At 39.0% G+C, this 57,671-nt stretch carries 44 protein-coding genes and 3 pseudogenes (1 of these 47 running past the window's edge); 24 read left to right on the top strand and 23 right to left on the bottom strand.

Going from position 1 to position 57,671, the window contains the following annotated elements; genetic code table 11:
- The 4 genes from NRL14_RS11980 to NRL14_RS11965 form a co-directional block, all read right to left on the bottom strand.
- A protein-coding gene (locus tag NRL14_RS11980) for a TonB-dependent receptor (protein WP_149606446.1) crosses the window boundary here: on the bottom strand, positions 1–2,106 show its 5' portion. The gene continues 681 nt to the left of window position 1, outside the view; only the first 2,106 of its 2,787 coding nucleotides appear in the window; the start codon lies at positions 2,104–2,106; its stop codon lies off the left edge, out of view.
- 397 nt (positions 2,107–2,503) lie between these two features.
- Positions 2,504–3,865 (bottom strand): hypothetical protein, encoded by a 1,362-nt coding sequence (locus NRL14_RS11975; protein ID WP_306724750.1) that lies wholly within the window; start codon positions 3,863–3,865, stop codon positions 2,504–2,506.
- A gap of 222 nt (positions 3,866–4,087) precedes the next feature.
- A complete protein-coding gene (locus NRL14_RS11970) occupies positions 4,088–4,987 on the bottom strand; it encodes a GGDEF domain-containing protein (RefSeq protein WP_306724749.1) in 900 nt (299 codons plus the stop codon).
- Positions 4,988–5,070: 83 nt separating this feature from the next.
- Entirely contained in the window at positions 5,071–5,655 is a 585-nt protein-coding gene (locus NRL14_RS11965; protein ID WP_306724748.1) for a YqaA family protein, read from the bottom strand.
- Positions 5,656–6,325: 670 nt separating this feature from the next.
- Between NRL14_RS11965 and NRL14_RS11960 the strand changes: the two genes are divergently transcribed.
- The 5 genes from NRL14_RS11960 (at position 6,326) to NRL14_RS11940 (ending at position 13,382) form a co-directional block, all read left to right on the top strand.
- Positions 6,326–7,117 carry a DUF4198 domain-containing protein gene (locus NRL14_RS11960; protein WP_306724747.1) on the top strand — a complete coding sequence of 264 codons (792 nt, stop codon included), beginning with the start codon at positions 6,326–6,328 and terminating at the stop codon, positions 7,115–7,117.
- A gap of 12 nt (positions 7,118–7,129) precedes the next feature.
- The gene (locus NRL14_RS11955; protein ID WP_306724746.1) at positions 7,130–8,065 is read left to right on the top strand and encodes a hypothetical protein; all 936 of its coding nucleotides are present in this window, start codon (positions 7,130–7,132) and stop codon (positions 8,063–8,065) included.
- A gap of 73 nt (positions 8,066–8,138) precedes the next feature.
- Complete coding sequence (locus NRL14_RS11950) at positions 8,139–9,632, top strand: DUF2271 domain-containing protein (protein ID WP_306724745.1); 1,494 nt, start codon at positions 8,139–8,141, stop codon at positions 9,630–9,632.
- A 93-nt stretch (positions 9,633–9,725) separates the two neighbouring features.
- Entirely contained in the window at positions 9,726–11,978 is a 2,253-nt protein-coding gene (locus tag NRL14_RS11945; protein WP_007378237.1) for a TonB-dependent hemoglobin/transferrin/lactoferrin family receptor, read from the top strand.
- A gap of 168 nt (positions 11,979–12,146) precedes the next feature.
- On the top strand, positions 12,147–13,382 hold the full coding sequence (locus NRL14_RS11940) for a TMEM143 family protein (protein WP_306724744.1): 1,236 nt from the start codon (positions 12,147–12,149) through the stop codon (positions 13,380–13,382).
- Positions 13,383–13,458: 76 nt separating this feature from the next.
- Here NRL14_RS11940 and NRL14_RS11935 read toward each other — a convergent pair whose 3' ends face one another.
- The 5 genes and pseudogenes from NRL14_RS11935 to NRL14_RS11915 all read right to left on the bottom strand — a co-directional run bounded on the left by NRL14_RS11935 (position 13,459) and on the right by NRL14_RS11915 (position 20,469).
- On the bottom strand, positions 13,459–16,596 hold the full coding sequence (locus tag NRL14_RS11935; protein ID WP_306724743.1) for an efflux RND transporter permease subunit: 3,138 nt from the start codon (positions 16,594–16,596) through the stop codon (positions 13,459–13,461).
- Positions 16,597–16,604: 8 nt separating this feature from the next.
- Positions 16,605–17,852, bottom strand: a pseudogene (locus NRL14_RS11930) (efflux RND transporter periplasmic adaptor subunit).
- A complete protein-coding gene (locus NRL14_RS11925) occupies positions 17,849–19,111 on the bottom strand; it encodes a TolC family protein (protein ID WP_306724742.1) in 1,263 nt (420 codons plus the stop codon). The pseudogene NRL14_RS11930 and the gene NRL14_RS11925 overlap by 4 nt, the downstream one beginning before the upstream one ends.
- Positions 19,112–19,261: 150 nt before the next feature.
- Positions 19,262–19,570, bottom strand: coding sequence for a hypothetical protein (locus tag NRL14_RS11920; protein WP_149606456.1), 309 nt, complete (start codon positions 19,568–19,570; stop codon positions 19,262–19,264).
- Between the two features lie 80 nt (positions 19,571–19,650).
- Positions 19,651–20,469 carry an AraC family transcriptional regulator gene (locus NRL14_RS11915; protein WP_306724764.1) on the bottom strand — a complete coding sequence of 273 codons (819 nt, stop codon included), beginning with the start codon at positions 20,467–20,469 and terminating at the stop codon, positions 19,651–19,653.
- A 112-nt stretch (positions 20,470–20,581) separates the two neighbouring features.
- On the opposite strand from NRL14_RS11915, the gene NRL14_RS11910 reads away from it, so the two are divergent.
- Complete coding sequence (locus NRL14_RS11910) at positions 20,582–23,668, top strand: beta-galactosidase (RefSeq protein ID WP_306724741.1); 3,087 nt, start codon at positions 20,582–20,584, stop codon at positions 23,666–23,668.
- Positions 23,669–23,720: 52 nt separating this feature from the next.
- On the opposite strand, the gene NRL14_RS11905 is transcribed toward NRL14_RS11910, so the two are convergent.
- A complete protein-coding gene (locus NRL14_RS11905) occupies positions 23,721–24,167 on the bottom strand; it encodes a DoxX family protein (RefSeq protein WP_039490309.1) in 447 nt (148 codons plus the stop codon).
- Between the two features lie 217 nt (positions 24,168–24,384).
- Positions 24,385–25,530: an iron-containing alcohol dehydrogenase gene (locus tag NRL14_RS11900; protein WP_149614461.1), complete on the bottom strand. Its 1,146-nt coding sequence runs from the start codon at positions 25,528–25,530 to the stop codon at positions 24,385–24,387.
- Positions 25,531–25,711: 181 nt separating this feature from the next.
- On the opposite strand from NRL14_RS11900, the gene NRL14_RS11895 reads away from it, so the two are divergent.
- Positions 25,712–26,620 (top strand): AraC family transcriptional regulator, encoded by a 909-nt coding sequence (locus tag NRL14_RS11895; RefSeq protein ID WP_306724740.1) that lies wholly within the window; start codon positions 25,712–25,714, stop codon positions 26,618–26,620.
- Between the two features lie 51 nt (positions 26,621–26,671).
- Here the strand turns inward: NRL14_RS11895 and NRL14_RS11890 are convergent, their stop codons facing one another.
- Positions 26,672–27,091, bottom strand: a complete 420-nt coding sequence (locus NRL14_RS11890) for a VOC family protein (protein ID WP_007378226.1) — start codon at positions 27,089–27,091, stop codon at positions 26,672–26,674.
- 276 nt (positions 27,092–27,367) lie between these two features.
- Between NRL14_RS11890 and NRL14_RS11885 the strand changes: the two genes are divergently transcribed.
- Together NRL14_RS11885 and NRL14_RS11880 are read left to right on the top strand one after the other, a co-directional pair.
- A complete protein-coding gene (locus NRL14_RS11885) occupies positions 27,368–27,673 on the top strand; it encodes a hypothetical protein (protein ID WP_306724739.1) in 306 nt (101 codons plus the stop codon).
- A complete protein-coding gene (locus NRL14_RS11880; RefSeq protein WP_306724738.1) occupies positions 27,670–28,044 on the top strand; it encodes a hypothetical protein in 375 nt (124 codons plus the stop codon). The genes NRL14_RS11885 and NRL14_RS11880 overlap by 4 nt, the downstream gene beginning before the upstream one ends.
- Here NRL14_RS11880 and NRL14_RS11875 read toward each other — a convergent pair whose 3' ends face one another.
- Positions 28,045–28,863, bottom strand: a complete 819-nt coding sequence (locus NRL14_RS11875) for a sterol desaturase family protein (RefSeq protein ID WP_306724737.1) — start codon at positions 28,861–28,863, stop codon at positions 28,045–28,047.
- Positions 28,860–29,306, bottom strand: a complete 447-nt coding sequence (locus tag NRL14_RS11870; protein WP_096792528.1) for an SRPBCC family protein — start codon at positions 29,304–29,306, stop codon at positions 28,860–28,862. The genes NRL14_RS11875 and NRL14_RS11870 overlap by 4 nt, the downstream gene beginning before the upstream one ends.
- Positions 29,307–29,704: 398 nt before the next feature.
- On the opposite strand from NRL14_RS11870, the gene NRL14_RS11865 reads away from it, so the two are divergent.
- The 4 genes from NRL14_RS11865 (at position 29,705) to NRL14_RS11850 (ending at position 33,799) form a co-directional block, all read left to right on the top strand.
- The gene (locus tag NRL14_RS11865) at positions 29,705–30,709 is read left to right on the top strand and encodes an AraC family transcriptional regulator (RefSeq protein WP_008135108.1); all 1,005 of its coding nucleotides are present in this window, start codon (positions 29,705–29,707) and stop codon (positions 30,707–30,709) included.
- A 97-nt stretch (positions 30,710–30,806) separates the two neighbouring features.
- Positions 30,807–31,571 carry an ABC transporter substrate-binding protein gene (locus NRL14_RS11860; protein WP_008135107.1) on the top strand — a complete coding sequence of 255 codons (765 nt, stop codon included), beginning with the start codon at positions 30,807–30,809 and terminating at the stop codon, positions 31,569–31,571.
- A gap of 54 nt (positions 31,572–31,625) precedes the next feature.
- Positions 31,626–32,579, top strand: a complete 954-nt coding sequence (locus NRL14_RS11855) for an alpha/beta fold hydrolase (protein WP_306724736.1) — start codon at positions 31,626–31,628, stop codon at positions 32,577–32,579.
- A 122-nt stretch (positions 32,580–32,701) separates the two neighbouring features.
- Complete coding sequence (locus NRL14_RS11850) at positions 32,702–33,799, top strand: polysaccharide lyase family 7 protein (protein WP_008135105.1); 1,098 nt, start codon at positions 32,702–32,704, stop codon at positions 33,797–33,799.
- 9 nt (positions 33,800–33,808) lie between these two features.
- On the opposite strand, the gene NRL14_RS11845 is transcribed toward NRL14_RS11850, so the two are convergent.
- Positions 33,809–34,204 carry an NUDIX hydrolase gene (locus NRL14_RS11845; protein ID WP_198403019.1) on the bottom strand — a complete coding sequence of 132 codons (396 nt, stop codon included), beginning with the start codon at positions 34,202–34,204 and terminating at the stop codon, positions 33,809–33,811.
- A 186-nt stretch (positions 34,205–34,390) separates the two neighbouring features.
- Here NRL14_RS11845 and NRL14_RS11840 point away from each other — a divergent pair, with 186 nt between their 5' ends.
- Together NRL14_RS11840 and NRL14_RS11835 are read left to right on the top strand one after the other, a co-directional pair.
- Positions 34,391–36,274 (top strand): propionyl-CoA synthetase, encoded by a 1,884-nt coding sequence (locus tag NRL14_RS11840; protein WP_306724735.1) that lies wholly within the window; start codon positions 34,391–34,393, stop codon positions 36,272–36,274.
- 182 nt (positions 36,275–36,456) lie between these two features.
- Positions 36,457–37,314, top strand: a complete 858-nt coding sequence (locus NRL14_RS11835; protein ID WP_306724734.1) for an MBL fold metallo-hydrolase — start codon at positions 36,457–36,459, stop codon at positions 37,312–37,314.
- A 267-nt stretch (positions 37,315–37,581) separates the two neighbouring features.
- Here the strand turns inward: NRL14_RS11835 and NRL14_RS11830 are convergent, their stop codons facing one another.
- The 5 genes from NRL14_RS11830 to NRL14_RS11810 form a co-directional block, all read right to left on the bottom strand.
- Positions 37,582–37,926 (bottom strand): PDZ domain-containing protein, encoded by a 345-nt coding sequence (locus NRL14_RS11830; protein ID WP_033029951.1) that lies wholly within the window; start codon positions 37,924–37,926, stop codon positions 37,582–37,584.
- Positions 37,927–38,083: 157 nt separating this feature from the next.
- Positions 38,084–38,278 (bottom strand): hypothetical protein, encoded by a 195-nt coding sequence (locus NRL14_RS11825; RefSeq protein WP_033029950.1) that lies wholly within the window; start codon positions 38,276–38,278, stop codon positions 38,084–38,086.
- Positions 38,279–38,811: 533 nt separating this feature from the next.
- Complete coding sequence (locus tag NRL14_RS11820; protein WP_306724733.1) at positions 38,812–39,957, bottom strand: ABC transporter permease; 1,146 nt, start codon at positions 39,955–39,957, stop codon at positions 38,812–38,814.
- The gene (locus NRL14_RS11815; RefSeq protein ID WP_306724732.1) at positions 39,954–40,688 is read right to left on the bottom strand and encodes an ATP-binding cassette domain-containing protein; all 735 of its coding nucleotides are present in this window, start codon (positions 40,686–40,688) and stop codon (positions 39,954–39,956) included. Before NRL14_RS11815 ends, NRL14_RS11820 begins: the two co-directional genes overlap by 4 nt.
- Positions 40,689–40,692: 4 nt before the next feature.
- Positions 40,693–42,198: an alpha/beta fold hydrolase gene (locus NRL14_RS11810; RefSeq protein ID WP_306724731.1), complete on the bottom strand. Its 1,506-nt coding sequence runs from the start codon at positions 42,196–42,198 to the stop codon at positions 40,693–40,695.
- A gap of 100 nt (positions 42,199–42,298) precedes the next feature.
- On the opposite strand from NRL14_RS11810, the gene NRL14_RS11805 reads away from it, so the two are divergent.
- The 7 genes from NRL14_RS11805 to NRL14_RS11775 all read left to right on the top strand — a co-directional run bounded on the left by NRL14_RS11805 (position 42,299) and on the right by NRL14_RS11775 (position 52,181).
- Positions 42,299–42,670 carry a GntR family transcriptional regulator gene (locus NRL14_RS11805; RefSeq protein ID WP_007376926.1) on the top strand — a complete coding sequence of 124 codons (372 nt, stop codon included), beginning with the start codon at positions 42,299–42,301 and terminating at the stop codon, positions 42,668–42,670.
- Between the two features lie 5 nt (positions 42,671–42,675).
- Positions 42,676–43,512, top strand: coding sequence for an ABC transporter ATP-binding protein (locus NRL14_RS11800; RefSeq protein WP_007376927.1), 837 nt, complete (start codon positions 42,676–42,678; stop codon positions 43,510–43,512).
- Positions 43,509–44,753, top strand: coding sequence for an ABC transporter permease (locus NRL14_RS11795; RefSeq protein WP_306724730.1), 1,245 nt, complete (start codon positions 43,509–43,511; stop codon positions 44,751–44,753). The genes NRL14_RS11800 and NRL14_RS11795 overlap by 4 nt, the downstream gene beginning before the upstream one ends.
- A 28-nt stretch (positions 44,754–44,781) precedes the next feature.
- Positions 44,782–45,480 carry a hypothetical protein gene (locus tag NRL14_RS11790; RefSeq protein WP_232224820.1) on the top strand — a complete coding sequence of 233 codons (699 nt, stop codon included), beginning with the start codon at positions 44,782–44,784 and terminating at the stop codon, positions 45,478–45,480.
- Positions 45,481–45,681: 201 nt separating this feature from the next.
- Positions 45,682–48,426: an Ig-like domain-containing protein gene (locus NRL14_RS11785; RefSeq protein ID WP_149614435.1), complete on the top strand. Its 2,745-nt coding sequence runs from the start codon at positions 45,682–45,684 to the stop codon at positions 48,424–48,426.
- 13 nt (positions 48,427–48,439) lie between these two features.
- Positions 48,440–51,118: a TonB-dependent receptor gene (locus NRL14_RS11780; protein WP_306724729.1), complete on the top strand. Its 2,679-nt coding sequence runs from the start codon at positions 48,440–48,442 to the stop codon at positions 51,116–51,118.
- On the top strand, positions 51,111–52,181 hold the full coding sequence (locus tag NRL14_RS11775; RefSeq protein WP_033029942.1) for a cytochrome-c peroxidase: 1,071 nt from the start codon (positions 51,111–51,113) through the stop codon (positions 52,179–52,181). Before NRL14_RS11780 ends, NRL14_RS11775 begins: the two co-directional genes overlap by 8 nt.
- Here NRL14_RS11775 and NRL14_RS11770 read toward each other — a convergent pair.
- Entirely contained in the window at positions 52,176–53,093 is a 918-nt protein-coding gene (locus NRL14_RS11770) for a LysR family transcriptional regulator (RefSeq protein ID WP_008135084.1), read from the bottom strand. The genes NRL14_RS11775 and NRL14_RS11770 overlap by 6 nt on opposite strands.
- A gap of 80 nt (positions 53,094–53,173) precedes the next feature.
- Between NRL14_RS11770 and NRL14_RS11765 the strand changes: the two genes are divergently transcribed.
- Complete coding sequence (locus NRL14_RS11765; RefSeq protein ID WP_306724728.1) at positions 53,174–54,313, top strand: alkene reductase; 1,140 nt, start codon at positions 53,174–53,176, stop codon at positions 54,311–54,313.
- A gap of 246 nt (positions 54,314–54,559) precedes the next feature.
- Positions 54,560–55,324 carry a DUF6515 family protein gene (locus NRL14_RS11760; RefSeq protein WP_306724727.1) on the top strand — a complete coding sequence of 255 codons (765 nt, stop codon included), beginning with the start codon at positions 54,560–54,562 and terminating at the stop codon, positions 55,322–55,324.
- A gap of 158 nt (positions 55,325–55,482) precedes the next feature.
- Here NRL14_RS11760 and NRL14_RS11755 read toward each other — a convergent pair.
- Together NRL14_RS11755 and NRL14_RS11750 are read right to left on the bottom strand one after the other, a co-directional pair.
- Positions 55,483–55,952: pseudogene (locus NRL14_RS11755) on the bottom strand (GFA family protein).
- Between the two features lie 102 nt (positions 55,953–56,054).
- Positions 56,055–57,593, bottom strand: a pseudogene (locus NRL14_RS11750) (catalase); the annotation flags it as partial.
- Between the last annotated feature and the right edge of the window lie 78 nt (positions 57,594–57,671).

Raw genomic sequence — 57,671 nt, 5'->3', positions numbered from 1 at the left:
CGCAGAATCTTTAAATGAAGGGCGTGCAATTGTATTTGTATAGGCAAAACGAGAGACTAATTTATCACTGTGCTCATAGCGCATATTTAAACTAGGTAAAAAATGATCATAATCTTTTGTGGCTTCCCAAGGTGTGCTTGTAACTACTTCCGTATCGTTTACATCATCAGTTAATAGCGCGACCTGATTACCTTCAGTATCAAATTGAGTTCCTTCATAACGAAGGCCTGCGACAATTTGTAACTTATCAATATCTAACGTTACCATTGCATAAGCTGCAACAATATCTTCATTACTGGTATAACTTGCACCATCGGACTCAACTTGTGAGTCGTTTTCGTTCAGTTCAAATGCACCACGATTATTATTCACAAATTGACGGATAGCTGAACGATTTAGACCAGGACCAAATTCTCCTAAATCATAGTCGGGGGCAGACGCAGCGAAGTCACTCGCGAGTGCTCCTTGTAAGTCATCCTTATAAATCCAAACATTTACATCGTTACGTTTTTCACGGCTTTGATATTTAGCGCCAAACTTGAATTCACCATTGTTATTATTCCAAACAAAATCACGACTAAAATCAACCTTAAAGGTCATTGCTTCATCTTCACTAAGATTGTCGTTAGCCTCGACTTTATCTAAAACAAAATTGCTCATGTCGTTAGCATTAGATGATTGAGATAAGCTTGGTATTTCACTTTGTGCAATATAACCCAAATCAAGCCCTTCACCCGCAAAGCTTACATCTAAGCGATCTGGCTCTTTTTCGTCTGACTTTGAGTAACCGACGCTGTATTCAACAAACCAATTGTTTAATTGATGCTCGCCACCTGCGACCAATGACAAAATGCTTTGTTCTTCATAACGATCTTTCGTATCTCGGTCCATTTCAGCGTCAGAAAAAGAAGCGCTGTTATTATCATGTGTATTAACTTGGCCATCGCTAAACTTAAACTCTTTACGCTGGCGGTATTCATCATCCGAGAAATCACTGTAAAGTGTGCGTAAATAGTATCGATTTGCTACACCACTGTGTAAATCAAAGTTAAGCGCAGCACCTAAACGCTCACGTGTAATTTGATATTGGCGTTGCTCAATCTCTTCTGCTCCAAAGATTTTTATATCTTCACCCGTAGCGTCATCTTCAACTTTAAATTCGCTCCAGCCACCATCAGTTTCAACATTACGAGAACCAAAGTCACGTTTAAACCATGAAATAGCAGTCGCTACCCCTAAATCCAAACCGTTATTGAGTTCATAAACATCTGTAAAACTTGCCGAAAGTTTAGGGCTAGTGTCCGACTCAAGTTCATTATATGAACCTTGTGCGGTGAAGCTATAACTCTGCCCTGATTTATCAAAAGCACTTAAACTTTTAACTTCAATTGAGCCACCAATCGCACTTGCATCCATGTCGGGTGTGACCGTTTTACTTACTTCTAAACTTTGAATTAATTCACTTGGAATAACATCCATTGCCACACTGCGAACCCCTGCCTCGGGAGAAGGTACATTAAGGCCATTCACGGTCACATTATTTAAATTAGGATCGATACCACGAATACCAACAAAACGTCCTTCACCTTGGTCTCGCGCTATAAAAACCCCCGGCAAGCGCTGTAAAGCTTCCGCTGCATTTTGATCTGGGAGCTGACCAATTGAATCAGCACTTACCACTGACTTTAGGTTACTGGCATTTTTTTGTCTGTTAATCGCGCCAGCTTGCCCTGCACTTTGACCATAAACAATAATATTATCAATCGCATCCTCTTGCTCACCTATTATTATTTGTTGCGTGAACACGTTTTCATCAACAATTTTTATTTTTTTCTCTACCGAGGATGCACCAATATAATCAACCATTAAGGTGTAATCCCCTGCTGGTAAATTATTAAATGAGAAAGTACCATCACGCCCGCTGACTGTTTTTAGGTTTAGTTCTTTTACAGTAATTTTTGCACCACCAAAGTAAACACTTTGACTTGAATCGGTAATGCGTCCTTTAACGGCGCCATCAGCTAAAACTGGGGTTGTATATAAAATGCCACAACATGCTAATGCGAGACTCGACTTAATAAAAGGTGATGATTTAAAAGGGTTCATAATGTTTCTCTTAATTGCTGCTTATGATTAATAGGCCATACTGGCTCGACACGGACATCCTAATTACAGAAGATGAATTAAATATGTCAGTGTTTTTTATCCCCTATTTAAACCATGTGTTTATGTTGTTTTTTTTTACAAAAAACGACAACGTGAGCTAATTTGACTCCCCTTAATTTACCTATAATTACGGTTTGATAATAAAAACTACAAACAAAATAGAGCTAAAATAATAAACGATTAAATATGTTGAGCTGTTCAGACTCTAACTTAACTAAGACATCTGTTTACGACTAAAATACAACCTGTCTCCATCAACAAACAAACCTGTTATTTTTAATCAAAAAAAAGCCCCAAGTAAAAAATACTCAGGGCATGTAACTATTTTTAAAACTAACTATTCAACACTATCGGTGATCGTACGTTCTAAGGTCATTTTATAACCTGAGCTCGTTGTTGTATCGTGCTCTAAGATAAGTATGTAGTTTCCTTCTTGCGTAAAGTCCATATCGCTTTGTTGGATAAGCACAATTTGCTGCCCGTTATCCTCAAATACTGCATAAACAGTGTAAATCTCGTTGTTTACGACTTGCTCTTCTTGATCGTATTTATCAAGCCCATCAACAACATTACTTGTGTCTTCTACTGTTTCACCGTTAAGTGTAAAGTACACGTCAACTTCAGAGACTGATTGACCTGCATAATTTTCAATTAAATTTACAACTGATACCGTATGACTATAACTGCTAGGTGTAAGGTTTTCTTCTACGCTCATCATACGAGGACCATTTTCTTCGTCGTTATAAAAAATCCCCACTGCACTTTGTTCACGCTCTAACGTCATTAAAAAGTTATCAGCAAGCTTGGTGCCTTCTTCGTCATACATAGCAACACTGTAGCTGTTAGGCGATAATTCAACATAGTTAGTATAAGTATCGTTGGCTACTGTATCTGTTGTTAACTCTGTAGTACCACGAGTAATTGAGAAGCTAACAGGTGAATAGCTATCCATTGTATTAATGAATCGTAATTGGCCTTGTGCATCTTGATGATTTAGCTCCGTGACATAGTTATTATCAGTCACTATATCAAGCGTAATACCGTTTTTTTCGGTTGCATAGCTTGGACGGATCATAGCAACGTAGCTTGCTTCGTCGTAGTAATAAACTGAAGGTGATTCAAAAATAACATCCGAACTACCTGCCGCTGTCACATAAATTGTATAATACCCTTCTTCAAGTGTTTGCAGATCGGGCTCAGTCAAATACTGCGCAGAGGCAAATAATGTTGCGCTTTCAAATACACCATCATCCGTAGCTATATAAATATCATAGTTATTATTTTCATTCGTGGTATTAAAAAAACCTAAGTTAAATTCATCAGTGTCACTAGAGATAGGCACGCTAAGCTCTGTGAATATAGGCTCAGCAAAATCGCCACTCATCACAATTAATTGCGTTTTATCACCTTTAATCGACACTTCTTGTTCACTAATGGTTATGTAACTGTCGTTGGCATCAAGGTACTCAAAACTTACATCATAAGTGTCAGTACTGTAGTTGTGACGAGTAGTTACATCAGCAAAGTCAGTACCCGAACGCTCTGTTTCATCAATAAATAGTCGAGTGTATGGGCTGTTATAAGAGCCATTGTATAATTGAATATAACCGGTATCACTTGAGCTATCATCGGAGCCACAACCGGCTAAGATAGAGATTAAACTAAGTGGTAAAGCAGCTTTAAACAGGGAGTTGGTCATTAGAGTTATTCCTTATTATTAAAATCCCTTTTATGACTCGAATACCCTATTTTAATTTCATAATTTACAAAGCATTACTCGCACTGACACTTCCTGACGTAAACGTTAAAAAGTGTATGAAAGTGTCTTTAATATTGATAATAGATTACAAAAGGGAAAGTTTGAGGGACAACCACAGCAAATGCTTAGCGTTTTAACGTCTGCGTTTAGAGGTTGAAAAGATCAGCTCACTACGTACCTATTACGGCCAGTTTCTTTTGCTTTATACAAAGCAAGATCAGCTCGCTTCATTACCTCATCAAACAACTCTCGTTCAATGCGTTGTGCAATACCTATGCTTACAGTTATAAAGCGGTCATTTTTCACATTAATTGTATGGGCGAGTTCTAAAATAGTTTGGGAAAAATCAGTCACATCATTAATATTACTTGGGGGGAAATAACCGGCAAACTCTTCACCACCAATTCGAGCAAAAACACTCGTGTCATCAAATAAAGCATTCACTTTATAGGCAAACTCTTTAAGTATTTTGTCTCCCATATCGTGACCGAAGTCATCATTTATAGATTTAAAATGATCTATATCAATTATTAAAAGAGTGTATGCGGGTGTCGTCACATTTTTCACATATCGATAAAAACAACGCCTGTTATGCACATTAGTCAAATCATCCATAATGAGCTCTTTAGCTAGCCGATTATGCATTTTTTGCATAAATAACATAGTTTTAAACAAGCCAAAAGCGGTTATTGTCATACCTATAGTTCGGCATAAATCTTCAACATACAAACTTACCCAGTAAGGTGGTATAACTACCTCATCAAGCACATCAGCCGTAATACCGACAATCCATAATAACAATCCAGTGCTTACGTAAAAATATGCTTTTTTAGCTAACTTTGAGCACTGTACAACCCAAAAAATAGCAACAATGACTATTAAATTAATAACATCCGTCGTAAAACCATAAATATTATTTTTAAAATCTAAAAAAGGAAAATTCATTAAAGAATAAGCAGAAAACACCAGAATATAGGAAAGAAGTATAAACATTAAAAGCTTATTCAGCTTAGTGAGATGGACAAAGCGACTTAACTTTATACTTACTATTTCGGGATTCATTATCGTCCAATTTTACGTTAGGCTATATGAGCAACACGTAAAATTATAACACACGTTCAAAATTCAGATACAAAGCCACTGCATTAAATGAGTGTACTTACCCCCCATGTCCCTAGTATTAAAACACTTAAACCAATCATAGCTTTAGTTTTATGTTTACTTATTATCCGTTCAGCTTGATTACCCGCGTAATACACAATAATAGCCAAACTAAAATAACGAATAGAACGTGCAATAGCACTGGCTAACAAAAATAACCAAATTGAATATTTAGTTGCCCCAGCAGCAAGCATCGCTATTTGAAAAGGGATTGGTACAATACCAAGCGTTATAACAAACCAAAAACCTTGTTCTTGCATTTGTTGCTGAACATCTTTAAATTGCTCAGGTGTTGAAAACGTATTAATGATCCAATCACCAACGGCGTCAAATAGGTAATAACCCAAAGCATAGCCAAACAGAGCTCCCACAACACATCCCAAAGTAGCCATAAATGCAATAAGCCAAAGTTTTTCACGTCGAGCTTGCATTAATGGCACTAAAACAGCCTCAAGTGGAATAGGGACTATAGTCGACTCTAAAAAAGACGCAACGGTAATACCACTTAACATATGCTTAGAATCTATAAATTGACGTGTTTTTTGTTTAAGTTTTTTTTGAATAGCCATTATAATTCCCTTCTATAATTTAAACTCTCAACAATATAAAGTAGAGGACTTTGCTTTTATTTATCAGTCACTTACACAACAAAATATAAAGTCTATTTCACCTAAAAAACCACTACTGTAAATTTAACCTACAGAGATAAACCCACCAAAATCGAATGCTAATAAAGTTAAATTAACCTGAGATCTGGTTAAGATATTTACCAACGTATTGAATTATAGTGATATGTAAATTTATATTCTCTAGCCAGAAATTTTCAGTAAAAACAAGACGAACTTACGCGTCAATAGCTGGCCTGTTGCAAGTAAATTCAACACAGTGAGCGCTGAAAATAGCTGCTTGAGATAGATTTATTATCCACAGTTCAGGTTAAATTAACCTCCCTACAATCCAAGTAACAATATAACTAACTTGCGAAGTATCATCGCATATTCAGCTTAATACAGGATGAAAATACATATTTATGAGCAAGTCGCTATTTACTACATATGTTTCGCCTTATAAGCAATAAACGTTACAAGCTAAGTCCAAGGTTTTTACTGAAAACATATTCATGTAAAAAACACACCAATTAAATAAAAATGATATTGCGAATTATTCGTATTTATATATAATATGGCGAAATTATTCCCGCTCAACTGTATTATTTGTTTACTTAATTAGGAATTTATTATGCGTTTAAAAAAACTATTAACAGGTGTGATGCTACTCACAGTCTGTGCAACAAGTTATGCCCACACTCCTTATTTAACGCCCTACTCTTTTGATGAATCAAGTCAAGATAACGTTACTTTAGACGCTGCTTTTGCAGAGAAATTCTTTGTTCCTGAGCTTGCGTTTAATAACAGTATTTTTACTGTAATTACTCCTAATGGTGAAACCATAAATCCTGATAATGTTGTGAAATTGCATTTACGTATGGTTGTAGAGCATCAGCTAAAAGAAGAAGGTACTTATCGCTTTAGCACAGGTAAACGCTTAGGCCGTGTGTTTAAAATGTATGAAATAAACGGTGAAAGAAAATCGCTAGAAAACCCAATGGATGCAATCCCTGAGGGAGGAAAGTTACTCGCCTTTTTCCAATCACTCACCTTAGCTGAAAGTTATGTAACCAAAGGTGCCCCAAGTGAAACAGCCCTAAAACCTTACGGTCAAGGCTTAGAGTTTGTTGCTAAAAGCCACCCTAATGAACTTTTTGTTGGTGAACGTTTATCAATGGTTAGCTTGTTTAATGGAAAACCACTGGCTGACTTAACTGTTGATGTTTTTCAGGCGAACGATCAATTTAGCAATGATAAATCTTCCATCTCATTAAAAAGTAACGATAAAGGCGAGTTTAGCTTTATGCCACAAAAACAAGGCGTATACCTTTTACGTGCACGTTATAAAAGTGATGCACCTAAAGGCTCTCCGGCCCCTCAAATCAGTAATACCTACACCCTTGTTGTTGAAGCGACAGAATAAACGAGAAATAAAATGAACAAAATAATAACGATTACTTTTACTACTGTTTTAGCACTACTAAGTACAGTCACAAATGCAGCATCGCATAGCAAGTCGATTTACATAAACCAATACGATACCAACAATGACGGCAATGTGCACTTAGCTGAATTTGACAATGCCCGACAGAATAACTTTAACAACACTGACGAAAATAAGGATGGCGCAGTAAGCGAAAACGAATATGTTTTTGAATACCAAGACCGCATGGATAAACAACTTACCCTTGATAGGTTAGTGCAAGTTAAACAAACCACAGTACGCTTCAAAGCACTCGATAAAAATGAAAATGCTAAAATGGAATGGCAAGAATACCAAGCATCTGGTGTACGAAGTTTTACAAAATATGATGTAAATAAAGACGGCACAATTAACGACCTAGATCCTGAGCCAAAAAGAAAAACAGAAAAGAAAACGGTTGAAAAAACTGAGCAGCAATTAGCACAAGAAAAACAAAACAAATTAAACAGAGCAAAACGCCTACTTCGTATGCCAACAACGCACGATCGAAAAGGTTTTTTTATTAAATACGACCTAAATCAAGATAACATTATTACCCAAAAAGAATTTAACCAACGCCGTCGACAAGACTTTAATCGTGCCGACGAAGATGCTAATAATTGGCTAACAGAGCAAGAGTATATTTTTGAATATGAAAACCGTTTAGATAAAAAGATAGCCAGTACACGCAAAGCTGCATTAAAACAAACACACATTCGTTTTAATGTTTTAGATAAAGATGAAGATGGTGCAATGACCTTTGCTGAATACCAGCTGTCAGGGCATCGTAGTTTTACACGTTGGGATACTGACAAAGACGGTATCGTCAACAACCTAGATCCAGCGCCTAAAAAAAATGAATATGTGAGCAACAATAAAACGGCAAAATCATCAAACACTAATTACTGAATATTAAACGCCTCCCTGCCAATAAATTTACAGGCAGGGAGAACAATATTGAATTAAGGAATGTTGATAAATCATGTTAAAAAAAATATTCGGTGCTGCTTTATTGCTTATTTTTAACACACAGCCAGTTCTTGCAATGGTAAATGCCCATTACGATAATGTATTAGGTACATCAATGGATATAAGCATTGCAGGTGTACCTCAACTGCAAGCCGAAAAAGCGATAGGTAGTACATTAAATGAAATAACACGCTTAGAAGGGATTCTTTCACCGTGGCAAAAAGAGAGTCAGATTAGCTTGCTAAACAAATTAGGAAGTAAACAAAACCTTCCTAGTGAATTAATTGAAATTGTTGAATTATGTGAAAAATGGCATGCCGCTTCGCATAAAAAATTCAGTTGCAAAATGGGAAAATTGAAAGAGCTTTGGTTAGCCGCTGAACGCACTGATAGCGTACCAGATAGGATTGCCGTACGTTATAAAGCTCGCGACATCCAACGCTCAACCATTAACATTGATGCTGTAAAAAGCAGTGTAATATTAGATGAAAAAATAGCACTTGATCCTGCGGGGTTAGCAAAAGGGTTTATTATTGACTTAGCTTATGCGCATTTGCATTCGTTATTGCCTGATGCAACGGGATTAAAATTAGATATTGGCGGTGATGCATATTATTGGGGAAAACCAAATAATAATGCTAAATGGCATGTTGCAATAGCCGATCCGACAAATCTAAACGATGCTCAATCAGCAGCGCCATATTATGTGAATTTATCAAATATGGCCATTGCATCAAGTAGTCACCATAATCGCTTTAGACAGATTCAAAGAAGAAAATTTAGTCATATTTTAGATCCACAAGATGGCTGGCCAATGGACTATGCGCCATCTGCAACGGTTATAGCTAAAGACGCCGTCACTGCAGATGCCATCGCAACGGCATTAAGCACTCAATCAATATCACAAGGAATAGATTGGGTTAATCAACTAGAAAATGTTGAAGCATTAATAGTATCGCCTCAAGGTTTAAAAGTGGCATCAGCTGGATGGCATACTTTTGTAGGCTCTGAAACTGAAGCCATTGATGAGCTTTCTGCTAACTCACTGCAAATAGAATATCAAATACCTAATTTACAAGTAGCTAAATATGAAAAACCTTATGTTGCTATTTGGATAAGCGATCGCCAAAACCGTAGTGTTCATAATTTACTATTACTGGGTGAAAGTAATCGATGGGCTAAAGAAAACAGTCGTTGGTGGCGACGTGTCGGTCGTAAAAATCCAGATTTATTAGATGGTATAGCTCGTCCAACTCGCCGACCAGGAGAATATAAAGTTCTTTGGAGTGGCCTAAATAATAATGGTGAATTTGATAGAAAAGCTAAATACTATCTAAATATAGAAGCGGCAAGAGAAGGTGGAGGCCACAACTATAAACGGATTGAATTTGAGTTTAGCCCTCATACTGAATCAGCCTCACTACCTAAAAAATTGGTCATTCCTGCTAAAGGTGAACTGGGAATTGTAAGCATAACTTATAAAACAACAAATAATAATCGCCTCTAACGCTTACTCATTTAAAGGTATTATTAAAAAATAAATACGTAAATCGCAATCATTTACCTTTGCATTTAAATTAACATTAAATTAGGGATCATCATGAAATATAAAAAATCCATTTTAACCAGTGCAATAACCATTGCACTTAGTGGGCAAGCTTTCGGACAGACCATACAAACACTAGAAAAAACGGTTGTTAAATCTCAAAGCATTGAGCGTGATGCGGTAGTAGAAGTACTTAGTAGTGAAGAATTAGCACTTCGCCAAGTTGATAACTTTGAAGATTTAGTAAAATTAGTACCTGGTGTATCTGTATCAAAAGGTGATGATCGCTGGGGTGCAAGTGGCTTTAATATTAGAGGATTAGATGAAGACCGAGTTGCTATTAATGTTGATGGTGTGCCACAGGGCGAAACACTAAAGTACGAAAGCGGACAAGCTTACGGATATTTTAAAGGTTCACGTAATGGTGTCGATATTGAAGCACTAAAATCAGTTGAAATTGTTAAAGGTGCTGATGCTATTTTATCGGGTAACGGTTCGCTTGCTGGTGCCGTTAATATGACAACGAAAGATCCTGACGATTTTCTTTCTTATCAAGGCGATGACTCAGGTTTTGCCATAAAAGCAGGCTACAGTGGTGAAAATAGCGAAACAATGACCTCACTCACTGCGGCTAATAGAACTGGTGCTCTAGAATCACTCATTATTTATACCTATCGCGATGGTAATGAATTTGAAAACTATGATATGAATGGCGCTGATATAGAAGGCTCTGCCAGAGAAATTCCTGACCCTCAAGATACTAAGTTAAATAGTGTACTAGCTAAGCTTATTTATGAAATTAGTCCTGACAATGAAATTGGATTTGTTGGTACTTATTACAAAACAAAAGTTATTACTGATACGCAATCATTTAATGGGGGTTGGTATTCAAACCGAGTAGGCAACGATATAAGTAAAACAACCCGAGTTGGTGTTTTTCATAAATACGAAGGTGAAACAGCTCTTTTTGATAAAATAACCACTGCATTAAATAAACAAAGTATCGACTTTGCGGCTAATACGAGCCAACACGCTAGATTTGGTTTTGGTGGTGGAATAACTACCGATGAAGACCGTGTTGATACACGTGCTTTTAATCAAGACCTATTCCAAGTAACAGTTGATCTAGAGAAGTCATTTAAGTTTGCGCAACAAAAACATAAATTAGTTTATGGTGCTGAAATATTAAATAAAGACTATGAAAACTCACAAGTACGAAAGTCTAACAGCATTTTAAACGACAAGGGTTGGGTAGAATCAAGCAGCCAAGCTTTGATCCCAAAATCAGAAGCCGACATTTATACTTTATACGCCTTAGATACGTTTAATCTTGGAAAAACAACTCAGGCGCGTCTTGGCGCACGATATGACCACTATACATATAATGCTAAAGCAGATGAAAACTATTCAGATGAATCAGGAACATTAGGAGAAATTTCGTTCTCTATGGCAACATGGACAGCTGGCATTGAACAAGCACTCAATGATTCATTTAGTATTGAAATGGGTGTATCAACTGGCTTCAGAGCACCTACCATTGAAGATATGTACACAACAAGTGGCACTCTCGATGATTGGAATGAAGTTCCCAATGCCGATCTAAAAGCGGAATACAGCACTAACTATGACGTTGCGTTAGTTGGTGAGTTTTCTAAAGGTAGTTTTCGTTTAGGTACTTTTTTCAGTAAGTATAAAGACTTTATTGATAGCGAAAAACGCCAAGGCATAAATACTAATACGGGTGAAACAGACCCAGATGGATTTTTTGTCAACTTTAATTCAGATACCGTTGAAATTAAAGGTATTGAGTTCTCGGCCGACCTTAACCTAAGCCGCACATTTGATTTAACACCCGGTTTAAAAACACGTGTACAAGCAGCTTATACAAGTGGTGAAAATAGCGAAGATACGCCTATCTACTCTATTCAGCCGTTCAATTTAACGTGGGGAATAAGCTACGACCAGCCTGAAGGTAATTGGGGCGTTCACACATATGCTTCTTACACTGCAGGTAAAGAAGATAAAGACTCCTTTACAATCGATGAAAATGGCGAAAAAACATACCCTCTTTATTCTAGTAATGCAGCAACAATTATTGACCTAACTGGGTATTACAATATTACTGAGTCTTTACGCTTGGTTGCAGGCGTATACAACGTAACAGATAAAGAATATTACCGTTGGGATAGTGTCCGCTTTGTTGACCAAGGTGATATGAGACCTGGGATCGGAGTGACTGATAACGGCATTAAACGCTACAGCGAAGCAGGCCGTAATTTAGGTGTAAATGTAAGTTATAAATTTTAAAGGTACACAAAATAATTAATATTTAGGCCGAGTTATGACTATAACTCGGCTTTTTTCCTTCTAGCCAAGATAAATAGTGCTTAAACAAAAAGCACGTTAGAAATAGCAGACAAATTAACTTACAATTAAAAGTAGTGAGTATTTTAATTGTAAGTAGTTATTAAATTTATGCAAAGTGCGCGTTTTATTCCCTTTAGAAAGCAAGATATTGTTGATATGTGCAGCGAAGAGCTTAGAAGCAGTACACAAAAAACATCGTTTAAACAATTTTGCGATTTACTAGCCAGCCTTATTCATTACGATTACCACGCAACACTTGAATCACTTAAAAATAACTACGCCCCGTTTGATCCTAATAGTGACACGCGATCATTAGCGCCAGTATCGGCGGTTCAAAAAGCGCAGTGCCAACGTGAATTTGCTAAAGATTTTGCCAAAGTACTCAATGCTGCTAATTTTGAAGTGATCACCAATGAAGACTTACAAGATGCATTAAACGAAGAGTCACTATTTAAGGTGCGCCTTGAAGTTGAATTTGACGACTTTGAAGAAGTGGTTTTTTATCGCCGTGGCGAATCGCAACTCACTGAAACCATTACCAGCTTTTGGGGCCTTCGTAAAAAGCCGCTGCACTTTACTAATTACGACCGTGTTGCCGTGTTTATTCGCTTTAAAGACAGCGCTTATTTTGAAGCTAAAAATAAAACGCCACTGGGATTTGAGCCAAGCTCAACCATAGTAAAGCTGTTTCAAAATGTGCCAAAGGCCGATCTCGAAATGCTATTTCCTAATAGCGAAGTACGCATGCGCCCTATTGATAAAGCAATTATTGGCTCATCGGCTTTAGTTGGCGGTGCAGTGGTACTTATAACTAAACTTGGCGCATCAATCGTATTATTGCTTGCTCTGTTTGCTTTTTGGGGTGGTTTTAGAAGTGAAGCTGTAGAAATGACCCAACAACACTTTATTACCTTTGCTATTGGCATGGGAGTATTTGGCAGCTTTATTTTTAAAGAATGGAGTAAGTTTAAAAACCGTAAAATTAAATTTATGAAAGCGCTTAGCGATAATCTCTACTTTAAAAACCTTGATAACAACGCGGGTGTTTTTCACACGCTTATTGACGCCGCAGAAGAAGAAGACATAAAAGAAGCGCTGCTTGCGTATACCTTTTTACTAAAATCAGAAAGCGGCTTAACCGCACAAACGCTTGATGAACAAATAGAGCATTGGTTTAAAAGTAAATACCAGTGCGATCTTGATTTTGAAATTAGCGACGCACTTGAAAAGCTGATACGTATGCGTTTGGTAACGTGCACTAGTGATGTGTATAGCGCAATCAATTTAGAACACGCAAAAACGATATTAGATGAGCGCTGGGATAATCTTTTTCAATATAATTAACCTGCAAAGTTTACTTAACAACAAAAAGCAGCTGAAATTTCAGCTGCTTTTTACGTTACTTAACAGGTGCAATTAGCTAAGCTGTTTGTTGCTTGTTAAATTTTGCATGTACTAGCTTATAAAGTGCAGGCAATATTAATAGCGTAAGTAGGGTTGATGAAATAATCCCTCCTACAACAACCGTCGCCAGCGGCCGTTGTAGCTCAGCGCCGGTGCCTGTATTTAGCGCCATAGGAATAAACCCTAAACTTGCCACTAAAGCGGTCATAAGTACTGGGCGCAGGCGCGAAAGAGCACCTGTTTGTATCGCATCAATTAAACTAAGCCCATCGGCTCTTAATTGTTTAATAAACGACAGCATAACCACACCATTTAATACTGCTACACCGCTAAGCGCAATAAAGCCAACGCCTGCTGATATTGAAAGCGGCATGTCGCGTAGCAATAACGCAAGCACGCCACCTGTCAGTGCAAGTGGTACGCCGCTAAATATAATTAACGAATCACGCAGTGAATTAAACGCACTGTAAAGCAGGCCAAATATAAGCAATAAAGTAACTGGCACCACCAGCGATAACCGCTTACTTGCCGATTCTAATTGCTCAAATGTGCCGCCGTATTCAATCCAATAACCACTTGGTAAATTAAGCTGAGAATTTAAAGCCGCCTGCGCATCACTTACAAAGCTTGCTAAATCGCGCCCTTCTACATTTGCAGTTACGACTACATTACGCTTACCGCTTTCACGGTTTATTTGATTAGGTCCTTTATCAATACTAATATTTGCTACTTCGCCAAGCGGTACAAATGCAAGGTCTGGGTTGGCACTTTTTGGCACGGCCACTGGCAAACGCCCAAGCTGTGATACATCGCTTGACCAGCGTTCATCTAAACGCACTAATAACGAAAAGCGTTTATCGCCTTCATAAATAAGCCCAGTTTGCACACCACCTACCGCTGCGCTCACACTTTGCTGTATATCGGTTACGGTTAAGCCTAACAGCGCCATATGGTCACGAAGCGGCGTTACCGAAAGTGTAGGCAAACCTTCCATTTGTTCAAGACGTACATCGGTTGCGCCAGCAATGCTTTGCACCAAGGCAGTGGCTTTTTCGCCATACTCTTTTAATGTTGATAAGTCATCGCCATAAATACGCACTGCTACATCGGCCCGCACGCCTGCTATTAACTCGTTAAAGCGCATTTCTATAGGCTGTGTAAACTCATAGTTATTACCTGGCACTTCATTTACTAAATGGCGAATTTGCTTAACCAGTTCTTCTTTACTTAAAGCTGGATTAGGCCATTGCTCGCGCGGCTTTAACATTAAGAATGTATCGGCAACGTTAGGTGGCATAGGATCATTTGCTACATCAGGCGTACCAATTTTTGAAAATACCTTTTCAACTTCAGGTATGTCTAAAATGGCTTGCTCTAGCTCTTTTTGCATTTTTACCGATTGCTCAATGCCGGTGCCGGTAATGCGCAGTGCATGCATGGCTATATCGCCTTCATCAAGCTGTGGTAAAAATTCAGCACCCATATTTTTAACTTTGAAGCCAAGTGCAATTACAAGCACAGCAGCAATGCTTAGCATTACCCACGGTAACTTAAGCGATAAGCCAAGTAGCGGTTTATAACCTTTTTTAATACCGCGCATAACCGCATTTTCGCTCTCACTCACTTTACCGCGTACAAACACCGCAATAGCAGCAGGTACAAACGTCACTGCAAAAATAAGTGCGCCAACTAATGCAGCAACCACTGTAAACGCCATTGGCTGAAACATTTTGCCCTCAACCCCGCTTAGTGCAAACAGCGGTAAATACACCAGCATAATAATTAAAATGCCAAATACTGCTGGGCTGAACACTTCTTTAGTGGCGGCGGTTACAACACTTAAACGCTCGTTCAAAGTAAGTAGCCTGCCATGTTTATGCTGAGCTACACCGAGTTGGCGCAGGCAGTTTTCAACTACAATTACAGCGCCATCAACAATTAAACCAAAATCGATTGCGCCTAGGCTCATTAGGTTACCCGAAACACGATTGCCAACCATACCGGTAATGGCAAATAACATGCTAAGCGGAATAACCATGGCCGTAATAAGCGCACCAGTTACATTACCTAATAACAGCAGCAAAATAACAATCACTAATACCGCACCTTCGAACAGGTTAGTTTTTACGGTTTCTATGGTTTTATCAACAAGGGTTGTACGGTCATAAACGGCCTCAACTACAACCCCTTCAGGTAAGCTTAGTTGTACGTCGTTAAGTTTATCGGCCATCGCTTTTGCCACTACGCGGCTGTTTTCGCCAATGAGCATCATAGCGGTGCCAAGTACGGTCTCTTTGCCGTTATAAGTGGCTGCGCCAGTTCTAAGCTCTTTGCCTAAACGCACATTTGCGACATCTTTAATGCGTACAGGCGCATCATCACGTTTTGCAACCACGGTATTAGCTATATCATCTATGGTTTTTAATTGCCCTGGCGAGCGCACTAAATATTGCCCGTCAAAACGCTCTATAAACCCTGCGCCTTGGTTACTGTTATTTAATTTAAGTGCAGTAATTACATCGCTTAGCGTGAGCTTATAAGCGAGTAGTTTTTCAGGCATTGGCGCTACTTGGTATTGGCGCTCAAATCCCCCTTGGCTGTTTATTTCGGTAACCCCTTTTACTTTTAATAACTGCGGACGAATAACCCAATCTTGCAAGGTACGTAAGTCTTCTGCGCTAAATGGGGTGCCATCGTCTTTTAATGCGCCTTTATTTGCATGCACAGAGTAAGTAAAAATCTCCCCCAGGCCGCTGGCAATTGGCCCTAAGTTTGGCTCAATATTGGCAGGTAAATCTGATCGAATACTTTGAATTCGCTCACTAATTTGCTGGCGAGCCCAGTAAATATCAGTACCTTCGTTAAAAATAACGGTTACTTGCGAAAGCCCATAACGCGAAATCGAACGGGTGTAATCAAGCTTAGGTATACCTGCCATCGCAGTTTCAATTAAATAGGTTATACGCTGCTCTGCTTCAAGCGGAGTAAACCCAGGTGCTTTGGTGTTAATTTGCACTTGCACATTAGTTATATCAGGTACGGCATCCACCGCTAAATTTTGTGTGTTGTATACACCAAAACCTGCAAATAAAAGCGTGAGTGCAAGCACCATCATGCGGCGTTTAACCGCAAACGAAACTATCCAGTTAATCATGCTGCCTCCTAGTGTGAGTGGCTTGCGCCACTTTTTAATATATCGGCTTTAATTACATAACTGTTTTGCATTACATACTCACTGTTTGGCGAAAGCCCCTCGAGTACCTCTACCCACTCGCTGTTTTTAGCACCAAGTTTTACAGGGCGTACTTCAAACACATTGCCGCTTTTAATAAACACACTCGCTTTACCGTTAAATTCTTGCACAGCGGTAGCTTTTACTCGCACAGCAGCATTTACATTTGCGATACTAACGTCGCTATTTACGTGCATGCCCGGGCGCCAATGGCCATCTTGGTTTTTAAGCTCGATTCGCGCACGCGCAATATGTCCGCCTGTCATCATAGGTGCAATAAAAAACACCTCACCTTGTGCGTTTAAATGATGATGTAAGTCGTACACCTTAGCGCTTTGCCCTATGGCGAGTTTTTCAATATTTTCAGGAAACGCCGAGAGCTCAACCCATACAGTTTCAAGATTGACTATTTGCATTAACGCGCTACTAGCAAGCTCACCGCGCTTTAAATATTGCTCGGTAATAACGCCTGTCATTGGGCTTTTTATGGTGTAATTTTGCAGGGTTTCGCGGTTAGTGATACTTGCAAGCCTATCGCCTTTTTTAACGTTTTGGCCAATGCTTACAAAAATATCGTTAACTAAACCGGTATAAGGCGCCATTACTTCCACGGTGCCGTGTGCGGTGGGTGCTATAACACCAAATAGAGTATCTGTTAGTTCAACGCTACCTGCTTTTGCAATCTCGGTTTTAATACCTGCACGTTCAATTGCAGCCTCGCTTAGCGCTGTACGCCCCTCTTATTGCTCATAGTGGTAGTTAATTTTTTGCCCTTTATAACTTGCCATTACATCAAGCTTAAATGAGTGCGGTTCATTCACGCTCACGGTACTAACTAAATAATCACCTTCGGCTTTAAAGCTAATAAGCTGTGGCTTCTCACTTAAACGCTGCACGTTTATGGTTACGTCCAACTGATTTATATCCACAGCTTTATCGTTATTAAACCCATATATTCGCAGCTCGGTATTACCTGCAAACTGGGTTAATTTAAGCTCTAAATCAAGCGCGTTATTGGTTAGTAAAAATCCGCCGTGTGGGCCTTTTTCTTGGTGTTCATCTCCATGACCTTCTTCGTGACCTTCTGCGTGATGATTAGCTGACGCCATAGCCGTGCTACTTAATAATGGGAGTGCAAAAAGTTGCGTAATTAATAATGCGATAAGTGTTTTGTTCATGATTGATGAGTCTCAATTAAAGATTGGCCAGTTAAGCGCTCAAGAGTAAGTAGTACTTGATATAGTTCGCTATAGGTGTTGATAAGTGCTCGTTTAGAGTCAAATAAAGCTTGCTGTGCATCTAGCAATTGCAATACCGATATTTGCCCTTGTTGGTAGCTCTTTAAGCTTTGTTCTATCAGCGTTTTGGCTTGAGGAATAACGTGCTGCGCTAAAAGTTGTGCTTGCTCAGTTTTACCTTGGTAGTACGCATACAGCGTACGTATTTGTTGGCGCAACTGAATACGTAATTGCCCTTGTTGCTCATTAAGTAGGGTAAGTTGATGCTGCGCCGCCTCAATATTACCGCTATTAGAATTGCTTAATTGCAGCGGCATTGAAAACGAAAACACAAACGAGCTGGCGTCAGCTTGCTGGTTATAGCGCACACCGCCGCCAAGCGTTAAATCACTTTGACCCGTTGATTTTTGCAGTGCTAAGTTGGCAGTTTGTTGCAAATATTGTTGCTGTAACAACGCAAACTCAGGTGCACTATTAACCGCATCAATCAATGCTTGCTCGCTTTTAAGGGGAGTAATGAAACTTAAATCACCGGCATAATAATCGCTATATACCTGCTTTTGCCAAAGCTCATTAAGCGCTAAACGAGCTCGCGATAATTCGCTGTTTAGTAAAGCACTATTTAATTTCACTTGGCTTAATGCATAGCGCATACGTGTTACATCAGCAAGGGATGCAGCGCCTGCATTTGCACGCTGTTCTATTGCTTTAAGCGCCTGCTGTACTGTATTTCTTCGCTCTGTATTTAGTGCAATTAGAGCTTGGTATTTTAGCGCTTGATAGTAACGCTCAGCCGTAGTAGCTAAAAGCGCCAAACGGGTATTTTTATACTCAATTGTTTGCGCTTTTATATTAGCTGTTGCGTAATTTACACGCTGTTGTCGTTTATCGCCCAGCTCTATTAATTGGCTTAGCGCTAGTGTGTATTGCGCCCCTTTAATGCCACTATAAGCCTGAGTGCCCATAATGTTTTCAGCTTCAAAGCTTACAACAGGATTAGGTTTAAGTGCAGCTTGGTCTTTTAAAGCGCTTAAGATTTTTTGATGATAAGGATAGCGCTTAAGCACTGCATTTTGCTGCTCGGTATTTATTAGCGCTTGCTTAAGCGTTAATACATTTTGAGGCTCTTTTTTTGCCAAAACGTTCTGTGTAGATAATGTGCACAGTAGCGCCACCAGCATTAGTGGTTTTTTATTCATATAGCATGTCCGTTTTTTAACAAACAGAGTTGCCTTAATCACTACACTTGTTTTAAAAATATGCGCGATCAAGCAACCTAAATATGCACACAACTAGCCTAACAACGCTTATGCGCAGGCTGTAATGTACAAAGTATTTAAAATTAGAAACTAGCTATAAAAATTAGGTGGCGGAACATCTGGTGGGTAGTTTAAACCATTGTAACAAGCACTATTTGTGGCTTGGCTTTGTTCAGGACTTATAGAATGATTTATCGTACTGTAGTAGCCACAGTGGCAATGCTGATGGGCATGAATTTCAGTAGGTGATTGCGCGTCGTCGTCATTGGTATCGCTATGAGCGTGAATATGCGTGGCATGATCTACTTCTTCTTTTAAATGGTACGCGGCAGCATCACAGCTTATAAAACTGTGCACAAGCACTAAAAGTATCACAACTAAAAAGTAGTTTGAGCGCATTACCAACCTAAAACTATAAAATGTAATTTAAGAAATCGCACAATACCCTAAATCTATTCAAATGTAGAGAGCCACTCACGTTATTTTCTAAATTCACTTGGTGATACACCCACTGATTTTTTAAACCGTTTTGAAAAATTAAATATATTAGGATACCCCACATAACTTGCCACATGCGAAATTGGCCAAGCCGTGTTTAACAATAAGTTTTTAGCCCGTTCAATGCGTAAATAAATAAGTTTTTGCATTGGGCTTTTACCAAATTGCGTTTGGCATAACCTATGTAAATGCGGCGATGAGTAATGCACATGTTCGCACATTGCCTCTATTGTCCAATCAAACTGCAAGCGCTTTTCTACCTCTTCAAACAAACTAATTAAACGGTTATGCGCCGCACCCTGAGAGTTATTTTGCAGCGTAGCATTTAAGTAATGACTTAAAATAGGCGTTACGCTTTCGCGTAAATTAGCATTGGGCTCGCTGTATAAAAGCTCCATAGCAAGGTGTAACGGTTCAAGTTTTTGCTCGGTTAATACCAATGCTTGCGCTAAGTTTAAATGCTGCCAACGTTTAGTATTTGCAAGGTTTAACCAAATAACATCCCAATGATCAGCATCAATTTTCACTTCAAAGCTTTGCTTTGCTGGTAGCACAATAAGTGTATTGGCATTAAGTGTGTACTGCTCATTGTGTGTTGTTAATTTACCCTGCCCTGCCAATGTATAAAAAAGTGTATGTTCTAGCGGTGCTGAGCGTGCTACGCAATAACGACCCGATAGGTTTGAGCAACCCGCAAGTACTATTTCAAGGTTTGGCATTTGCGCGAGCGTTTGTGAATCAATAAAGCGTTCTATACAACGCGGACCAATATCGAGTATGTCTTTAATGTTATAGCGCATAATTACAATGATAGTTTTGGACAAACAAAGGAGAGCTTTAAGCATAACCCCTGCGATTATTTTTAGCTATATTTAACACATTATAATTGCCCGCTTAAGTAATAGGATAAACATGACCTCTTTACAGCATATAATTAATCGCCGAGATTGGGAAAACCCAATTTCAGTACAAGTTAATCAAGTAAAAGCGCACAGCCCACTTAATGGTTTTAAAAGCGTTGACCATGCCCTTAAAAACACACAATCACAAAAACAAAGTTTAAACGGCCAATGGGATTTTAAATTATTTGATAAACCCGAAGCGGTTGATGAATCGTTGCTAAGTGAAACACTAAACAGCGACTGGCAAAGCATTACAGTGCCTTCTAACTGGCAATTACACGGCTTTGATAAACCTATTTACTGTAATGTTAAGTACCCATTTGCAGTTAACCCGCCTTTTGTACCAAGCGACAACCCTACAGGCTGTTATCGCACTGAGTTTACTATTACAGCGGATCAATTAGCGCAGCGTAACCATATTATTTTTGAAGGCGTAAACTCGGCTTTTCACCTTTGGTGTAACGGTCAATGGGTGGGCTACTCGCAAGATAGCCGCTTGCCAAGCGAATTTGATTTAAGCAAGCTGTTAGTTGCAGGCACCAACCGTATTGCGGTTATGGTGATTCGTTGGAGCGATGGCAGTTATTTAGAAGATCAGGACATGTGGTGGCTAAGCGGTATATTCCGCGATGTTAACTTACTTACCAAACCGCAAAACCAAATTCGCGATGTATTTATAACCCCCGATTTAGACGCCTGCTACCGCGGTGCAACGCTACATATAAAAACCGCGATAGACGCGCCAAATAACTTCCAAGTAGCCGTACAAGTTTTTGATAATGAGCAAGCACTGTGTGAGCCTCAAATACAAAGCACTAATAATAAACGTGTTGATGAAAAAGGCGGCTGGAGCGATGTTGTATTTCAAACAATTGATATACAAAGCCCTAAAAAATGGAGCGCCGAAGCCCCTTATTTATACCGCTGTGTTTTAAGCCTGCTTGATGATCAAGGCAACACAGTAGATGTTGAAGCTTACAACATTGGCTTTAGAAAAGTAGAAATGCTTAACGGCCAGCTTTGCTTAAATGGCAAACCGTTACTTATACGCGGTGTTAACCGCCACGAACACCACCCAGAAAACGGTCACACAGTAAGCACCGCCGATATGATTGAAGATATTAAGCTGATGAAGCAAAATAACTTTAATGCCGTGCGTACTGCTCACTACCCTAACCACCCTCGTTTTTATGAGCTATGTGACGAGCTCGGTTTATACGTAGTGGACGAAGCCAATATAGAAACCCATGGCATGTTTCCTATGGGCAGGCTTGCAAGCGATCCGCTGTGGGCTGGCGCATTTATGTCGCGTTATACACAAATGGTTGAGCGCGATAAAAACCACGCCTCAATTATTATTTGGTCACTAGGAAACGAATGCGGACACGGCGCAAATCATGATGCCATGTACGGCTGGTCAAAAAGCTTTGACCCCTCTCGCCCAGTGCAATACGAAGGCGGCGGCGCAAATACAACGGCTACCGATATTATTTGTCCAATGTACGCCCGTGTAAATACCGATATTAAAGACGATGCGGTACCTAAATACTCTATTAAAAAGTGGCTAAGCCTACCGGGTGAAACGCGACCACTTATTTTATGCGAGTACGCCCATGCAATGGGTAACAGCCTAGGTAGCTTTGACGACTACTGGCAAGCATTTAGAGAATACCCACGCCTGCAAGGTGGCTTTATTTGGGATTGGGTAGATCAAGGTTTATCTAAAACTGACGAAAACGGTGAGCATTATTGGGCTTACGGTGGCGATTTTGGTGATGAACTAAATGACCGTCAATTTTGTATTAACGGCTTATTATTTCCAGACCGTACGCCCCACCCTAGCCTGTTTGAAGCTAAATACAGCCAGCAACATTTACAATTTACGTTGCATGAGCAAAATCAAAACCAATACATCATTGATGTATTTAGCGATTATGTATTTAGACACACAGATAACGAAAAGCTCGTTTGGCAATTAATGCAAAATGGCGAATGTGTTGAACAAGGCGAGCAAATTATTAATATTGCTCCGCAAAGTACGCACACGTTAACTATTAAAACTAAAACAGCGTTTGAGCAAGGTGCGCAATATTACCTTAATTTAGATGTAGCATTAGTTAACGACTCACACTTTGCAAACGCTAATCACGTTATGGATTCAGAGCAGTTTAAGCTTATAAATAGTAATAATTTAAGCAGTAAGTCATTTGCATCAGCTACAGAGCAAAGCGCTATAAGAATTAATGAAACCGACTCTCAACTAAGTATTGAAAACGATAAATTTAAACTTATTTTTAGCAAGCAATCAGGGCTTATAGAGCAGTGGTTACAAAACGATACTCAGGTTATTAGTAGCCCACTGGTTGATAACTTTTATCGTGCCCCGCTTGATAACGACATTGGTGTAAGCGAAGTAGACAACCTAGACCCTAATGCATGGGAAGCTCGTTGGTTACGTGCCGGTATAGGGCAATGGCAGCGCACATGCAGCTCAATTCACGCCGTGAAATCAAGTGTTGATGTACGTATTACTTGTGTATTTAATTACGAGTTTAATGGCGTGCTACAGGCTCAAACACAGTGGCTATATACACTAAATAATACCGGTAAGATTAGCTTAAATATTGACGTACACTTAAACGATACACTTCCGCCAATGCCGCGCATAGGGCTAAGTACAACGCTTAACAAACAAAGCGATACAAAAGTAAACTGGCTAGGTTTAGGGCCTTTTGAAAACTACCCAGATCGCAAAGCCGCAGCTCGTTTAGGTTATTACAGCTTGAGCTTAAATGAGCTACATACACCGTATATATTCCCAACTGATAATGGCCTGCGTAGCGATTGCCAATTGCTGAGTATTAATAACTTAACCGTGACTGGCGCGTTTTTGTTTGCAACCAGCGAGTATTCGCAAAGTACGCTAACGCAAGCAAAACATACTAACGAACTCATTGCTGATGATTGCGTACATGTACACATTGATCATCAACATATGGGTGTAGGTGGCGATGATTCATGGAGCCCAAGTACCCATAAAGAATATTTACTTGAGCAAAAGCAGTACAGTTATTCTTTAACACTATCTGCTAAATAATTTAAACAAAAATAGCGGCCAAATTGGCCGCTATTTTTGTAATTAACACACTCTATTTATTAGCTAGCTTTTTAGCTAATACGTTATCAAGCGAAAAGCTTCCCGCTCCTTGAATTGCTAAAACTACTGTTACTACAAGTAACGTTAATGCGTATTCATAGCCATTGTTTGCCATAAATAAGCCATTACTAATATGTACGCTAAAAATAGCAATCAGCATAGTAAAGCCGGCAACTACAGCTGCTGGGCGAGTTAACAAACCAATTGCTAATGCAATGCCACCAAAAAACTCAGCGCTACCTGCCATCATTGCTAACCAATAGCCAGGCTCTAAACCAATACTCGCCATCCACTGCCCAGTGCCTTCAAGCCCGTAACCGCCAAACCAAGCAAATAGCTTTTGTGCTCCATGCGCCGCTAAAATAAGGCCAACTGGCACTCGTAAAATTAATGCTGCTACGCCTGCTTTTGAGCTAAGTAATGTGTTTAGTAATTTCATGAGTTTTAGTCCTGTTTTAATTTATTTAATCGTTAGGTTTTTCCTAACCGTTGAACACAGTTTACTATCATCATTAAAGAACATTAACATGGAATTTATTGGTTAATTAGCAACGCATTATTTATAATAATCCATAAAAAAAACCGCCAACCTAAAGGTGACGGTTTTTTATTAACGTATTATTTAGTATATTTAAGTAAGCGCTTGGCTTTGAAAATTAAACGACTGCTTGCTCTAAAATTTCGCGGCTTTCTTTAAGCGTAATAGCTTGGTTTTCACCAAGTGCTAACATGCCGTGCGCTTCAAGTTTGCCAATAATATTGTCAATAGCTGCAGCTTTATCATCGCCATGCTCAGTAAGCTGGGTCGCTACGTCAAGGCTGTGGTAAAACGCTTCAATCGCTAGAATTGTTTTCTCAGCCAGGTCGTCAGATTGCTCAAGACCAAACACATTTTTACCCATTTGCTCAAGCTTTGCTTTTTTAACTGCAAATTGGTTGCGCAGTAAAGAAGGCTGAACAATAGCAAGTGAACGTGCATGATCAACGCCGTAAGCGGCTGTAAGCTCGTGACCAATCATGTGCGTAGCCCAATCTTGCGATACACCAGAACCAATTAAACCGTTAAGTGCTTGGTTAGCAGACCACATAAGGTTTGCGCGCCATGCGTCGTCTTGGTTTTCAAAGTTATCGCCCAGTATTTTAAGCGCTTTTAATAGTGCTTCTGCGTAGCCATCTTGTACAAGTGCGCCTGCTGGGAATGTTAAGTATTGCTCACAGGTATGTACCCACGCGTCTACTAAACCATTTACAAGTTGGCGCTGTGGTAATGTTTTCATTACATCAGGGTCCATAATTGCAAACTTAGGTTGTACCGCAGGAGACATAAACGGAAGTTTTTGTTTAGTCGCAGCTTTGCTCACAACAGAACCTTGATTAGACTCAGAACCTGTAGCAGGAAGAGTAAGTACTGCCCCAATAGGTAATGCGCTAGTTACTTTATGTTTACCAGTAGGAATATCCCAACCTTCGCCATCATAAACTGCAGATGCTGCGATGTATTTAACGCCGTCGATTACTGAGCCGCCGCCTACACCTAGTACAAAGTCGATACCTTGTTCTTTACAAATTTTTACTGCCTGGTCTAGTACTTCAATTGTTGGGTTAGCGCCAACGCCCGAAAACTCTACCCAATCAAAGCCTTCAAGTGCTGCAGCAACTTGGTCGTACACGCCGTTCTTTTTAATTGAACCGCCGCCGTACACTACAAGTACTTTTTGATCCTTTGCGATCAAATCAGTTAGTGAGGCAATTTGTTCTTGGCCGAACTGGATAAGTGTTGGATTTACGTAGCTAAATTTCATTATTTTGCTCCTAGGTGACGGTTAATTGCTGAGTACTTTACTTAGTTACCTAATAAAGTATCGATGTGTGCATATTAATGGCAAAACAAACATAAAAAAAGCCCAATAACTCGCAAAAGCTTGCCTAAAACTATCAACGTTGTTATTTTACGTAAAATACACTCAATTAAAGATGCCTTTTATGCCCACCATAGCCAATATGTTGCAACAATACGCCGAGCATAATCAATTACTCAGCTTTGAAGGCACCATGGAAACTATTATTCCAGGCGTGTATTTTCATCGAGCAACTAAAAGCTCGCCGCGTCAGCCGCTTATATATAACTCAGGTATTATTATTGTTGGACAAGGTCATAAAATAATTCACTTTCCTGAACATCAAATAAGATACGGTGCAGGCGACTACTTAGTCCTTGGCGTACCGGTGCCATTAGAATGTGAAGCATTTACCGATAACGATTTACCCGTTATGGGCATTGCCATAGATATAAACCCTGCAATGCTACACAAACTCGTTAATCAAATAATGCAGCATAAGCCTCTTTCAGCGTCATCGTCATCGTCATCGTCGTCAGCACAAATTGGCGCAGTGCAGTCGGCAACTCTAGATACAGCAATGGAGCTCATTACCCATCGGCTATTGACTGTTTTAAATAACCCACTTGAGGCAGAAATATTTGGCGAAGATATAGTAAAAGAATTGGTATATCGCGTACTCTGCGGCCCTCAAGGCAACACTTTAATAGGCCTTGCGATGCATGATGGGCATTATGCTCGCATAGCACGTACGCTCTCCACTATGCACAGTAGTTATGCAAACCAAATAACTGTTGAAGGTTTGGCGGAAGATGTAAACATGAGTGTATCGTCGTTTCATCGCGCCTTTAAGCAAATTACCTTTGAATCCCCTCTACAGTACTTAAAAAAAGTACGCTTGGCTAAAGCAAAAGAACTCATTACTGCCAGCGGCAGTAAAGCCAATGAAGCCGCGTTAAGAGTAGGTTATACCAGTCCATCGCAGTTTAGCCGTGAGTTTAAACGCCACTTTAATAAAACACCTAGCGAAGTATTAACTCAACTACATAGCTAGCCCACAAAAAAGCCACTATAAAAAGTGGCTTTAAATAGCACGAGTGAAAAACTATACTTTTTTAAATAAAACCTCAGGGTTTACCATGGTTTTCATTTCAAGTACATTGCCATTTGGATCTTCAATAAAAAATGTTTCTTGCTCAAATTCATCACCAATAAAGCGACGGTAAGGTTTATCAAGATACTCTATACCCGCACTTTGTATTCGTACTTTTAACGCGTTAAAGTCGGTTTCTGATAAATGAATACCAAAATGCGGTACAGCTACAGCGCCCATATCTACGTCGTGGCGCACTGTAGGAAGACGCTCAACACTTTGATGCAATGTTAACTCGTTACCCCAAAAGTCGATATCAACCCAGCGACCCTCTTCACTATTACCGGTTTTACAACCAAGTACGTCACAATAAAATGCTTTAGTGACTTTTAAATCACCAGCTGGAATAGCTAAATGCAAACAGTTAGACATAAATTACCCTTGGTTAACTCTTTTAATATACTAAATTACCCGCATTATACATAAATCTTAATTTATAGAACATTAACAGCCATATAATTAAGCATATTTAATACTTTCAAAATGATTAATAAACAACCTTATTAAAGTTAGTGAATACTTATGCAATTATATTTTCAGGCAGTGCTTTAAAACCAAAAATGGTTACTTTAAAATGCGTGGACTATGATTAAATTCTTATCTTTAAAATTCATCACTTTTTTTATAGGTTTTATATCCTGCTTTGTGATGCATACAACATTTAATGTTCCATTAGTGATTTCGGCCGCATTAACTGGGCTCATTGGCTCGTTTATACCGTTTCCTAAAAATGTTAAAAATCACCCTTATGCTGCTATTTATGCCGGTAGTTTTGCTGGCATGTGCTCGACTAATTTAATTACTAGTTATTGGGAGATTGTAATTATCTCGCTTATAGGTGCTAGTTTGTATGTGCTTACTATGAACTTATTTACTGGTTTTGGCGGCAAGTTAGGTGGTGTTGCTTTTACAAGTGTTGCAATATTTGTATTAGCTAAAGGGATTGTATTATGAGCCTTGAATATCCGTTAATTGCGCTGCTAGGGGCATTTTTAACGTTTTTTTTGGCAAAAAAAAATCGCTTTGATGCCATAAGAGCATCAGCTGCGCTTTCCATTGTTGCCTATCTACTTCTTAGCGTGCTTAACTTAAACCCTGAGCTTTACAGCATGGTGTTTTTTGGCGGCACATTTATAGGCATGAGCGCCCCACATCGCTTTGGTATATATACTGTAACTAACTCAGCCATTATTTTTTCAATACTCTTTGAGTATTTAGTTCCAAGGCTCGATGGCTATGGCGGCGCACTTGGCATTAGCGCGTTTTTGTCTGTATGTATTTGCCATACTTTTATTCTACTAGGCGCACCAAGAAGTAAAAAATAGTTAGGATTTACGAGAGCATGTGGGGTAACCAAATAAAACGTTTAGCTTTGCTTTAATGCCTTTTACTCTATAAATGCTTTTTATCAAATAGTCCCATTGGTGAAATGTTATTTTAAATGGGTTGTTAGTCTTTAACTGTCCTAAGATGCCATATTTACAGGTTTTATTTGGGTCTTCCTCAACAAAGGTGCCAAATAATTTATCCCAAATAATTAATACACCCGCAAAATTTTTATCCAGGTAGCCTGCATTAATTGCATGATGCACTCTGTGATGAGAAGGTGTATTAAACACCTTTTCAAACCAACCAAGCTTATTCACTATTTGTGTATGCACAAAAAACTGATACGCCAAGTTGAGCGCCACAACAGTTAGGACTGTCATTGGGTCAAACCCGATCAACATCATAGGTAACCAAAATATCCACATGCCCACCAAGGGATACATTAAGCTTTGCCTAAACGCGGTAGTAAAATTCATTTTAGTGGAACTATGGTGTACGACATGCGCCGCCCATAACCAATGAATATGATGTGATGCTTTATGAAACCAATAGTACAAAAAGTCTTGCAGTAAAAAAGCACATAAAATAGAAAATACAGAAAGCTCTATATCAAACAAGCGGTATCCGTAAAGCCAATAAAAAAACGGCATAAGTATAATTAATGAAAGCGCATCTGCTCCTTGATGCATTAAAGCCAAAACCGTATTAGCTAGGCTGTCTTTTATACTGTAATAACGCCTAAACGCTATAAATTCAAATACTACAAAGGTTAAAAATACAGGGCTTAAGGCAAGTAAAATAATTTCAACACTCATGTTGTGCACTCCTTAAAATAGCGCTCTAATTTTGTAAGTGCGTTTTTAATATCTTTTTTAATGAAAAATTTAAGTATAAAACTGGGCATCCACCAAGGTGAAATACACTGTATAGAATAAGTAAGCTCAGTAGAGATAAATGCCTGCTTTTCGATAGCAGTTAAATAAATATCACCTTGATGAGCAGCCACAGGCTTATTGCCCACAATTTGATAGCAAATGTGATTACCGCTAGCACTTATAACTTGCTCAGTAAAAGTATACCCTGATGTTCTAACTTGCCTCACGGCTCCTTTTCCGCCGTTTATCTGCCCGCAATTTTGCGGTTTCAATAATAAAAATTGAGCGTTAAAAAACCTATTTAAACGTTCATGATCAAGCAACACATTAATTATTTCAGTGGGAGGAGCTGCAAGATTTTGTTTTAAATTTATTAATATCACTGCTATAACCTTAAAAATTATTCACCTAGGGCCCGTTTATCTTTCTAAGTTAAATTTGCAGCCGTATGCTTGGTTTTTAGGCAAGGCTACGCCCATGTTGTGTGGTTATTTCCCATAAATAGACGATAACGCAGTATAAATACCAAACATGATCTCCCCTTGAGTTCGTCCTAGGGGCGGTAGCAGGATACAGAACTTTGCTCAGCTTTTAGGATGTAAGCCAGATCGGTAACACATGAGTAGGTACTTAGCCTTCTAGGTTACAAACCTCGCGCTGCGATTAAATTGCCCCTAAATAGAACAAACTTTAATCCCCAAAGGTCAATAGGTCCTAGCATAATAAAATTTTACATGGCAGACTTGCTCATACACGACCATTTTTTAGCTTTAGACGACAAATGTACTCACTTGCTGATCATTACTTTTCAAGTACTCTTGATTACTTACAAAGCCAAGGGATAGCCAATGAAGTGGCTTTGAAGGCCATCAAATTTACTGAGTACAGTGATAATAAAGCACGACAATTCGCACCTCGTATTACCTTAACTAGTTACAACGCATTACTTGAATATTCACAAAAAACACTTAACGATCCCCTGTTCGGCTTTAAGCTTGGGCAGCATATTCGCACAGCAAATTTTGGAATTTTAGGTTACTTAATAGAATCAAGTGATAGTTTAGCCAGTGCTATACAGGTACTTTTAAATTATGACAGCTTGGTCGCTGACATAGGTAAATCACAATTTGAGCAGCTCGGCGATATTGCAATTATTCGCTGGCTACCGCATCCAAGTTGTAACGAACAGGTTATTTTGCGTAATATGACTGCTTGGGTATGTGTAATACGTCAATTACTTAACTCCAAACTATCTCCTAGTTCAATATGTTTTACGCATCACTACTCAAAAGAACATTTAAATACATTGGCTACGTGGTTTAATTGCCCTGTAAGCATAAACGCTAAGTACAATGAAATTTCATTCCCGAGTAGTTATTTAACCCTGCCATTTAAAACCGATAACGCAGCAGTTCACTTAGCACTTAGGCAAATATCAGAGCAGCAGCTTTCTAACTTTAAAAGCCAGCAACATGTAAGCGAAAAAATTAACCATATGCTTATGGTAAAAACCGACTTGCAAGAGTGCGACTTAATACGTACTGCAAATGCGCTAAATATCACGCCAAGGACCCTTCAACGGCATTTAAAGCTAGAGCAAACATCCTTTGCAATATTACTCGAACAAGAGCGTAAAAGACGTATTCCCTTATTAATAGGAACACAATCCTTAGCCAATTTAGCTTTATCACTCGGCTTTAAAGATCAGAGTTCGTTTAATCGGGCATTTAAACGCTGGTACTCATATAGCCCTATTAAATATTTTAAAATGCAAATAGGTAAATAAACCTACAATATAAAATTTACTTATTTCATACATTTGAGTATATATTTCAGACAAGAGTCTTTAAACTCAAGACATTGTAGTTAAAAAGATTATTGCTATGTATTTGCGTATTGTAGTTAATGCCTTTGTATTTATGTTTTGTAGTACGGTAAACGCAACTAGTCCACTTACCTTTATTGCCGAAGATTTACACCCTTATCATTTTCAAAACGAAAACGGTGAAGCAGACGGAGCCTCGGTAGATATAGCTAAAGCAGTATTAAGAGAAGCTAAGCTAAACGCGAAGTTTGAAATAATGCCTATGGCGCGTGCTTCCCATGAATTAAAAACCAACCCTAATACTATTATGCTCTCTTTTTTAAAAACCCCTGTTAGGCAAAATCAATTTAAATGGTTAGGTGCGATATACTTTACAGATGCGTACTTAGTTAGTTTAAAAGATCATAAAGATAATATTAGCCATTTAAATCACGCCAAATTTTACAAAGTAGCAACCATTCGCGGTTATACGAGCGCCAAATATTTAAAAGATATGGGTTTCGAAGAAGACAAAAATTTAATCTTAGTTAGTTATTATCAGCAGCTATGGCAAATGCTCTACAAAAAACGTATCGATTTTGTTGTAGTGAATACACTTACTTTAAATAATGAATTAAAAATGTCCGGGCTTGATCCTAGCTTAATAGCTAAACGAGTTCATTTAACTGATTTTCCTTCAACCCTCTATCTTGCTACTAATAACCAGTTTGATGAACAAACAGCCATCGCAATATCAAAAGGGCTAAAAACGCTAAAGGTAAATGGCAAGTACCAAGCTATTTTAAAAAAATGGCAACTCCCCCTCCCACCTACCATAAATTAAATGTAATAAAGCTGCCCTATACTCCTCACAAAGCTTGCTAACTCTCACTTTGCCATGGCTATTATTAAGACTAAAAAAGGTATTAAACTCAGCTACCAAGATGAAGGCGATAAAACAGCACCAGCTATTATTTTAATTATGGGGCTTGGGGCGCAAATGATAGTTTGGCCAGACTCGCTCTATTATGGTTTAGTAAAAAAAGGCTTTAGAGCGATTAGATTTGATAACCGTGATGTCGGGTTATCTAGCCATTTAGATGATTACAAAAATCCTAGTTTATTTAAAACATGGTTAAGTAAGTACTTACCTATACGCTCGAATATTCCTTACCTGCTTGATGATATGGCTGATGATGTACTCGCCTTAATGGCTGCACTTAAAATAAAAAAAACGCATTTAGTTGGCGCATCAATGGGTGGGATGATTGCCCAAATTATTGCAGCAAAACATAAAAAGAAAGTACTTAGCTTAACCACAATAATGTCGAGTAGCTCTACTTTTAAGCCAACAATAAAAAGTTTAAAGGTATTTTTAAAAGTATCTAAACTGCAACCAAAAACACTAACGCGCAGTGCCGCTATAAACTACAACATTCAGTTAAACCAACTTATTGGTAGCCCAGCTTACCCACAAAGTGAAGAATTATTAAAAGAGCATGCAATTAAAATAATTGACCGCTCATATAATCAAAATGGCTATAAACGCCAACTAATAGCCATAGCAGCCAGTAAAAACAGAGCCCAGTTAATAAAAAAAATAAAAGCGCCTACGTTAATTATTCATGGTAACGCCGATATAGTTTTTCCATCTATTGAAGGTGAAAAAACGGCTAAACTCATTAAAAAATCGAAGTTAAAAATTATAGATGGTATGGGTCATAACTTTGTACCAGAGCTTACGCCTAAAATGACAAAGTGGATTGCTAAGCATATAAAAAAGTCTCAACGAAAGTATCTAGAAAAATTACGCAATAAAAAACACCAACTGGTTAACCAAAATAAACTTTAAAAATAAGGTTTAATTATAAAAAACACAAAATTGGTAAGTTTTAATTTTTAAATTGGTATGTTAGATTGAAGTTGAGCGATGTCTTTACCGCACAATTTTTACTTCATCACACAGAGACAATAATGATAAAAAATACATCCACATTTAAACTTACGGCTTTAGCCGTTATCACACCTCTACTTTTTACGGCTTGTTCAAGTACCCAAAGCACTAATCAGCAAAGCGATGCGCCGGTACCTGCAACAAAGTTTGATTTATCACACTGGAAAATAAATGTACCAGTTGATTTAAACAACGACGGTAAAATTGATGAAATAGATGTAGAAGAAATTCAGACTTACGCACACCCTGATTTTTTCTATCTTGATGATAAAGGCTACATGGTATTTACCTCGCCTAATAAAGCGCTTACAAGTGCTAACTCTACTAATACTCGTAGTGAACTTAGACAAATGATCCGTGGATCAAATACTAAAATTAAAACTAAACACTCTAAAAACAACTTTGCTTTAGCTGTACATCCGTTATCTGACCGATTTGGTTCTGTTGGTGGAAAAATGGAAGCAACGTTAAAAGTAGATCACGTTGCGCTACGTGCAACTGATCCTGATAAAAAAGCGGCTTACTCTGTTGTTGTAGGACAAATTCACGCAGGTAAAGATCAGGCACTTATTGATACCAAGCTTGGTTATGGCTGGGGCAATGAGCCACTTAAAATATATTACAAAAAATGGCCAGGGCACAAAACAGGCTCAGTTTTTTGGAACTACGAACGTAACTTAGCTAAAACAAATCCTGACCGTACAGACATTACTTACCCAGTTTGGGGGAATACATGGGAAAACCCTAACGAGCCTGGCAGTGCCGGTATTGCGCTAGGTGAAGAATTTAGCTACACAGTAAATGTGTATAAAAATGTTATGCACCTTACATTTAGCGCACAAGGCAAAGAAGACGTTAACTACTCTATTAACTTAGGTAATAACGTAGATGCTTATGGCAAAGTGGACGAAAAAGATCACCCACATGGCTACGCCGCAGATTGGCATTACTTTAAAGCCGGTGCTTATAACCAATGTAGTACTAAAAGCGCGAAAGGTATTTGGTACCCAGGTTGTTTAGGTACTGGCGATTGGACTACAGATAAACAAAATGGCGATTACGCTCAAGTAAGCTTTAGTAAACTAGCGTTAAGCCCAGCGACACCGCCAACAAAATAACTTATTAGCTTAGGCAGTCTCAGATAAGTAATTTTTTAGTGATGTAAACAGTGGCGTTGGTAGATTATTAATATCGCACCAGCGCCACTTTAAACATTTATTAGGCTCTTTAAGCTCAGGCTCTCCGCCTTCAAAATCAGCTTTTACATACAGCGTAATATAGTGTTTGTTCTCTGCTGTAAAAATATCATTGGTAAAATCAAGCTTAGTAATTTTACTTACCTTTAAACCTGTTTCTTCAAACACTTCTCGTATTGCACATTGCTCAACACTTTCACCAAACTCTAAATGCCCACCAGGTGTTGCCCATGTATTAGCACCATGCGCGCCAATGCGTTCACCTAGTAAAATTGTGTTTTGATGCTTTATGATAACCGCAACCCCTACTCTTACTACGTTACTCATATCGTGTTTTCTCTTATTTTTACTGCCTGCCATGCTGAACCACACGCTTTGTATTGTCAATTTTGTATTTTTAAAACCAGTGTGTTGATTAACTTTTAACCGACCAAGGTCGAATAGCTTGCTTGCTAAAAAAAGCCTACATTTTGTAAGGTCTCTCACACACAAATTTAGCTTTAGGAGCCTTACATGTCAGGCGAATATAAACAGCAATATAATGGCTTTAAACAAAACCCAGCCCAATTTTGGCTCGAACAAAGTAAAAATATTCCATGGTATAAAACCCCCACAACAGCATACACACAAGACGACGACGGGCTTTATCATTGGTTTAGCGACGGGCAATTAAACACCAGTTTTTTAGCGCTAGACCAACATGTTATTGCCGGATTTGGTAAGCAAACCGCACTGATTTACGACTCTCCAGTCACTAACACAAAGCAAACTTATAACTACTCACAACTACAACAAGAAGTTGCTAAATTTGCAGGCGTAATGCAATCGTTAGGTGTTACAAAAGGCGATCGCGTTGTTATTTATATGCCCATGATCCCACAAGCTGTTATTGGTATGTTGGCGTGCGCTCGTCTTGGTGCTATTCATTCGGTGGTATTTGGTGGGTTTGCTGCACATGAATTAGCTGTACGCATTGATGATGCCAAGCCCAAACTTATACTTAGCGCCTCATGCGGTGTTGAAATAAACAGCATTATTGAATACAAACCACTTATTGATAACGCAATAGACTTAGCTACGCACAAAGTAGAACACTGCGTTATTTATCAGCGCCCACAAGTAACCGCCACTCTTAAGCCTGAACGAGACATAGATTGGACTCAGGCAATGCAAACTGCTGCAAGCGCAGATCCGGTGCCTGTAAATGGAGATGATCCACTTTATATTTTATATACCTCAGGCACGACAGGCACACCCAAAGGCGTAGTGCGCGAAAATGGCGGTCACGCAGTGGCAATGCAATACAGCATGGCAACCGTTTATGGTATGAAGCCCGGCGACGTATTTTGGGCAGCGTCTGACATTGGCTGGGTAGTTGGGCACTCTTATATAGCTTACGCGCCGCTAATGTATCGCTGCGCAACTGTATTATATGAAGGTAAACCCGTTAAAACACCCGACGCCAGTGCATTTTGGCGCGTGGTTGAAGAATATAAAGTAAATGCATTATTTAGTGCCCCCACCGCATTTAGAGCAATCAAAAAAGAAGATCCAAATGCTGATGGTTTTAATCAATACGATACCTCTAGTTTAAAACGTTTGTTTTTAGCTGGCGAGCGATTAGACCCTCCCACTTACGAATGGCTTAAAGAAAAAACCAAACTGCCAGTGCTCGATCATTGGTGGCAAACCGAAACTGGCTGGGCTATTGCTTGTAACCCTGTAGGGCTTGAGTACTTAGCAACAAAACCTGGCAGCTCTACCGTGCCTACTCCTGGTTTTGACGTGCGAATATTAGATATGGATGGCAATGAATGCGCAGCTAACGAGCAAGGCGCCGTGGTAATTAAACTGCCACTACCACCGGGTTGCCTACCAACAATTTGGCAAGATACCTCGCGTTTTAAAGCAAGCTACCTAAATGAATACGAAGGTTATTATTTATCTGGCGATGGCGGCTATATTGATGAAGACGGCTACCTATTTATTATGGGCAGAACCGACGACGTTATAAACGTAGCAGGGCATAGGCTTTCTACCGGCGAAATGGAAGAGATAGTAGCCGCGCACCCTGCTGTTGCTGAATGCGCTGTTTTTGGTGTAAACGATCCTCTAAAAGGGCAGCTTCCTATGGGAATGATCGTGCTTAAAAATGATTTTATGGGCTCAAGTACCGACGTGGAAGAAGCGCTTGTTTTAAGTGTTCGTAATCAGATTGGCGCTATTGCGTGCCTTAAAAATATAGTTAGCGTAGATAGGTTACCTAAAACTCGCTCGGGTAAAATACTGCGTAAAAATTTGCGCCAACTAGTCGATGGCGAAGAGCTACAAATACCTTCAACCATAGACGATGCCAGTATCTTTGAAGAAATAAACCAACAACTAACACAAAGATAAACCCAACCAACCTATCTAAAGCCATTTTTATAATGGCTTTTTATTTCATCCTTATATTTGATCCTTTTACTTAAGTTTAGGCTTAGGTTTAAGTTTTAATTTAACTAACAACTGAAATTTTTTACGGCCTTGCACTCTCTTCTTTTAAACGTGTTATTAATTAATTTAAAAAGGAATGGTGTATGCCCCGCTTGCTACAAAAACTATTAACTACAGCCCTATTATTTATGGGCTTTGCCACACAAGCCTATGAAATAGAAGACCTAGGCAATGGCTTACACCGCTTTATAGACGACAGACACCGCTCAGTATTTTTAATCACTTCTGAGGGCGCGATTGTTACCGACCCACTTAATAAAAAAGCCGCCACCTGGTTAAGCGAGCAAATTAAAACTCGCTATAACGTGCCTGTAAAATATGTAATTTATAGCCATAATCACAGCGATCATATTTACGGCGCCGAGGTATTTAAAAGCCCGCACACCACGTTTATAGCGCATAAACTCGCTGCGCAAGATATTAAAAATACACAAATGAAAACGGTAGCGCCCAGCCTTATTTTTGATGACGAGCTACTACTTACCCTTGGTGAGTCAACAGTAAAACTTAACTATCATGGTCCAAACGACGGTCGTGGTTCGGTTAGTATATTATTCGAAAAGCAAAAAACACTATTTGTAGTTGATTGGATTGTTATTGGCAGAATGCCATGGCAAAAACTGTGGAGTTACGATATTCAAGGCATGATTAACTCAACCCAAGCGGTACTCAAATATGACTTTGATACTTTTGTAGGTGGTCATGCCGATATTGGCAGCAAGGCTGATGTAGCGCGTTACTTAAGTTATTTAGAGCTTTTATATAGGCAAGTAACAGCAGGCGTTTTAGCCGGTAATACGCTTGACGAAATTAAACAAAATGTAAAATTAGACCAATTTAGTGACTTTAAACAGTTTGATGCATGGTTACCGCTTAACATAGAAGGCGTGTACGAGCGTTTAATGGAAGAGTCAGGCATGGGCTGGCGCAGCGATCTATAAGCTTTAGTCTAATAATCATTGGTATTGCCGTATTTAACGCAATACCAATGTATTCATTAATTAAATAAGGTTATTACTGATCAAACCTTTTTAATCTATCCCAATTACTTTAAGCAGTAACCTACATATAAACCGAGTAAGTAGTACTCCAAAAGCTCGCTAACGTTGCCAACATTTACTGCGTCTAGCTCATTTACACACAACCACGCTTTGGAAATAACCATGCTTTATAGGCTGGGTATATTTAGGTATTTAAAATTGATCAGGCTACCAAGCATTCATAGGGATTTTTAAAGGTACTTGGCTACCATCTTCATTCTCTAAAAGTAATTGTAAAATCTCTCCAGACTCCTTGCGCATTAATTCTTTTGCTTCACTGGCAGGGCAGCCTGGAATTTTACAATTTTCTATAGAAATTATTTTTTGCCCAGCAACAATCCCTGCTTTTTCAGCTGGTGAATTAGGTTCTACTTTTTGAATAATAAATGACGTTACCGTCGGGCTAAAAAAACCATCAGTTCCAACGTTCCCTAAAACTCCAAGTTTAACCTTCTCTGCAGCCAAGGCATTGAAAGAAGTAATTGAGATTAAAATAATTATAAATTTGAACATATGAATTAACACTCCATGTAAGTCTATCGTTAATATTCTTTATTATTTATAGTTTTAACAAATTACTTAACACATTACTATCACTAAGTTTTTTATATTCTCAGCGTTACATTAAATATTTTAGATATAAAAAAACTCAAGGATTAAAAAAAGCGTATTAACTAAAATCGACCACCACTTCATAACGCTCGGGCATATCGTTTACTTCGTATACCCAACCGTGTCGTTTTATTATTTTTTCGCTTAACTCCAGCCCTAAACCGTAGTCAACATTAGCGGGCTTATTTTTATTATTAGTAGCGTGCCGTATTAGTTTGTACGCTGTATTTACTATAGAGATCTCGCTGCGCAATATACTATTACCTTGATAGCTTGACTGGCTGCTTCATGCAGCAAGCGTACAACTAAGCGCAAGTAACAAACTGGTTGAGTGCTTTTTAAAATAAACCATTAATTATGCTTAATTCATACCATTACGAGCAGTTTATTAGGGCGAGAGTTAAAGATGGGTTAAATGGGCACACTTTATGAGAGTAAATACAAAAATTATTGTTACGCCATATTTAGCTATTTCTAGATTTTCCCTAAATACCATCTCAACAGGTGTTTTTAAGATTGTAACTACGTTACTGCGTTTTCATGATTCCTTACTACATCACTTCTACTTTATACCTCCCATATTTATGTTTGAGTACGTCCTCAGCCTCAGAAAAACATACAACACAGGTATTTTCTACTCTTAAGCGTAGCTTCTCTGCCCCCTTTGTGAGCACCTCTTTTTAATTTCAAAAAATATAAACTATAGCCATTATTTATCGTCGGATATAAAAACGCCCATGTTAGTTAAACTATGGGCATTGCTTGAAATACATTTTAAGCGTGGGGTTACAAACCAAACACAACCTTTTCACTTTTCAGCATTCGGCTGCTTAAAAAGCTAAACACGCTAAATAATATTAATGTAATCAAGGTAGAAAGTACTAATTGTGGTACTGGCAATGGGTTACCTTTGATAAACTCAATAAGTGCATATTGCTGAGCCGCAATAGGAACCCACTGTATAATATCGGTGGCAATGTCATAGGTAGTTATCATACTTAGCGACATAGGAATAAATAACACCATAGTTACATATGACTGTGCCTCTTTGAACGACTTTGCCATAAACGAAACAAATACCTGCAAGCTTGCCGACATTAATGCAATAGGTAAGCATACTGCAAAACAAAATAGCATAAATGCTGGGGTAATAGTGATACTAAAGCCGAGCTGTTGCCAAGGTACTAAGCCGTATGTAATTTTAGATACAATTAAAATGATTACGAGTCCTAGCATCGAAAAGCTGGCAATAGCGGCCGATTTAGCAAGTACAATTTGTAAGCTACTCAACGGATGGCTTAATAATAACGACAGCGAATTACGTTCGCGTTCACCGGCGCTAGTATCTATAGCTAGGTTCATCGCGGCGTAAAATACCGTTAAAATTATAGACAACGTAGCAATGCCTAAAAACATACCGCCTTTAGAGTCTGGAGTCGCCTCATCATGCGTCTCTACCGCTAAGGTACGCATAATGCTTGGATCAATGCCACGCGATATTAAACGTAAACTAGCCACTTCAGCGTTATAACTTGCCAGAGCTTTTTCAATACGATTTATATGCTTACCAAGTTTATCATTTGATTTATCTGCAATTAATGTAACTGTTGCAGGGCGACCTTCACGCATATTTTTTTGATAGTCATCACTAATATTTAATGTAATAGACTTGAGTAGTTCGTCATTTTTATCGTTTGTACTCTGTATTTCATTGGCCTTTAAATGCGCAACTAAACTAGGGGCTTGCTCCGCATTTACTATGGTGATTTTGAGCCCTTCGGGCGATGTAAGCTGTTGCAGTAATACACTTAATAGTAAACACATTGCAATGGGAGTACCTATTGCGTAATACAAGCCCGCCATCACTGAACGTTTGTCTCGACTGGCATCAATGATTTCTTTTTTATAGAGTACTTTTAATAAGTTAATCATGCTGCTATTCCTTCATCGCTACCAATTAGCTCAATAAATGCTTCTTCTAGTGTGGCTTTTCCTGCTTTTTCACACAGTTCATCTACCGAACCTTGCGCTATTACTTGGCCGTTAGCCATGATCACTACGTGGTCACATAATGCGGCAACTTCTTGCATCACATGCGATGAAAAAAGCACGCAATGTCCTTGTTCCTTTAGCTGTATAAGTAGATCTCTTAAAATACGTGTGCTCATTACATCTAAGCCGCGTGTAGGTTCATCTAAAATAACGTTAGACGGATTATTTACCACAGCCTGTGCTAAAGCGGTTTTCATGCGTTGGCCTTGTGAAAAACCTTGGCAGCGGCGATCCGCAATATCGTCCATATTTAATTTTTTTATTACCTCACTGGTTGCTGCTTTCGCTTTTACAGACGAAAGCCCGCTTAATTGTGCAAAAAAGGTAATATATTCTCTAGGTGTTAATCGCTCATACAGGCCACACGGATCAGGAAATAATCCTAAATTTTTCTTAGCTTCCATAGGATTTTTTGCTACATCTATGCCGTCTATTTCGGTTTCACCGCTGTCGGCTTTTAATAACCCGAACACGGTACGTAAACAGGTTGTTTTGCCTGCACCATTAGGTCCAAGCAAACCTGTAATTTGGCCATTTTGCGCATCAAAGCTTAGGCCGTTAAGGGCGTTAACATCGCCAATTTTTTTAGTTAGATTAGTTACCTTAATCATACCTTTACTCCATACTTTGAATTGTTGAACTGGCTGCACCATTTATATTCATAAAAAACTGTTTATCGTTATTGTTATTGATACATTTTTTATCTATATCTTGCATATTTTGTTGATTAATAAACTGGGCAATTATTTTGGGCGCGCATGTTTGTGAGCCAATACCATGAGTTGCCGAAGGTGACACCAAATGAGTGGCATTTTTCATATTTACCATTGCCAACTCAGCCCAACTTGCAGGGGTTGCAGGGTCTCGCCCACCAGAAAGTAATAGAGTAGGCACTTCAGTGGTCACGGGCTTATAAAAGCTCTTATTTACTGGGGTTACATCCCAAATTGGGCACATTACATCAAACCCTTCAATCATCATTTTTCCCATGTAGCTTTTATTATATTTTGAACGCTTTTGCTCATTAAGCTGCGGCCAATCTTCACCACATACAATGGCATTGTGCATGCCCATTGCGAGCTGTTCAGTTATATCAACGCCCGACATCAATCCAACCCATGGCGAAAAATTACCATTAGCGGCTTTGCTAATTGCCAAAGGCAAAATTGCTCGCATTGAGTGGCTATAAAGTGCCATACGTATTGCGCCAAAAAACTTAGTTTTAGTCACCACTAGCGTTATGTTTTTGTATGTACGCGGGTGTTTCACTGTTGTTTCAATTGGCTGGCTATCTAACTGCGTCATTAAGGTATTAAATTGATTTTTTAACTGTGGATACTGTGAATTACAAAGCGTATTACTTTCACAACGTGCAAATAAAGCCGCTAACGAATCATCAATAGCTGCGCCTATTGCAGCCAAGCTTTGCTGCATAGGTACAACCCCATCCAATGTACTCGTTAATACTGAATTTGGAAATTGGCGGGTATATTCTTGCGCAATACGTGTACCGTACGATACCCCGTACAAATGCAGCCCTTTATAACCTAAAGCTTTACGCACAGCTTCAAAGTCTTTTGCAGCAACAGGTGTTGAAAAGTGACTTAAATCAATATTCAGCTGCGCTTTACATTTTTGTGTTTCTTGAGCGCCCAGTAATGCGAGATCAGTCATTGAATCGTTAAATGCAAACTGTGTTTGCAGGTCATTACTTTCACATTGCAACTTATTTGAGTAGCCAGTGCCGCGTTGATCAACCAATAAAATATCACGCGTTTCGCGGACAAATCGTAAATTACGATTAAAAATAGCAGCTAGCTCTATTGCGCCCTGCCCTGGGCCACCAGCAAAAGCAAGCGCTGCTTCATCAGGGTGGCTAGGTTTAATAGCAGGAATAATCGCAAAGTTAATGTCGATTTCGCCATCAGCGCTGCTATCTGAGAGAGGGCGCTTAATACTGCCACACATTAATCTATCGGCTAACCCTTCCATATAACATGGGGTTAAAGCTGTATGTATTTGATCATTACTTTGAGCAAATACACTACTGCCACTTCCCGCTAATATTGATAAAAGCGTTAGCTTAGTTAGTTTTTTACGTAAATTAAACATGGTTTCCATTACTTTTCCCTTGTTGCTTTTTACACTCAATATGATAACTTTAACTACAGTGTATCAGTGTATTAGTGTATTAGTGTATTAATACAGTAGAGAAAGAATAATGTTAGAATTTATTAATGTCAACCCTAATAGTGGCGATCCAATTTATAAACAATTGCATGAACAAATTGTGCGGTTGATTGTGGGCGGGCAATTATCGATAGGCGAGCAATTACCTTCAGTAAGAAAAATAGCTGAGCACTTTTCGGTTAACCCTATGACTGTGTCGCGTGCGATAAGTCAATTGGTTGAACAAGGTTGGTTAGAACGAAGGCGTGGGCAACCAACCTGTGTTGCGCAAAAATCACAGCAGCAAACACAACAACAAGATACGCTATTATTTAATGGTGCCGATCAACTTATTCAGCAAGCCAAACAACTCGATGTATCGCAAGCTGTTTTAATAGAATTAATTAAAAAGCGATGGAAATAACCCCTATGGAACAACCACTCCTTAGCTACAAAAATGTATATAAAACAATTAACTCAAAAAATATTCTGAAAAATATTAATTTAGATGTGTATCCAGGTATGGTAATTGGCTTACTCGGTAAAAATGGCGCAGGTAAAACGACTTTACTACGCTGTGCACTTGGATTAGTAACTCCCGATATGGGTGATATTAGTGTTTTTTCAGAGCCAAGTTTACAAATTAATGCTGAAAACAAAGCTAAAATTGGCTATGTTGCTCAACAGTCATTTGGTTATGAGGGGTTTAAAATAGCCGATGCATTGGCACTACATCGTAGTTTTTACCCTAACTGGGATACCGAGCTTGAAACCAAATGGCTAGGTCGGTTTGAACTTTCAAGCACCGCTGCAATTAGCAACTTATCAATAGGTCAAAGACAAACACTTGCGTTAATTATGGCAATGGCATATCGCCCTAAATTACTTATTTTAGATGAACCAGTTGCAAGCCTAGACCCTATTGCCAGACGCGAGTTTATGAGCGATTTGTTCGATCTCGCACTCGATTCCGGTTCGGGGATTTTGTTTTCATCACATATCACTTCCGACATAGAGCGCGTTGCAAGCCATATTGCCCTTATAAAAGAAGGTGAACTGCTGTTATTTGATGAACAAGATGAGATTCGCGAAACTATCCGAAAAGTTAATTTTACCGATAACACCATTAACTTAACTGCTTACACTGTATTAGCTCAAAACAAAAATTCGGCCATTATTTATGGTTATAACAACGAAACAATTGATGGCGCATTGAGTATTAATCCGCTTTCTTTAGAGCAACTGTTTGTGGAGCTACATGCATGAGTTCGCCACAAAGCCGTAAGTGGTACCAAGGTTGGAGCGGTTTATGGTTAAAAGAAGCCGGTCCCGCTAGTTATTTTGTGCCATCAATATTTGCGACTATTTTTTCCCCCCTATTTATTGGTAGTGAACCTGTTATTCTTAATCTGCTCGCAATGTTTGCGATTATTTGCATATACGCATCACTTGCTTTACAAAGTATTCGCTTACAAGCCACAGAGTGGCAGGCGCTAGTTGTTGATTATTGCCAACATATAACGCAACAAGGCAAAGTGTTTATTGCAATAATAAATGGTTTTATGCTGATAAATGCAGCTATTGAGCAGAGTATTCATCTTTTATCTACTATCTTTGTAGCGAATACACTTGGTTTAGGGCTATGGCTTTTATGTAGAGTGAGCAGTCATTTATTTACCCTTGGATGTTACATAATATTCACCACAGGCATTATAAGTTGTGTGTTATTAGAAAAAACACCTGTTTTTTTAATCCCTATAGCTATTGTTACTTACTTAGTCCTATTAGTATTTAAAGATAAATTTGGCCAACCATATCACTTTAGCAGTCATGCCTTTGCTAATTATCGTCATGGTGTGCAATCGGGGTGGTCGCCTGTTCCTGTTGGTTTTTTATCAAGTTACTCTAAGTATTTAAATAAACAGCTCTTCCCTTTGAGTTACTTTGCAGGGCCTTCACTATCTCAATTTGTTATTTTGCTAGTAGGATTGAGTGCCAGCGCAATAATCATTAACTTTTTTTACGATATATCTAAGCACTCAATGTTTAGTTTAACAAATGTCTTGCTTGCGCTATTCACGCTTTGCCAATGGAGTCGATCACAAAGGACGCAGTCATGGGAATTGCTTTACACTCTCCCTATTTACAATAGCACTGCACAAGCAAAAAGCGCTTTTATCCAAAGTGCATTAAAATTTACCATTTACGTAGGAATATTTTGTTTTATTGTTACGTTGCCATTAATTGGACAACAACAATGGCAGTTTGTATATGCCACTAATTTTTCACTTACAGCATGCGCAGCTTTTTTAGCTAGTTTTATAATTGGTAACATTGTTAAAAACACCAGTATTATGGGTATACTTTTATGTTTTTCATATGGCGGCCACATGGCTTTAAGTACTTACATCATTCAAAGCGATAACGGCTTTACAGACCTTGTTTTGATAAGCTTATATGTATGTTCATTAGCATTATTAAATCGTTTCTCTGCAAAATATTTATAGCTTGAATTAAATAGGAATAAACCAAGTAGTGATAAAATTAGTGCTTATTTACATATCGTTATTATGCTGTAGCTTTTCAACAAGCGCGCTGGTGCTCGTTAAAAAAAACACCCTGTATTACAGTGGCCAAATTACTGAGGTTCAAAATAATAAAGCTTCTGAACTTTTAAAAAGCAATTCTTCGATAAACGCATTAACTATTACCAGCGGTGGCGGCAACATCGATTTTGGTATGGATTTAGCTGACTTGATCGCCGCTCATAAACTTAGCGTGAGCATAAAAGACTTTTGCTTTTCATCTTGTGCTAACTACATACTACTCGTAGGGCAACCAACAACCATTGAGAAAAATGCAATAGTTGGCTGGCATGGCGATGCCGCCTCTGCAAAATGGCTCGACAGTGATATAGACACTATGGTCAAAAATTTAGATGAACCAAAAAAAAGTAAAAAATGGCAAGTACTCCGTGCGCATTATGATCAGGTTATAGCCAAAGCAAGTAAGCGAGAACGAGCAATGTATAAACACTTTAATGTAAATCATGACCTACTTACTGTGGGTCTAGAGCCAAGTTTACGCAAAGCAGCAATAAAAAAACATGCGCGAGGCTGGACATACTCACCCAAGGCACTTGCGTCTTTAGGTGTTAAAAATATAATTTTTAATCAGTGGCAACCTCGTTCCGTTAAGCACTTCCCTTTATTAATAATAAAAGACGTTAATTAAAGCTTAATCTATTGTTTGCTAAGGAATAACCATTCAGCCTTAGCAAACTACCATTCTATTTTTTAGTTTATTTAAACCCCTTAAACTTTATTTCATTCAATAAATCACCTTAATTTATCATATAAATTACTTTTTCCGTATAAAATACAATTGATATGCGTTATCATTTGCAACATCATTAACCTTTACCGTTCAATAATCATGAATAAGCTAATTCAACTCACACCTATATTATGCACTTTAATTTTAACTGGTTGCGGTGGTGGCTCTAGTAATAAAGCACCTTTATTTAATGAGCCAAACCTAAGCTTCACTTTAAACGAAGACACCTCTTTTACTGCTCAAGTAACAGCCACCGACGATGACGTCCTAAGCTATACACTTGCTAACGCGCCAAGTAATGGCATCATAGCAGTAGAGGCTAACGGTGAGTTTACTTACACACCTAATGCCGACTTCTTTGGTAGCGATAGTGCTTCAATTTCTGCCAGTGATAGCTCTCTTAGCACAAATGTAACGGTTAACTTTACGGTTGAAAATGTTAATGACGCGCCTGTATTACAAACAACGAACGTGTTTGTTACCTCTTCATCAACAACAGAGGGCTCAATTAATGTTACTGATGCCGATGGGGATGAAATAACCATTACCTTGGTAACCCCTCCTGAGAGCGGTGAAATTACAATAAACGAAAGTACTGGAGAATTTACCTTTGAAGCGCAAACATTAAGCTCAGTTAACGAAGTATTCGAAATTAACTATACCGATGGTGTTATTGATGAACCAATTACCGCCAGCATTACACTTAGCCCATCGTATGTGACGAATGAAGACAAGCGTAATTTTTATTACAGCTCTAGTAAGTCACACTTAAAACAAGCCGATATTATTAACGAAAGTATAAACGATGAAATTTCACGTTATACCGTATATCAAGTGCAAGCTGCTGCTTATGCGCGTGCTGGGTTTTTAGATACCGCCGAAGACTATTTATTACTCATTAACGAGCAAACAGCACTAGCTAGTGGCCTACAAGATGTAGCCGTTGCTTTAGATAGTATTCGTAATGTGGAATTAGGGAATAACTACCGCACCCGCTCTTTAGCTGCTTACAACCAGTACTTAGCTGAAAAGGGCTTTGAAAATATAAACAGTAGTGATGCGTCTTGGTTACTTGGTTTAGTAAATGATTATATGGATGTAGGGCAAACTGAAGAAGCAGAAACCCTGCTAAATACCATTAACAGCTACGCAGAGATTGTACGTGAAGAAGAGTACACAAAAACATATGGTTACTTTCAAACAGCGTTTAAAAATGCAGCCGAAGGTGCATTAGACGTATATGCTGCCAACCCAACTGATGCCAATCAGCTTACAGCACAAACATTCGCTGCTGCACTGGTAAATATTTCGAGTAACACAGGTTACGAAATTCAAAAAAGCGGTGAATTTAAAGGTAAAAAAACACAAAGGCTAAAAGCGCTTTATACCGCATGGGCGGCAGAGGTTTTATTTCGCGCAAACTCGCTTGAGCTAGCTCGAGAATACGTAAACTTAGCGCTGTCGTTTTATGGTGTAACGGGCATAGATAGCAACTATGACTTTGCTGCTTCAGAATACACTGAGGCCAATTTAGGTACTTATACCTATCCACTACAAACTCTAGCCGGATTACTAGAAGGCCTTTATGACCTCGAAGAAAACCCTGCGTTTGCATTACTTTCATCTGATTTTGATATCAGTGGTGCTAAACAAATTATGTATAGTTTTACTATAGCCAAAAGCATTATAGCAGGCACTTCAGTGGCCGATGCCGCTGCTGACGGCTTTGCCTATTTTACGGAAGAAGGTGATTATAACGAGTTTTTCAGAAGCTTGACCGAAACAAACAACAACGCAGGCACAGCGCAAATTTTATATCAGTACGGTTATACCGAACAAGCGAAAGACGTATTAACGTATGCGGGTGAGTTTATTTCATCTGACGAGTACATAAGTGCAGAGTCATCTACTTCTTTCTTAGCTGGCTATAAAGGGTGTGGTTTACTAGTCACCATTAGTAGAGAAGTCGGCGCAGATACTGCTGCTGCCGCAAATCGCTGTTTAATCATGTTAAATAAACTAAATACAGGCACATTACGAACTTTAACCGACACTTCTGCAATTGTTGTTCACAGCAATGTAATGGTATCACTTGACCGCGCAGGCTTAACTGACGAAATCCCCGCAATAAATACGCAATTACTTAGTAAAATTAGTGTATTAGATGACATTGAAGACCGCTTTGAATACCGCTTAGAAACATTAGGTTATTTAGTAAATGCAGGGTTTACCGACTTAGCCTTAACGACATTTAATAGTGCAATAGCTGAAGTAAACGAAAATTTAAGCACGTTAACAAGTGACCAACTGCTTGAGATACTCGAATCATTAAAAATTGAAACAATACTACTTAGCCCATCAGCAACTGGCTTTTGGGAACGTTACAGCATGCTTTCTAGCATGGGCGCTAATGTAGGTAGTATTTCTGACTTTACTAGCACCTACAGTAGTGTGAAAACACAAACCTCAGCACTTGTCTCCGGTATTGAAACGCTTATTTTAGCGCAAGCCGATACTGTCATTATTGAAGCTATGGAAGATTTAATCGAAGCACATACCTTATTGGGCGAATACGAGCAAGCAACAGCGCTTGTAACTAATGATGTGAACGGTGAAGCCGACCAACTTGACCTTTACACCACAATGGCTGAATTAATTGCAAGCAAAGATGACTTTAGAGATAACCGTGTTGCCAGTGTTGATACTGATAACGACGGGCTTCCAAACTTCTTCTTAGCAAATGTAACTGATGAAGATATTGCCGCTTCGGGTTTAACAGCCGATGAAGATGCTGACAACGATGGTATTGCTGATAGCGAAGACAGCACTCCAATTGGCAACTAAATAAGAGAAAACAATGCAGACACGTTATATTTATGCGTGTCTGTTTTTGCTTGCCCATAATGCATATGGTGCGACCGAGCAAAAACAGACTCCTCCCCCACCTGAAGATTGCAGCACACTCACTGATGAAAAAAAAAGTTTATGTGAAGCTATCGAACACATTGAAGTCAAAGGCCAATTTATAGGGATAGAAGTTCCTGAAGTTATTGGTCGTTCGTATTTAGACCGCAGTTTTATTGATGCAACAGCCAAAGGGAATGGCGACATAAATGAGCTAATTGCACTTTTACCAAGCGTACAATTAAGCAATGAGGCATTCAGCATTGAAAGCTTAGCAGAGATAAGTGCTCCAGAAATTTCCATCTCAGGTGCACAACCTTGGCAAACAGGTTTTTCACTTGATGGTATGAACTACAATAATCGTATTGATCCCGCCAGTAGTAGCCGCTTAACATCATCAAGTAATGATGTGTCAGGCGGTGTGCAAAGCATGAATGTAAACTCTGATGTAGTTGAGTCTATTACTGTTTATGACCATAACATTCCGGCTGAATTTGGTGGCTTTTCTGGCGGTGTTGTTGATACCAAAACAAAAGAAACGTTTGGCAAAGATAGTTTTAGCTTTACTGTACGCGGAAATCACAGTGATTGGGCTGATTATCATTATATTCAAGCGGACGATGAAACTAAGCAAAGCAGTACAGATGAAGCTGAATTAGAGGCTCCAGTATACGAAAAAATAAGCTATTCATTGAGCGGTAAAAAGCAACTTAATAAACGCCACGGTGTGATGTTTAGCTTAAATTACCTTAACAGTAATATAAGTGATTTATCGCTGGGGCAAACAAAAACCCAAAGCCGCCGTAACATTAACGCTATATTTAAATATGGTTATAAGAACGGCTGGGTTGATAACTTTACGTTAAGTATGATCTATTCTCCCTACGAGGTGAATGGTTTTATTACTGATGCACTCGATAGTGACTATCAGTTAGAAGGTGGCGCTTATGGTAGCGCAATACAATTGAAGCAAGATTTTAAATATGTAACATGGGCAAGTAATTTAAGCTTTAACATAAGCGATAGTAGCCGAGATGGCCCAGCGCATTTTTATAATTGGCTACAAACAAAAGGAAAAGACTGGGGACAATACGCTAACCAAGGCGATGCAGACGAACGCTTTTCACGCCAAGGTGGTTATGGCGCGTTAGATAACAGCCAATTCACCACCAATTGGAAAAATACATTTAATCTAGAAGCTTTTAAATTTTTAGGATCAACCCACTCAGTTGTGGCTGGTGCAGAAATTAAATATCAGCAAATAGAACGTGAGCGCTTTCAAGATGGCTATAACTACAGCTCACCTGTTATATGGTCTAGTGCTACTACACCACTTAATTGCAGTGGTTATTCGCTTGATTGTCAAGCACTCGAAACTCTCATCCCTATAGGAGAATTAGCTGAGCAACTAGGTGGGGAGATTGACTTTAACAACTCGGAGCACGTTACCGCTTACAGTAATAACATAACTACTACAGCGCAATTTTTTAATGGCCGAACAGTTAGCCCTGCTGAATACATAGATGTAAATTTAAATCGTAACGCACTCTACATTACCGACCACATCAAGTACGGTAAACTTGATGTAAATTTAGGCATGCGCTACAACTATGATGACTTTTTACAAAACCACGATGTAGCACCGCGAATTTCATTAGGGTACGACGTATTTGATAATCAAAAAACCATTATCAGTGCCGGCCTAAGTCGATATTACGACTCTGCAATTATCAGTTATAAAATTAAGGAACAACAACAGTTTTCTTATCTGCAATATAGACCTATCGAAAGTGGGAACTTACAAAACTGGTTAGATTCAAATTATACTGGCAGTTTTAAATATCGATTTAATGACGTGAATACCCCTTACGATGATGAGTTATCACTCGGTATCGCTCACGCATTTGAGACAATTGGTAATATTTCTTTAAAATACGTAAAGCGTAAAAAACATCAGCAGTTTTCTCGTACCACTTCAGACGAAACCGATATTGATGGCTACACTTATATAGATATTAGCAACCAAGGTTCAGGAAGTTCAGAGCGGATTTCACTCGCTTGGAGCGCACAATTTGGTGCCCATTCAGTATGGGCAAATACGTCGTATGCCGAGAACGAAATATCAAATGACAATTATAATGCAACCGTAGATAACACCCCACTTGATGAACTCGTTTACTATGTTAATGCGAAAGATGAAGGATCACTGGTCACATTAAGTCAGTTGTCTCAGATACGGACGAACTTTGGTGCACCTATCACGGCTGCATTAGGTTGGAACGTAGATTGGGTTGATTCATTTAGTACTGGATTAAACATTTCATATTCAGGGAGCTACGATACCGCAGTAAATACAGGAGGAAGTGAAAGCATTGATATAGAGGATGCCTGTGCTAGCTGCCCAGTTGTTTCCACTCTATTTGATGTTTACCAGGAACAGACTATACGTGCCAGGACAATGCTAAACCTAAGTTTAAAATACAAACATAAACTGACCAATAGCCAAAGCTTAGAGTTACGAGCTGATATTTCCAATCTATTAAATAAGAGAACGTATACAGTTGCAGAGGGCGCATCAGGTATTGAGCCTGGTCGAGTATTTTGGTTGGGGCTTAGCTACAAATATGACTGAATTTATTCGTATTCTAAGTATTGTACTTTCTTTAAATGCCCAACCGCAGCAGCTTGATACTAAATCACTACGAAAAGTATATAGCGAAGAGCAGATAAACTGGCCTGCCATTCAAACCAGTGATGGGCGTATAGTTGAGCCTCTTTCGTTATTGCCAATAGCTACTCCATTGCCAGAGCACGTTGCACTTGGTAATAAGCTTTTTCATGATCCACAGCTTTCGCGCGATAAAACCGTAAGCTGCGCAAGTTGTCATGAACGAGATAAGGGGTTTCATGATGGTCGTGCCACTGCTATAGGCATAAATGATCAAGTGGGCACTCGCAATACCCCTGCTATTTTTGGTATAGATCAGTGGCAAAGCTTTTTTTGGGATGGTCGCGCTAAAACAGCTGAGCAACAAGCACTTATGCCTATTAGCAATCCAATTGAAATGGACTTAGATCCACAAGAAGCCTTAATACGGGTCAATAAAGATAAAAGCTATACGGCATTTAATAAAAGTGCCTTTAATTCAGACACGCTTTCTATGGCACAAATGGCAGAAGCCCTCGTTGCATTTGAGCGAACACTCATTGCACCTAATACTCGCTTTAAATCATTTATTAATGAGGTTCAGAGTAATCCAAAAAAAGCGCTTAGACGTTTATCAGATAATGAATTAAACGGATTACATTTATTTAGAACTAAAGCAAAGTGTATGACTTGCCACAATGGCGCGCTATTAAGTGACAATCAATTTCATGGCACTGGCCTTCATTACTACGGCCGTAGTTTTGAAGATAAAGGCCGGTTTAATTTTACAAATAATCCAAGTGATATAGGGTTATTTAGAACCCCTTCTCTACTTGGTTTAACTGAAACATTTCCATGGATGCACAATGGACTTTTTGATGATCTACTAGGCATAGTAAATATGTATAACCATGGTGGAGTAAGACCTAAGCCTAGGAAAAACCAATTAAACGATCCACACTTTCCTAAGACGACGAAACTGTTAAAACCATTAAAACTCACCAAGCAAGAGCGTTTAGATCTTGTTGCATTTTTACGGATTTTATAAGTTTTGTAATTGCTCTATCAACCATTTATGAATTGGGCTGTTATTAGTACGTGGATGCCATGCTGCTATCACTTTAAAAGTAGGTGGAAGTGCCTCAACTTCTAGCAGTCTAACTTTACTATTTGGTAATAATCTTGAAGGGTAAAACGCGAGCATATCAGTAGTATGTAAAATGTCGGGCACCGCTGAAAAACTCGGTACCGACATAACAATATTACGTTTTAGCCCTTGGCTTTCAAACCATTGATCGTGCGATCCGCGTAAATTAGCGCGTGAAGGCGACACCACCAGCTGCGGGTGCGCTGCAATTTCCGGCAATGTTAAGGGCTCATCTTCAAACTCATTTTTACAGCCTGTAATACACAAGTGCTGCTCTTCTAGCAAAGTGACATACGCTAAGTTGTCAGGTATGAACTCTGGAAAGCTTATCAGTAAATCAAGCTCGCCTGCCGTTATAAGTTGATTAACGTTGTCAGACGCAAAGTCGCGCACTATCAGCTTTAAACCTGGCGCTTCACGGCGGGTAATATTAAATAATTGCGGCAATAAAGCCTGCGTGGCGTAGTCGGTTGCGCTTATGGTAAACACACCTTTATAAGTTTGCGGGCTAAACTGCTCAGGCTCTAGTAACGACTCTAATTGCTTTAAAATATGGTTAACAGGCGCCTTTAGCCCTTGCGCTTTAGGAGTAGCAACCATGTTATTGCCTTGGCGAATAAACAAGCGATCGTCAAATAAATCTCGTAGCTTTCGTAGTTGCTCACTAATGGCTTGTTGCGTTAACCCCATTTTTTTGGCTACTTGTGAAAGATTTTGCAGTTCTAATAAGCTACTGAGTACTCTTAACTGCTTTATATCAAGCCGACTAATACCATTCATAATTGTATGCTGTACAAAAAAGTGTTGTTTCAAATTGTATCTTTAAATCTCTATGCTGCCAATGTCGCTTAACCACTATTTAAGCCTTTGTTTGCTTTATAAGAGAATTTAAAATGAAATCAGAATTAATTAACACCGCCCCTTTATTCTCATCAATTGATCTTGGCCCTTTTACACTTAAAAACCGTATTGTGATGCCTCCTCTTACTCGCTCTCGCAGCACTCAGCCTGGCAATATCCCTAATGAATTAATGGCTGAGTATTACTCGCAGCGCGCATCGGCTGGTTTTATGGTTACTGAAGGCACACAAATAGAACCTCGTGGACAAGGTTACGCTTGGACCCCAGGAATTCACTCGCAAGCACAAATTGAAGGCTGGAAAAAAGTAACACATGCAGTACACGCTAAAGGCGGCGTTATTTTTGCTCAGCTTTGGCATGTAGGGCGCGTATCGCACACCACACTACAACCAAATTCAGGTAAACCGGTTGGCCCTTCAGATATTATTGCTGACAATGTAAAAGTCTTTATTGAAACCGCACCTGGTGAAGGCGCATTGGCTGACCCAAGTGAACCCTGCGCACTAACTACAACTGAAGTTGGTGAACTGGTAAACATGTACGCTCAAGCTGCACGCAATGCTTTAGAAGCAGGCTTTGATGGTGTGGAGCTTCATTGTGCTAACGGGTATTTAGTTAATCAGTTTATTTCTGAGCATACAAATAACCGTGATGATCAATACGGTGGAACACTTACTAATCGCCTGCGATTTTTAAAAGAAATAGTTGAAGCGGTAAGTGACGTTGTAGGCGCAAACCGTTTAGGTGTACGCTTTGCTCCTTTATTTGAAAGCACAGACGAAACACGAGTGTATTTAGGACTTGTTGAATCAAACCCTCACCATACTTATATACAAGCCGTTAAAGTGCTTGAGCAAGCTGGTATTGCTTACTTATCGATTGCTGAGGCTGATTGGGATAACGCTCCCGATTTACCATTAGGGTTTTATAAAGCAGTACGAGCTGAATTTTCAGGTCGCATTATTTATGCTGGTAAATACACAGTAGAAAAAGCGGGGCGTATTTTAGGTGAAGGTTACGGTGACTTATTTGCATTTGGTCGCCCATTTATAGCTAACCCTGATTTACCAGAGCGTATAGCGAATAATTGGACGTTTAACGAAGCCGATGCAGCCACTATGTATGGCGGTACTGAAGTGGGTTATAGCGATTATCCGCTCTACGAAAAATAGTTAATTTAATTAAGCCAAGGAAGGCTTAATTACTAATTTCGTATCCATTTTTTGTGATACCACTAATCATTTTGGTGTATCAAAATATTCCTAAAATCGTCAAAAACTAGGTGTTATGTCAAGAACCGTCAGTAAAATGTAAAAAGCTGTAAGCATAACTCCGTTTGCTGTTGTATGTCAGTTAACATTCAGTTTGAGCCGCTAGTATTGAACCCAGTTATGTAAAAACATAAACGAGGCAATACTATGAAACTTACTTTTTTACTACCTGCCCTGCTCGCCATTGGCGCAGTATCAGGCTCTGCGCTTGGAGCACAAAACGAGCGAGAGAATGATAAAAGCTTTAAACGCGATCACGACAAACGTGTTGAATATAAACACGTTGAACGCCGCCATGAAAAAAAGCAGCGTATTGAGCATAAAAAAGAAAAACGAGAAGACCGTAAACAAGAAAAACGTAAACTTGCTAAGTACAAACAGGAAAAGCGTGAACTACACCGCTACAACCAGAGAAAATATAACTACTTAGCAAACCATCATAATTCAGTCACTTACAGACAAAACCGATTTATAAACCATTTACCACGCAGTAGCGCATCGATTAGGTTTAATGGTATTTCGTTTACGTTTAACGACGGCCTTTATTACCGTAAAGCTAAAAGAGGCTACCATGTTGTTAAACCACCTAGAGGCCTGCGTATAAATACGCTACCAAGAAATTACAGGCATTTTAAACACCATAATACGACTTACTACACTTATCAAAATGTATACTACATGGCGGATAATGATGGTTATACGGTTGTTGATGAGCCATCAACTCGCCTTAATCAGGCAATAAAAGTGGGTAATGTAAAGGACTATCGCTTGGGTCAAACATACGACTCACTGCCTATGGCTGCACAGGCCGTAATAATTAACTCACAGCAGTATTTTAAATACGGCGATATTTATTTTTTACCGCAAATAAGTGACGATGAAATAAAATACCTCGCTATAAAGCTGGGATGAATTAATTTATGTATATTGCTATTTAAACATTAAACCTACCACTCTCTCATTGAGCTCAATGAGATAGTGGTAATAGCCCGTATACGCTAAATGGCTCTGATCAATAAAAGCAACAACGTCATTTTCGCCATTATTTTATAGTGTTAAAAAATACATTTTTATTGTTCTAACTTTAAACGTTGATGCCATTGAGCAATACTTTCGCTTGGGTATTGATCAAACTGCAGATCACCGTTTTTTATAGGCGCATCAACCCAATGGGCTTTACTGCCTAACATTAAATGAGTGCGCTCTGGCGGTATGGGTAACTCACTATCAATTGCACCAGCAAATGGGTGAACTTGATCTGGCCAACGCGCATCGTATAACCACAAGTTAGCACTACAATGCTTACAAAATGACGCTCTGCAGGGCTGATTTTATTGTCTATTTTAGCGTGATAAATCGTTATATGCTCCGCACCTGTCACTTTTAATGTTTTATATTCTGCACTTAAATTAATAACAAAGCCCCCGCTTCCTGCAGTTTTTCTGCATATAGAGCAATAACATAAATTGTAAGGATAAGGGTGTTTTGAGTTGACCGTAAATACCACTTTGCCACAGTGGCAAGCGCCATTTAACTTCATAATAAATCCAATTTTAATGTTGGCTTGAACTAATACCTTAACTAGATGAGCATAAAAAAACCACAACAATTACACGCTGTGGTTTTTAAATTAATGAGCTTACTAACGTTTCCAAAATCTTAAATTACGCAATGTACTTATAAATTTATCGGCAGAGTCTACCTTTAAATCTATCCAACCATCATCTACTTTTCCATCAAGGCCTGCCGCTTTAAATAAAGGCTTGGCCTCATTTGTAAAGCCTATAAATTTCATATGTGCGTACGCATCACTTACAAAGTCTTTAGCTTCTGCTATAGCAGCTAGTTTTTCAGCTCCCTCTTCAGTGGTGAGTACAAGTACCGCATCGTATAAAACCGATGGACCACCATTAATAACCTGATCAGCTTTAAAGTGCTTACCTTTACTGCATTTAGCACCGCCAACTTGTGGGGCAATAATTTCAAAGTTTGCGCCTTCACTTTTAAGTGCATTGGTAACCGATTCAAAAATTTCTGCATTAAAGCCATCACTTACTAAAATACCTAATTTACGGCCTTTGAAGGTGTTGGGCGCATTTTTCAAAATACTTAACGCATCAGATACAGGTAAGTCTTTACGTGTTGGCATAGCAGCTTCAGCTGGGTCTGGCATTTCTTGCAAGCCAAGTCCTTCGGCAACTTTATTTGCGAGGGTTTCGTCAATATTTAACAAGTGCGATACCAAACGTTCTCGTATTGGTAAATGCTCAACTTTAGAGAGCTCAAACACGTACGCAGATTGAATATGGGCCTGCTCTATCTCTGTTTGACTTAAATAAAATTGACGAGCTTGACTGTAATGATCGCTGAATGTTTCTGAGCGGTAACGCAGTTTATCACCGCCACTTACTTCAGGTTCCTTTGAGCTTTTAAAGCCATGTACTGGGCATTCGCGCGGGTTGTTTTCGTCGCCGCTCCATGAGTTTGGCTCATAATTAACACGCCCTTTTGGATTGTGCATTGCCATGTGGCCATCTTGCTGAAAATGCCTCATTGGGCACTTAGGCGCATTAACCGGAATATGCGTAAAGTTAGGACCACCTAAACGCTTAGTTTGAGTATCTAAGTATGAAAAGTTACGACCTTGCAGTAGCGGGTCGGGTGTAAAATCGAGCCCTGGTACAATGTTTTGTGTACAAAATGCAACTTGCTCTGTTTCTGCAAAAAAGTTATCGACTACGCGATTAAGCACCATTCGCCCAACTATTCTAACGGGCACTTGTTCCTCTGGTATTAGTTTAGTGGCATCGAATACATCAAATTCAAATTCATCAGCAAATTGCTGATCAAACACCTGCACACCTAACTCCCATTCAGGAAAGTCGCCGTTACCAATTGATTCCCACATGTCGCGACGGTGAAAATCAGGGTCTACGCCATTTAGTTTAAGCGCCTCGTTCCACACAACTGACTGCATACCGCCTTTTGGTTTCCAATGAAACTTAACGTATTTTTCATCTCCTTTGGCATTAATAAACTTAAATGTATGAACGCCAAAACCTTCCATAAATCGCAATGAACGCGGAATAGCCCTATCAGACATCGCCCACATAACCATGTGCATTGACTCAGGCGACAAGCTTACAAAATCCCAAAAGTTATCGTGTGCGGTTTGCGCTTGAGCCTAGATTCAAATTGTAAGTGCATAACTTGTTTTGACTAGATTAAGTGGTCAGTTGCTCATAAGCTAACTGCTTTT

Source organism: Pseudoalteromonas sp. 20-92, from assembly GCF_030847595.1.
Classification (GTDB): domain Bacteria; phylum Pseudomonadota; class Gammaproteobacteria; order Enterobacterales; family Alteromonadaceae; genus Pseudoalteromonas; species Pseudoalteromonas fuliginea.
The sequence above is the reverse complement of the archived record's forward strand: the minus strand, read 5'-3'. Positions and strand labels throughout refer to the sequence as shown.

What these genes read in the sequence shown, in the direction of transcription:
- NRL14_RS11975 (WP_306724750.1), bottom strand. Translation starts at nt 3,865, where the DNA reads ATGACCAACTCCCTGTTTAAAGCTGCTTTACCACTTAGTTTAATCTCT.
- NRL14_RS11970 (WP_306724749.1), bottom strand. Translation starts at nt 4,987, where the DNA reads ATGAATCCCGAAATAGTAAGTATAAAGTTAAGTCGCTTTGTCCATCTC.
- NRL14_RS11965 (WP_306724748.1), bottom strand. Translation starts at nt 5,655, where the DNA reads ATGGCTATTCAAAAAAAACTTAAACAAAAAACACGTCAATTTATAGAT.
- NRL14_RS11960 (WP_306724747.1), top strand. Translation starts at nt 6,326, where the DNA reads ATGCGTTTAAAAAAACTATTAACAGGTGTGATGCTACTCACAGTCTGT.
- NRL14_RS11955 (WP_306724746.1), top strand. Translation starts at nt 7,130, where the DNA reads ATGAACAAAATAATAACGATTACTTTTACTACTGTTTTAGCACTACTA.
- NRL14_RS11950 (WP_306724745.1), top strand. Translation starts at nt 8,139, where the DNA reads ATGTTAAAAAAAATATTCGGTGCTGCTTTATTGCTTATTTTTAACACA.
- NRL14_RS11945 (WP_007378237.1), top strand. Translation starts at nt 9,726, where the DNA reads ATGAAATATAAAAAATCCATTTTAACCAGTGCAATAACCATTGCACTT.
- NRL14_RS11940 (WP_306724744.1), top strand. Translation starts at nt 12,147, where the DNA reads ATGCAAAGTGCGCGTTTTATTCCCTTTAGAAAGCAAGATATTGTTGAT.
- NRL14_RS11935 (WP_306724743.1), bottom strand. Translation starts at nt 16,596, where the DNA reads ATGATTAACTGGATAGTTTCGTTTGCGGTTAAACGCCGCATGATGGTG.
- NRL14_RS11925 (WP_306724742.1), bottom strand. Translation starts at nt 19,111, where the DNA reads ATGAATAAAAAACCACTAATGCTGGTGGCGCTACTGTGCACATTATCT.
- NRL14_RS11920 (WP_149606456.1), bottom strand. Translation starts at nt 19,570, where the DNA reads ATGCGCTCAAACTACTTTTTAGTTGTGATACTTTTAGTGCTTGTGCAC.
- NRL14_RS11915 (WP_306724764.1), bottom strand. Translation starts at nt 20,469, where the DNA reads ATGCGCTATAACATTAAAGACATACTCGATATTGGTCCGCGTTGTATA.
- NRL14_RS11910 (WP_306724741.1), top strand. Translation starts at nt 20,582, where the DNA reads ATGACCTCTTTACAGCATATAATTAATCGCCGAGATTGGGAAAACCCA.
- NRL14_RS11905 (WP_039490309.1), bottom strand. Translation starts at nt 24,167, where the DNA reads ATGAAATTACTAAACACATTACTTAGCTCAAAAGCAGGCGTAGCAGCA.
- NRL14_RS11900 (WP_149614461.1), bottom strand. Translation starts at nt 25,530, where the DNA reads ATGAAATTTAGCTACGTAAATCCAACACTTATCCAGTTCGGCCAAGAA.
- NRL14_RS11895 (WP_306724740.1), top strand. Translation starts at nt 25,712, where the DNA reads ATGCCCACCATAGCCAATATGTTGCAACAATACGCCGAGCATAATCAA.
- NRL14_RS11890 (WP_007378226.1), bottom strand. Translation starts at nt 27,091, where the DNA reads ATGTCTAACTGTTTGCATTTAGCTATTCCAGCTGGTGATTTAAAAGTC.
- NRL14_RS11885 (WP_306724739.1), top strand. Translation starts at nt 27,368, where the DNA reads ATGCATACAACATTTAATGTTCCATTAGTGATTTCGGCCGCATTAACT.
- NRL14_RS11880 (WP_306724738.1), top strand. Translation starts at nt 27,670, where the DNA reads ATGAGCCTTGAATATCCGTTAATTGCGCTGCTAGGGGCATTTTTAACG.
- NRL14_RS11875 (WP_306724737.1), bottom strand. Translation starts at nt 28,863, where the DNA reads ATGAGTGTTGAAATTATTTTACTTGCCTTAAGCCCTGTATTTTTAACC.
- NRL14_RS11865 (WP_008135108.1), top strand. Translation starts at nt 29,705, where the DNA reads ATGTACTCACTTGCTGATCATTACTTTTCAAGTACTCTTGATTACTTA.
- NRL14_RS11860 (WP_008135107.1), top strand. Translation starts at nt 30,807, where the DNA reads ATGTATTTGCGTATTGTAGTTAATGCCTTTGTATTTATGTTTTGTAGT.
- NRL14_RS11855 (WP_306724736.1), top strand. Translation starts at nt 31,626, where the DNA reads ATGGCTATTATTAAGACTAAAAAAGGTATTAAACTCAGCTACCAAGAT.
- NRL14_RS11850 (WP_008135105.1), top strand. Translation starts at nt 32,702, where the DNA reads ATGATAAAAAATACATCCACATTTAAACTTACGGCTTTAGCCGTTATC.
- NRL14_RS11845 (WP_198403019.1), bottom strand. Translation starts at nt 34,204, where the DNA reads ATGAGTAACGTAGTAAGAGTAGGGGTTGCGGTTATCATAAAGCATCAA.
- NRL14_RS11840 (WP_306724735.1), top strand. Translation starts at nt 34,391, where the DNA reads ATGTCAGGCGAATATAAACAGCAATATAATGGCTTTAAACAAAACCCA.
- NRL14_RS11835 (WP_306724734.1), top strand. Translation starts at nt 36,457, where the DNA reads ATGCCCCGCTTGCTACAAAAACTATTAACTACAGCCCTATTATTTATG.
- NRL14_RS11830 (WP_033029951.1), bottom strand. Translation starts at nt 37,926, where the DNA reads ATGTTCAAATTTATAATTATTTTAATCTCAATTACTTCTTTCAATGCC.
- NRL14_RS11820 (WP_306724733.1), bottom strand. Translation starts at nt 39,957, where the DNA reads ATGATTAACTTATTAAAAGTACTCTATAAAAAAGAAATCATTGATGCC.
- NRL14_RS11815 (WP_306724732.1), bottom strand. Translation starts at nt 40,688, where the DNA reads ATGATTAAGGTAACTAATCTAACTAAAAAAATTGGCGATGTTAACGCC.
- NRL14_RS11810 (WP_306724731.1), bottom strand. Translation starts at nt 42,198, where the DNA reads ATGGAAACCATGTTTAATTTACGTAAAAAACTAACTAAGCTAACGCTT.
- NRL14_RS11805 (WP_007376926.1), top strand. Translation starts at nt 42,299, where the DNA reads ATGTTAGAATTTATTAATGTCAACCCTAATAGTGGCGATCCAATTTAT.
- NRL14_RS11800 (WP_007376927.1), top strand. Translation starts at nt 42,676, where the DNA reads ATGGAACAACCACTCCTTAGCTACAAAAATGTATATAAAACAATTAAC.
- NRL14_RS11795 (WP_306724730.1), top strand. Translation starts at nt 43,509, where the DNA reads ATGAGTTCGCCACAAAGCCGTAAGTGGTACCAAGGTTGGAGCGGTTTA.
- NRL14_RS11785 (WP_149614435.1), top strand. Translation starts at nt 45,682, where the DNA reads ATGAATAAGCTAATTCAACTCACACCTATATTATGCACTTTAATTTTA.
- NRL14_RS11780 (WP_306724729.1), top strand. Translation starts at nt 48,440, where the DNA reads ATGCAGACACGTTATATTTATGCGTGTCTGTTTTTGCTTGCCCATAAT.
- NRL14_RS11775 (WP_033029942.1), top strand. Translation starts at nt 51,111, where the DNA reads ATGACTGAATTTATTCGTATTCTAAGTATTGTACTTTCTTTAAATGCC.
- NRL14_RS11765 (WP_306724728.1), top strand. Translation starts at nt 53,174, where the DNA reads ATGAAATCAGAATTAATTAACACCGCCCCTTTATTCTCATCAATTGAT.
- NRL14_RS11760 (WP_306724727.1), top strand. Translation starts at nt 54,560, where the DNA reads ATGAAACTTACTTTTTTACTACCTGCCCTGCTCGCCATTGGCGCAGTA.